A 57,671-nucleotide genomic window follows, 5' to 3' on the forward strand; every position below is an offset into this window, starting at 1 on the left:
GTCGAAGTTGAGCGGGGCGTTCAGGATCTCCTGGTGCGTCGCGCCGTTCGAGACGCCCAGCGAGGACCAGCCGCGCGTGCCGACGAGGATGACCGCGTCGGGGTCGGCGGCCTTGATGATCGGGATCACCTGGTTCGCGTAGGTGCGGATCTGCTCCCAGCTGACGCCGTTCGGCTCGTTCGCGATCTCGTAGATGACGTTCTTCTTGGCGGCGTTGCGCGTGGCCACGTTCCGGAAGAAGGTCTTGGCGTTCTCGAGGTTCACGTTCGGGTCACCCGGCGTGAGGGTGTGGAAGTCGATGATCGAGTACATGCCGCGCTGCTCGGCCTCGTCCACGAGGGTGTTGACCTTCGCGGTGAAGCCGGCCGGGTCGGTCACGTAGCCGTCCTCGTTGACGTACATGGCGGCGCGGAAGACGTCGGCCTTCCAGTCGTTGGCCAGGACGTCGATCGACGCGTCGTTGTAGCAGCCCCAGAACCACTGCAGCCCGTGCGTGCTCATGCCGCGCAGCTGGATCGGCTTGTTGTACTGGTTGCAGAGGTTGACGCCGCACACCTTGAGCTGGCCGTTGATCGCCACCGGCGTCGTGCCGGTCGGCTGGGAGGGCGTGACGCTCGGGCTGGGCGACGTGCTCGGCGTGGCGCTCGGGCTGGAGGTGACCCCGCCCGTGCACGCGACGCCGTTGAGCGTGAAGGCGCTCGGCGTCGTCCCGCCGCCGCTCGAGATGAAGCCGAACGTCGCCGTGCCGTTGGTGCCGAGGTTGCCGTTCCAGGAGACGTTCTTCGCGGAGATCGCCGAGCCGGACTGCGTCACCGTGGCGTTCCACGCCTGGCTGACGGTCTGGCCGGACGCCGCCGTCCACTGGAGGTTCCAGGAGGAGACGGGCGAACCCAGGTTCTTGACCGTGACGTCACCCTGGAAGCCACCGCTCCACTGGTTGACGATCTTGAAGCTGACCGAGCAGCCTTCGGCGGCGGACGCGGTGGTCGCGGTTCCGATGCCGAGGGCGCCCGCGGTGAGAAGGCTGACGACAGCACCGAGTGCTGCCGCCAAGCGGGCACGTCGTCGTACCTGCGCCATGGGGAACTCCGTTCGGGTCATGCTGATGATGGACGGCGTCAACCTACGGGACGCGCCCAGGGCGCGGCAGTCGCTCGAAACGTTTCGCGTTGTCCGACGCCGCTGGGCGCGCCCCGCGCATTTCCTGCTTGTCGCCGGCCTCCGCCGGTACCATGCCGGTGGCGCGATGAGCAGGCGCGACGTGACCGCGCCGCCGTATGACGACGAACCACGAGCACAGGGGTCGCAGGTTGGGAAGCATCGAGCGCTACACGGGATCCTCGGCGCCGGTCCGGGCGTCCGGCGCGCAGGGCGGCCCGCGCCCCGCGGCGGGCAGCGGCCGGTCCGTCGACGCCGACGAGTGGAACGGCGAGATCCTCACCTTCCGCGAGCTGGCCGGGGTGGTGCTGCCGGGTACGCCGATCGCGAGCATGGCCAGGCTCCTGCCCGGCGCGCGCCGCCGCGGCACCCCTCCCCGCTACTTCCGGCGTCGCACCGGCTGGTGGGCCGATCAGAGCCGCATCGTCACGGCGATCGGCGAGCAGGAGCTGGCCCCGCGCGCCGACGGGAAGTTCCGCGCGTCCGGCGGCTGGTCGCAGGCGACCCTGCAGGAGTTCCGGGCGCTCGAGGTCCCGAGGCGCCGCGTCGGCGACGTCCGGCACGACACGGGCTTCGTCCCCGACGGCGCCGCCGCCTCCCCGGGCGGCGGCGGGAACCCGTTCCAGGACGCCCTGGAACAGGTCGCCTACCTGCCCGAACCCGTCCGTCGCGGCATCGCCGCGCGCATCGGCGAACCCACCTTCTTCGAGGCACAGGCGATCCGGTACACGCCGGACCGGGGCTGGCCGTACCACACGGTGAGCGTGCTGAAGATGGACGACGTCGCCGCGCTCGTCGTGCTCGCCTCGCGCCAGGAGCGCGCGGCGACCTGGCAGGTGGAGCAGGTCGACTACCGGTTGTCCGCCCAGCGCAGGCAGCTGACGACATGACCGCGGAGGTCTTCGACGCGTACGCCGAGCTGCACGTGGCCCGCGACGCGAGCCCCGCGGTCATCCGCGCGGTGCACCGCGAGCTGGCCAAGCAGCACCACCCGGACCGCGCGGGAGCCGGCGCCGACCCGGCCGCGATGACCCGGATCAACCGCGCCCGCGACATCCTGCTGGACCCGTCGGCGCGTGCCGCGCTCGACGGGGACCTGGAGCGGCAGGACGCCGCCCGGGCGCGGCCCGGCCCGTCCGGCGGTGACGGCGGCCGGCCGACGACGTCGTCGTACACCGGCGAGACGACCTACGACCTGCCCTACGAGGACGAGTGGGGCCAGGAGACCGACTGGTCGGCGCGGCGGGACGCGCCGCCGGCCCGCCCGGAGCCGGACCACGAGCCGGCGTACCACGAGCCGGCGTACCGCGAGCCGGTGCGGACGCAGCCGTACGACGGGTACGTGGAGGCGACCACCCACCACGAGCCGGGCCCGTACCCGCAGCCCGTGCCCTACCACTACGGCGCTCGGGGCTGGGCGCCGATGTCTCCCGAGCCCCAGACCGACCAGATCTCGATCGCCGCCTTCGTGCTGGCCCTGGCCTGCTCGGGCGTGCTCGGCATCCCGTTCGGGATCGCCGGGCTGATCCGGACCCGGAACGGCCGGCGCAAGGGCCGCTGGGCCGCCGTGTGGGCCATCGTCATCGGCGTCGTGACGACGACGTTCTACGGGGTGTGGATCTGGCTGGTCCTCGGCAACGGGAGGTGACGGGCCAGGCCCGCCGGCCCCTCTGATCCGTCCGCCACACACCCCTTCCTGTAGGTGTAAACGCCCGACATTCCGGCTATCTTGGGCCTCGGATATTCGCCCCCGGCACAGCACCTGACCTGGCAAGGAAGGCCCCCGTGGCAGTAACGATCGACGAGCGACGCAGAGCCCCCCGCACCTACGGCAACTGGCGCCGTCCCACCTCGGCCGGGCTGTTCGGGCTCGGCACGTTCGGTACCTACGGCCTGATGATCGGCCTGGTGGTCGTGGTCTTCACGGTGATGATCGCGAACCTGGTCACCGCGGCGGTCGTCTTCGGCGTGCTGGTCCTCGCCGGCGCGACGCTCGTGATCCGCGACGTGCACGGGAAGAACGCCCTGTCGCGCATGGGAGCACGCGCGGGCTGGTTCCGGGCGAGGTCCGCGGGCCTGCACCTCTACCGCAGCGGCCCGCTCGGCCGCGCGCTCTGGGGCACCTACCAGCTGCCGGGCATCCTCGCCCCGACCCGGCTCAGCGAGCACACCGACTCCTACGGCCGCCCGTTCGCCCTGCTGTACACGCCGGCGGTCGGCACGTACTCCGTGGTCATCGGCGCGGAGCCGGACGGCGCGTCCCTGGTGGACCAGGACCAGATCGACAGCTGGGTCGCGGACTGGGGCCACTGGCTCGCGAGCCTCGGGAACGAGATCGGCGTCGAGGCGACGGCGGTCACCGTGGAGACCGCGCCGGACACGGGCACGCGGCTGCGCCGCGAGGTCGAGGCCAACATCGACGACGACGCCCCCGAGTTCGCCCGTGCGATGCTGCGCGAGGCCGCCGCGAGCTACCCCGTGGGTTCGTCCACGGTGCGGGCCTACGTCTCGGTGACGTTCTCCGCCACTCCGCGAGCGGGCGCCAGGCGGCGCGACCCGGACGAGATGGGCCGCGACCTCGCCTCCCGCCTGCCCGGCCTGACCGCGTCCCTCCAGGAGGCGGGCGCGGGCGCCACGCATCCCCTGTCCGCGCAGGAGGTCTGCGAGGTCGTCCGCATCGCGTACGACCCGGCCGTCGCGCCGCTGATCGACGAGGCCCACGCCGCGGGCGAGTGGCCGGAGATCTCGTGGACCGACGTCGGCCCGAGCGCGACCGAGGCCTCGTGGGACTCCTACCGGCACGACTCCGCCCGGTCGGTGACATGGGCGATGTCCGCCGCGCCGTCGGGCGTCGTCCAGTCCGGGGTGCTGGCGCGGCTGCTCGCGCCGCACCACGACATCGCGCGCAAGCGCGTCACCCTCCTCTACAAGCCGATCGACGCCGCCCGCGCGGCCGCGATGGTCGAGGCGGACCTGCGGGCCGCCGAGTTCCGGCAGACCGCGACCCGCAAGCCCGCGGCCCGGGACACGGCGGCCGTCCGCGCCGCGGCGTCCACCGCCGCGGAGGAGGCGTCCGGCGCCGGCCTGGTGAACTTCGGCATGCTGGTCACGGCCACGGTGCTGGACCCGGCCAAGGAGGCCGACGCCCGCGCCGCGGTGGACAACCTCTCGGCGATCGCCCGGCTCCGGATCCGGCCCGTCTACGGCGCGCAGGACTCGGCGTTCGCCGCCGCGCTCCCGCTGGGACTGGTGCTGAGCAAGCACCTGTCGCTGCCCGCCGAGGTCCGGGAGCGCATCTGATGGCGGCGCAGGAGGACGCACGCCCGCAGGGGGTCCGCGGGCTCAGGAGGTCCGACGGCGGCAAGCCCGCCGCCAGGCCGGTCCGCCCGCTGCGACCCGGCCCGCGGGGCTGGTTCGGTCACGGGCGCGGGACGTCGTCGTACATCGAGGCGCCGGACGAGTGGCGCGGGACGACGGTGCAGGTGTGCGGGCTGTTCCCGTTCTCCGTCGGTACCGGGGCGCCGATGATCGGCGTGCCGCTGGGCCGGCACATCAACACCGGCGCGACGCTGTGCTGCGACCCGATCTCCTGGTTCCAGCGGGCCAAGCTGATCAGCAACCCGAGCACGTTCGTGCTGGGCAAGCCGGGCCTGGGGAAGTCCACCGTGGTGCGGCGCATGGCGACCGGGCTCGCCGGGTACGGCGTCATGCCGCTGGTGCTGGGCGACCTCAAGCCGGACTACCTGGACATGGTGCGCGCGCTCGGGGGCCAGGTCATCACCCTGGGCCGGGACCGGGGGTTCCTGAACATCCTCGACCCGGGTGAGGCGACCGGCGCCGCCGCGCGGCTCCGGGCGGCCGGTCACGTGAAGGAGGCGGGCGAGGTGCTCGCCGACGCGCACGGGCGCCGGCTCAACATGGTGCTCGCGCTGCTGACGATCGTGCGCGGCGAACCGCCGTCGGACCACGAGGCCACGCTGCTGGACCGCGCGCTGCGCGTGCTCGACGACGAGCACGACGGCGTGCCCGTGCTGCGGGACCTGCTGAAGGTCATCCAGGTGGGGCCGCCCGCGGTGCGCGCGGTCGCCGTCGACCGCGGCGACGAGGGCAACTACCAGCGCATCACCGAGCGGCTCGAGCGGTCGCTGATCGGGCTGGTCGAGGGCGGCCGGTTCGGCCGGATGTTCTCCGAGCAGACCACCAACCCGATGCGGCGCGACAAGCCCGTCGTGTACGACGTCTCCGCGATCGACGACTCCGAGATGGACCTGCAGGCGGCCGTGCTGCTGGCGTGCTGGTCGGCCGGGTTCGGGACCGTCAACATCGCGAACGTGCTGGCCGACGTCGGGCTGGAACCGCGGCGGCACTACTTCGTGATCCTCGACGAGCTGTGGCGGGCGCTGCGGGCCGGGCGCGGGATGGTGGACCGCGTCGACGCGCTGACGCGGCTGAACCGGCAGCGGGGCGTCGGGATGGCGATGGTCTCGCACACGATGAGCGACCTCCTGGCCCTGCCGACCGAGGAGGACCGGATGAAGGCGAAGGGGTTCGTCGAACGGTCCGGGATGGTGATCTGCGGCGGGTTGCCCGCCGCCGAGATGCCGCAGCTCACGTCGGCGATCCCGATGTCGGAGGCCGAGCAGGAGATGGTGACCGGGTGGCAGGACCCGCCCGCGTGGGATCCCGCGACGGGCCGCGAGACGGCCGCCCCGGGCCTGGGGAAGTTCCTGGTCAAGGTGGGCGGGCGCCCCGGGATCCCGATCACCGTCGAGCTGACGGCGGCCGAGCTCTCGATCAACGACACGAACCAGCGCTGGCACCAGCAGAGCCGGGTGGGTCCCGGCGCGGGCGAGCCGGCGGGATCCGAGGTCGAGGACGACGTCACCAACGTGCGGTCCCGGCCCGCGCTGCTGCCGTCCGAGACGGACTCGCCGTAGGCCGGGCCGCTCGCTCCAGCGCTGCAGAGGGAGGAGTCGGCATGCCGGCCGGCGTCCGCGATCAGGCGCTTCCCGTCGGGCCCTCCTCGCCGGCGGCCTCCCGGGCGCGGCGTTCCGCCGCGCCCGGCCCGGCCGTGCGCCGCGTACCCGCCGCGCTCGCCCCGGCCGCCGTCCCGGCAGGTCCCTCGGCCGGACCGGTGCCGGTGCCCGCGCCGTCGGACCCCGCTCCGCCACCCGGGCGCGCTCCCGGACGGGCGGACGTCCCTGCCGGGGACCTGCCGCCGGCGGCGCTGCCCGCGCCGTTGACGCGAGGCTTGCCGGGCGCCGCGTGACCGCTCCCGCCGCCGCTCGGGTGCGCGACGACGCCGGCCGGGCCCGGCGGACCGGACCAGCCCGGCGCGCCCGGACGGCGGCCGGTGGCGGCGGGCGCACCGGAGGGGCCGGACAGGCCGGAGCCGTTGCTCGGCCTGGCGCCGGTGGGCACCTCGACCGCGGCGGCGTCGGGCAGGTTGCCGCCGCCGGTCGCGGCGCCGACCACCGGCACCACGAAGCGCATGAGCGCGGGCAGCGCCAGCACCGCGAGGACCATGAACATGAGCCCGGCGAGCACGGAGTAGAGGCCGGTTCCGCCGTCCGAGCACAGGTCGCCGCTCGTGCACGCGTTCCACGCGCCGGCCTCGCCGGACGCGCGCCCGGGCGGTGCGCCGACGAGCTGGAAGGCTCCCGCGTAGATCACCGCCGCCGCGGGCTTGTACAGGATGAAGGCCGCGATCCACCCGACGGAGCGCTTGAACCACGTCTGTCCCGTCTCCGTGGTGGTGGCCGAGGCGGCGAGCGGCAGGACTCCCGCCAGGACGACGAGCATCCCGGAGCGGGCGATCATCAGGATGATCTGCGCGAAGGACACGAGGATCGCGGTCAGCCCCAGGATGATGATCGTGAGCGAACCCAGCTCCAGATCGGCGACCGCCCTGTCCGGACCGGGGATGACGAGGATGTCGCTCATGCGTTCCTCGAAGCACGCGGCCGTCTCCGACGGCCCGCATCCCAGGGATCGATCGATGATCCACCGCGAGAAGCTGTCGGAGATCGCGATGAGGGTCTGGATGATCGTCACGCCCGCGCCGGCCACCACGACCAGGGTGATCATCCCCCGTACGAGGTCCCTGCCCGGCTGGGCCCGCTGCTCCCAGGCCATGCGGATCCCCGCGATGATCACGGCGACCACCGCGGCGGCACCCATGTACCACCACAACGCGGACTGCAGGAAGTAGACGGCCCCGCCGCCACGGGGCCCGCTCCCCTCGAGCACGAAACCCGCGAGGCTCGACGCACCGCCGATGAGGACCACCCCGCCCAGGACCAGCCCGATGCGCCCGACGGCGGCCGTACGCTCCCCGCGCCTCGCCCGCGCGCCGATCCGGGCCAGGAGCAGGATGAGCCCGACCGCGGCGACGACCAGCCCGATCCACTGCAGGTAGCCCAGCACCTCGGAGACGTCCCGGCCGGCTTCCGCCGCGAGGTCACCGGCGGCGGCGCCGGTCCGGTCGCCGGCGCGCAGGTCGACGGGCGAGACGTCGACCCACATCCCGCCCAGCGACGAGACCACGTCGCCGGTCGCCTCGACGACGCCCCGGCGCAGTTCGTCCAGGGCCCCGTCGAACGCGGTCGCGGCCGCCTCCTTCGCGCACCTGCCGGGATCGAGCAGCGTGGTGGCGTCACAGGCCATGGCTATTCCACTCCCCACGGGATGTACCCGGCGGCATCCGGGATCTCCGCCATCGAGCCGGGATCCATGCCGCCGGAGTCCAGTTTCCAGTCACCGTCCCGCCAGATCAGCGGGTAGACGAGGGAGAAGTACAGCTCGTCGCCGTCGACGACCGCCGTCGCCGCGATCTCGACGCGTGCCGACCCGCCGTCGTAGGAGAGCAGCCGGAACCCCGCGGGCGCGAACCTGACGTCCGGGTCCGCGGGCCGTCGCGCCGCGGCCAGCAACTGCTCCCGCGATCCGCCGGGTGCGACGAAGTGCTCCGCGAACGCCGCCTTCACGGTCCCGTCGGTGGCTTGCGCCAGCGCGTTCGACGCGGCGTACAGCGCTCCTTCGGGGGACCGCTGGTAGCAGTGGCGCACCCCCTCGTCGGTGACGGCCCCGGGTCCGTGGTCGGCCGAGACCGGGTACGGCACGGTGACCTGGTACTCCCAGGCGTCCACCTCGGGCGCGCTGGTGAGCCGCCCTTCCGTGACCTCGCCCTCGAGGCCGCAGACGCTGGGCTCGTCGGCCGGCGCGGCGGACGAGGGCGCCGTGGAGCCGGCGGGCTCGCTGACCGGCTCGGGCGTCTCCTCGTCGGTGAGGAGCAGGACGACGGCGAGCAGGATCACGCCGGCCACCGCCACCGCGGCGACGAGGAATCCCGGCCGGCTGAACGGGCTCGGTGCGTCTGCGGCGTCGTTCATCGTGCCTAGCCGGCGATCCAGCCGACCACGCTGATGGCCGCGCCGATGCCCATCGCGGCGCCCATCGACCAGGCGAGGCCCTGCACGTGCTCCTGGCCGTCGCCGCGCCGCGAGGCCCAGGCCCACCCGGCGATCTGACCGATCAGACCGAGGGCCACGATGACGAGCCCGATCCACTTCGCGGCGCCGAGGATGCGTGCCATGCCGTCGCTCAGGCCGGCGGGGGCCTGCGGCTCGGGGTCGGGAATGGCCTGGGGAACGACGGTCACGATCTCGGCCGCGACGTCGGCCACTGCCGAGATGAGTTCGATCGACACGAGGAGGTTCCTTTCAGCGGGACAAGCCGGTGGAGCCCTGACCGGCCAGGGCGTTCAGGTCTTTGACGATCTTGCGGACGGGGTCCGGGGCGGAGGCCGGCGACGGCGGCACCCCGAGGCGCCAGTCCTCGACCCACGGGAAGTTCCACACGCGGGGGACGCCGCCCGCGACGTCCTTGGCGAGATCCCTGAGCGGCTTCGGCAGGGCTCCGGGCGCGTCGGCGACGACGACCAGCCCGACCACCTCCGCGAAACCCACCTGCCCGGACGCCCACTGGGTCGCGGCGATCCGCGCGGTCTCGAGGCCGACGGCGTTCGACCGGGCCGCGAGGACCACCCGTGCGCCCTCTTGCCCGGTGTACGGCCAGCCGTGCTGTGCCGGCCGCCAGTCCGGGTCGAGGAGCGCCAGCGAGGTCTCGCCCGCGCCCCCGTGGACGCCGAGGATCCACAGCCGCGCGGCGGCGTCGTGCCGGACGACGCGCAGACCCGTGCCCGCGCGCGGTCCGGGCACGCCGCGCTGCGGCGCCGTCGGGCCGGTCGCGGGGGGCAGCTCATGTCCGGTCTGCCCGGGCTGGGACGGGAGCCGTCCTGCGACCGCCGCTGCGGGCACGGGGGATTGCGCCTGCCCGTTGACCCAGGGGTTACCGCCGTCGTCCACTGCCTGTTCCTCCTGATGGCCCGCATGATCGGGCACCGACCCCGCCGTGCCCGAAGATAGCCCGGATGGTGCGCCCGCACCAGTAAAAGGCCGCAGTTCCGCCGAGGTCCGATCTGTAGTGATACGGCGGATGTGCCGCTCATCGGTGCGGGCGATTGACGGCCGCCCGGCCGGCCGTAATCCTTTCGGTGTCCTCGTCCACGTGCAAGGAGCGGCCGTGACCCCATGGGCCACAGTGATCAGCCTGGCAGCGACCCTGACGGTCCTCACCGGATGCACCTCCGGGCCGGACGCCGCCGACCGCGCCCGCACGGCGTCACCCGGCCCCGCGCCGTCGTCGTCGGCCTGGCCCACGGAAGTCGCTCCCCTGCCGACGGCGTCGGGCGTGATCATCGACGAGGACACCGGCGAGGTCTACGAGCCCGAGCAGCTCCCCGAGTGGGACGGCGCGTCGCGCCGGACCGCCCGCGACGCCGCGGTCGCGGTCATGGAGGCGTTCGCCGCGACCGACGTGCCCCGGGACACGTGGTGGCGGAGGCTCGAACCCCACCTCACCCAGCTCGCCGCGCAGGACTACGCCTGGGTCGACCCCGCGAACGTCCCGGTCGGCCGCGTCACGGGCGAGCCGGAGATCGTCGAGGCCGGCAGCGGCTACGTCGGCCGGGTCGAGGTCCCCACCGACATCGGCCCGTACCTCGTCACCGTCGTCCGCGAGGACGCGGACGCGCCCTGGCTCGTCGACCGGCTCACGCCACCCGCGGAGTGACGGGATGAACGACAAGGCCGCCCGCATCGGGGCGGTCCTCCTGCTCCTGAGCCCGCTCGGCCTGCTCGCGTTCCTGTTGTTCTTCGTTCTCGTCGCGAGCGACTCGAACGCGGCGGTCTGCAACCCGGACCGCGGGATCACGGCCACGATCGACGACGACGTCGTCCCCGACGTCGAGGGGTACGACGCCGAACAGCTCACCAACGCCGCCCACATCATCCGGGCCGGCTCCGACCTGAAGCTGAGCGGCCGCGACGTCACCATCGGCGTCATGACCGCCATCGGCGAGTCGACGCTCCGGGTCCTGGACCACGGCGACGCCGCCGGCCCGGACAGCCGTGGCCTGTTCCAGCAGCGCGCCAACGGCGCGTGGGGCTCCTACGCCGATCGCATGGACCCGTACATCAGCGCCACCAACTTCTTCGAGGTGCTGCGCGACGTCGAGGGCCGGGACGCCCTCCCGCCCACGATCGTCGCCCACCGCGTGCAGGTCAACGCCGACCCCTATCACTACGAGCCGTTCTTCGCCGACGCCGTCACCATCGTCGAGGCCATCGGCGGCGTCGACCTCGGGCTCGAGCAGCGCGACGGCGGCGCGGCGTGCTCGGGCATCCCCGCGGAAGAGGGCGAGGTCGCCCCGGGCGGCTGGGCGCAACCCGGCCGCGGGCCGGTCACCTCGGGTTTCGGGATGCGCACCAACCCCGTGACCGGGATCTACCGGCTGCACGCGGGGACCGACCTCGCCGCGGGCGGTTGCGACGGCCCCATCTGGGCCGCGCAGTCCGGCACGGTCACGTTCGCCGGGTTCGACAGCTCGGGCACCGGCATCATCGAGATCGACCACGGCCGCGGGACCATCACCAAGTACCTGCACATGTGGTCGCACGGGATCAACGTGAGCGTGGGGCAGCGGGTCGAGGCGGGGCAGCCGATCGGCCTGGTGGGCGACTCCGGCAACTCCACCGCCTGCCACCTCCACTTCGAGGTCCACGTCAACGGGCAGCCCACGGATCCCGAGCCCTTCATGACCCGGGTGGGGGCGCCGCTCGCCTGACCCGGCGAGGGGCAGCCGAGGACGCAGGGAGTGTGATCTTCGTCACGGAACCTCGAATCGGGTGAATTCGTGACCTCATCCAGCCATCCCGGTTGATGGCGGTTGGCGGGAAAGTTGCTCCGGGCGCACGCTTTCCCGCCCTGGTCCGCGTCGCTAGTTTCAAGGGCACGCAAGGGGATTCGAATTGCGCGCATCGCGCCTGAGCCATGGGGGTAGCTCCTTGAAGCACGCAGCACCGAAGAAGAGGACCGGCTCGTCGCCGGTCACCCGCCTCGTCGCGACCGTGGGCATGACCGCGGCCGCGGCAGGTGCGGCAGGCCCGGCCCTGGCGGCCGAGCTGCCGGCGACCGAGCTCGACCTCAGCAACCTGCCCACCACCGATGTCGTCGAAACCCCCAGTGCTGACGACATCGTCTCCAACCTGCCGGCCACCCCGGCCGCCGGAGGCGTGGCGCAGGGCCTGGCCGGCAAGGCGACCGCACTCACCAAGGGCGCCATGCCCGCGGCGATCGCCCCGGCCGCCACGAACGTCGCACCCGACTACACGCTGCCCGCGTTCTCCGCGCGGGGTGTCACCGGTACGGCCGGCTCGGCCGCCGGCACCGTCCTCGGCACTGCCGGTTCGGCGGTGCCCGGCACCGTCGCGGCCGTCCCGGCCGTCGCGGAGCAGGCCACGACCCCGGCGGCGGCCGTCGTCGCGAACCTGCCCGGCGCGGCCTCGGGCGCGACGGCGCTGGCCGCGAGCGTCCTCGGGAACCTGCCGGGCACCGTCGCGCCGGTCACCAACGCCGTCGCGGGGGCGCTCTCCACGACGCTGAACGGGATCGTCCCCGGCGTGGCCGGCCCGGTCACGGACCAGGTCGTGCCGGGAACGGTCGGCGCCGTGAAGAACGACGTCGTCCCGGGGGTGACCGGCCCCGTGACGGAGCAGGTCGTGCCGGGCACCGTCGGCCACGTCAAGGACGGCATCGCGCCCGGCCTGCTGACCGGCGCGCAGGCGGTCAAGTCCACCGCCAAGCACACCGTGAAGGAGGCTCCGGCCGCCGTCGCGGGCGTGGCCGGCCCGGCTGTGGACGGCACCGTGGGCGCCGTCGACGGCCAGGGCGTCGTCGGCGGCATCGCCGGGACGGTCGCCGACGCGACCGGCACGTCCGGCGTCGTCGCCGGCGTGACGGAGAAGGTCGCCGGCGTGACCGGCAAGGTCGACGGCGTCACCGGCACCGTGGACGGCGTGACCGGCAAGGTCCAGGACACGGCCGGCACGGTCGGGTCGACCGTCGCGGACGTGCCCGTGGCGGGCGACGTCGTGGGCGGGGCGGCCGAGAAGGTCACCGGCACGGTCGACGGCGTCACCGGCGCCACGGGCCTGGACGGCGTGACCGGTACGGTCACGGGTCTGGCCGACTGACGAGAACACCGTTCCCGTCGCGCTCCACGAGCGGGTTCCCGGCTGCGGCCGGGGGCCCGCTCGCGTGCGTCCGGCGAGGCGACGAATTCCAGGGCATGGTGTTCCGGCGGTACTGCGTGACCGATTTGACCCGCTGTGACACCATCGTTATCGTGCGCAGGCATAGATCGCCCGTTCCGGTGATATGCGCGCCACGCCGGAACGGCACGGTCCACCAGCAAGGGCAAGGTGCCGAAGGACTCACGGGTTCCACCGCACAGTTCGGAGCAGCTGATGAAGCAGGCGAAGATGACTCTCAAGAGCACGGCGAAGAAGCACGTCAACCGCGTTGTCGCCACGATCGCCCTGGCGACGGCCGCGGGTGCCGCGACGGCACCGGCCTTCGCCGCCGACCCTGACTCCGAGCGCGGCGCGGACGGCTACGGCCGTGACCTCGGCGCCGACGGCCACCGCGCGTTGTTCGGCGGCACCGGGCACGGCGTCCAGGTGAACGACGACGGCACGGTCACGGTGCGGGCGGACGTCGCCGACGGGTCCGGCGACCACGGGGACGGCGTCCCGGCCGGCGGCGGGGACCAGGTGAGCGACGCCGCGCTCGGTGGACTCGTCTCCGAGATCGTCGAGGGGGCGGCGGCCGCCGCGGAGGCGGGCGTGGTCGGCGATGACGCGACCGATGACGCCGGGGCCCCCGCGGACGACGTGCTGTCCGGCGTCGTCGAGGAGACCGTCGAGGTCGTCGACGAGACTGCCGGTGCGGTCGGCGAGACGGCCGAGCAGGTGACGGAGGCTGCCGCCGAGGTGGCGGAGCCCGCCGCGGAGGTGCTGCCCGAGACGGAGTCCGCCGGGTCCCGTCCGCAGGAGGCGCAGCAGGGCGCCGGGAACTCGGGGAACTCCGGGAAGCAGGCCGGGCCGGACGCCGGGCAGGGCAAGGGCGAGAAGAACGAGGGCTCGCAGCAGGAGTCCGGTGGCGACTCGGACGAGGACGTCCCGCGGCTCGAGCGCGGCCTGGAGAAGGACGCGGAGTACTGGGCGCCGCTGGACATCGACTACGGCCTGTCCGGCGACTCCGAGGACCTTCCGCCGGCCGTCCCCGCCGACGAGGACGCCGCGAGCGGCGACCTGCTGGCCTTCGAGGCGACCGCCAAGGCGCTCGGCTACGACGTCGACGGCGAGCGGACGGACTACCAGCCGCGGCACAAGGCCGCGGACCTCGGCGACGAGCCGCAGGCGCTCGACGTGGGCCAGGTCGTGGCGGACGCCGGGCGCGTGCTCTCGGACGCTCTCGCCGACATCGAGGTCACGGTGTCAACCGACGACGGCCGGATCGAGGCCGACGCCGAGGTCGGTGGCGCCACGGTCCACGTCGGCGCCGGGCAGGACGGGCTTGCGGCCGAGGCCGGCGTGCCGGGCGTCGCGGACGCCACGGTCGACGCGAACGACCGGGGCGTCGGCGTGTCGGCCGGGGTCGCGGAGACCGCCGGGGCCGACGTGCGCGCGGGTGTCCCCGCGGGCGACGTGGCGGAGCGGACCGGCGACGCCGCGCAGCTGCCGACGGCCGCGCCGGCCGGCGAGGAGACCGTTGCCGGCGGCGGTGCGCGCGAGAACATGCTGCTCGCCGACCGGGGCGCCGAGTACGACACCGGCGCCGAGTACCTGTCGCACACGCCGAGCGCCCTCGACGAGGTGGGCGAGGCGGCCGACGCCGCGACCGAGCAGGCCACCATCGACGCGCCGCTGCGGATGGCGACCACGGGTTCCGAGGCCGCGGCGCTGACGGGCGCGGCCGGGGCGCTGGTCGTGGGTGGCGCGGCCGCCCTCGTCATGGCCAACCGGACCGGGCGCCGGGAGGCCGCGTTCGCGCTGTCGAAGACCCGCCCGGCTCTCTGATCGCGACGTTCGCCGGGGCTTCCCGCCATCAGGCGGGACCCGGTGACGCGAAACACCACCCGCGCGCAACCACCGTTGCGTATACGCACAATATGTGACTTCCCTTCTGCGCGGATAGACTCGCCGGCATGGCTCAGAACGACTTCGTGCTCCGCCCCTTCGAGGGGCTTTCCGGCGAACCTGATTGGGTCGCGTTCCGTGAGGTGGTGCCGTCGGCGACGGGGACGGCGCGCACCACGTCCGAGTACGGGTCGCGGGACGTCACCGTCGTCACGAACCTCCCGGCGGGCTGGGTCGCCCTCCACCGGGCCGACGGCGCGATCCTGCTCGCGGTGCAGGGTCTGGTCGGGTCCGGTGACGTCAGCCGCGACCTGGCCGCCGCCCTGCTCGCCGCGCTCGACGCCGAGCCCGGCACGCCCGTCGAGCCCGCCGGCGTGCCCGCCGCGGACGCGCCGCGCCTGCAGGACGTCCTCGACCCGGCGGTCCCCTTCGAGGTGACGGTCCAGGACGGTTTCGACTACTGGCTCGCGCCCGACGCCGAGGTCACGCCGGACGTCAAGGCGTCGCTCGAGGAGGCCGCGGCGAGCGCGATCCCGACGGTGAAGCTCGACGGCGTCGAGGCCGCGTACTGGTGCCGGATGTCCAAGGAGTTCGTCAGGTGGGCACGCCCGGAGCCCGAGGACGAGTTCGTCGACGCGATCGCCCGGCTCCAGGCCAAGCGCGAGTCAGGACTCGCCGGTGGGCGTTTTCTCGGCATGTTCCGCGCGTCGGGCCTGATCGTGCCCGTCTGGGAGCTGCCCGCCGGCACCGAGGCGGACGTCCTCGCGGAGCCCCTCGCGGACCTCGCGGAGCGGCTCACGAAAGCACTTTCCACGGAGGCGCCCCTCGATGCGAACGAGCGACGCGCGAGAGCGGGTATCGTCTCGCGGCAGGTCACGCTCCGGTGAGACGGGCGACGCTCATATCACCGGGTGTTCACCGGAACTTCCCAACTCTTGGAGTAGGATCCCACGGGTAAACCTTTGCACTTCGTTGTGCCGAGGTTGCCCGTCAGCACGCAGACCAACGCTCTAGGCAGGACAGGTGTGAACGCTCTTCCGGTCGCTAAGACCCGGCGTCCGACCAGCAGTCGACAAGGGAAGAACGTCCAGCGGGCCGCGGTGATCGTCCCCGCCAAGGACGAGGCCGAGACGATCGCCTCGACGGTGCGGTCGGCCCGCGCGATTCCTCACGTCGATCTCGTGCTGGTCGTCGACGACGGGTCCGAGGACGACACGTCGAACGTCGCCCGCGCCGCGGGCGCCGTCGTCGTCCGTCACTCGCACAACCGCGGGAAGGCGGCCGCGATGGAAACCGGCGCGGCCGTCGTCGCGATGCGTGACGTCGAGGACCGGCCCGCCCGCCTGCTGCTGTTCATCGACGGGGACCTGGGCGACACCGCCGTCAACACCGCTCCGCTCGTGCGGCCGGTCCTGGAGGGCGTGGCCGACGTCGCGATCGCCCTCCTGCCGAAGCAGGCCGGGGCCGGGGGCCGGGGGATCGTCGTGGGGACGGCACGCAAGGCGATCCAGGGCATGACGGGCTGGAGCCCCAAGCAGCCGCTGTCGGGGATGCGGTGCATCACCCGGGAGGCCTTCGAGGCCGCCACGCCGCTGGCCAAGGGCTGGGGCGTGGAGACGGGGATGACGATCGACCTGCTGCGCAAGGGGTACGTCGCCGTCGAGGTGCCGTGCGACCTGAAGCACCGGGTGTCGTCGAACGACCTCAAGGGACAGATGCACCGCGCGGCCCAGTACCGGGACGTCCTGGTGGCGGTGAACTTCCGCAAGCTGAGCGGGGCCGTGAACTCGGTGCGGCACCCGAACCACGTACGGTCGTGAGGGCGCGGGGTTCCGCGCCCTCACCACGTCACTTGACCGGGGTCAGAACCTCCTGGCCGCCCAGGTACGGGCGCAGCGCCTCGGGGACGTGGATCGAGCCGTCCGGGAGCTGGTGGTTCTCCAGGATGGCGACGATCCAGCGGGTCGTGCCCAGGGTGCCGTTGAGGGTGGCGACGGTGCGGGTCGAACCCTCTTCGGTGCGCTCGCGCACGTTGAGGCGGCGGGCCTGGAACGTGGTGCAGTTCGACGTCGAGGTGAGCTCCAGGTAGCGCTCCTGGGTGGGGAGCCAGGCCTCGCAGTCGAACTTGCGGGCGGCGCTCGAGCCGAGGTCCCCGGCCGCCGTGTCGATGACGCGGTAGGGCAGCTCGACCTTGGCGAGCATGGCCTCTTCCCAGGCGAGGAGGCGTTCGTGCTCGGCGGCGGCGTCCTCCGGGCGGCACCAGCTGAACATCTCGACCTTGTGGAACTGGTGCACGCGGATGATGCCGCGCACGTCCTTGCCGCCCGAGCCCGCCTCGCGGCGGTAGCAGGCGCTCCAGCCCGCGTAGCGCAGGGGGCCGTCGTTCAGGTCGAGGATCTCGTCCGAGTGGTAGCCGGCGAGCGCCACCTCGGAGGTGCCGACCAGGTAGAGGTCGTCCTTCTCGAGGCGGTAGATCTCGTCGGCGTGCTTGCCGAGGAAGCCGGTGCCCTGCATGGTCTCCGGCTTGACCAGGGTCGGCGTGATGACCGGGGTGAAGCCGTGCTCCACGGCCTGGTCCATGGCCATGTTCAGCAGGGCCAGCTCGAGCCGCGCGCCGATGCCCGTGAGGTAGTAGAACCGCGAGCCCGAGACCTTGGCGCCGCGCTGGGTGTCGATCGCGGCGAGGCCCTCGCCCAGGTCGAGGTGGTCGCGCGGCGTGAAGCCCTCGGCGGCGAAGTCACGCGGCGTTCCCTCGTGCCGGAGCACGACGAAGTCCTCCTCGAGGCCCTCCGGTGCGCACTGCGTGACGTTGGGGATCGTCCACAGGATCTCGTCGAGGCGCGCCTGGGCGTCGTTCGCCGTCGTCTGCAGGTCCTTGACCCGCTGCGCCAGGTCCTTCGTGCGGGCCAGCAGCTGGGCCTTCTCGTCGCCGGAAGCCTGCGCGACCTGCTTGCCGAGCGACTTCTGCTCGGCGCGCAGCGACTCGAACTCCGCCAGGGAGGACCGGCGCGTCGCGTCGGCCTCCAGGGCCGCGTCCACCAGGGCGGGGTCGTCTCGGCGGGCCGTCTGGCTCGCGCGCACGACATCGGGGTTCTCGCGCAGCTGCTTCAGATCGATCACGCGCACAGCCTACTTCCCTGGGGCGCCCCGGCCCTGGGGTTTTGTCCCCGGCGTCCGCGCCGGCCGGCGCGAGGATAATCACCCCCATGGACTGGCAGGTGTGGCTCGGCGTCGCCGCGATCGTCATCGCCGTGGCCGCGCTGGTCGTCGCGCTCCTGATCTACGCGCGGGTGGCGGTCATGCGGCGTCGCATCGGGCCGCTGATTCCCCAGGCGGCGGCCGGCGACGGGCCGCGCCACATCGCCGTCGTCCTCAATCCGTCGAAGAACGGGACGGCCGGGCTGCGCAGCCGCGTGCGGGCGGCGTGCGTCGAGCGGGGGCTGCCGGCGCCGGTCTTCTACGAGACGTCCGTGGCCGACCCCGGGCAGGGCCAGACGCGGCGGGCGATCGAGGAGGGGGCCGACGTCGTGGTCGCGGCGGGCGGGGACGGCACGGTGCGCGCGGTCGCTGAGGTGCTCGTGGGCGGGGACGTGCCGATGGGCGTCATTCCCGTCGGCACGGGGAACCTGCTGGCGCGTAACCTCGACGTGCCCGTCGCGGACGTCGAGCGGGCGATCGCCGTGATCCTCGACGGGCGCACGCGGGCGATCGACGTCGGCTGGCTGCGGGTGGAGGAGTTCGCGCGCGACGACGACGAGCTCCCGGGCGAGCCGCCGCACGTGACCGACAAGGAGCACATCTTCCTGGTCATCGCGGGTCTCGGGTTCGACGCCGCGATGGTCGCCGGGGCGGACCCCGAGCTGAAACGGCGGGTCGGCTGGGTGGCGTACTTCCTCGCCGGCGTGCCGCACATGCGGGGCCGGCGGCTGCGGGCGCGCATCTGGCTCGACGACGAGCCGCCGGTCGACGCCCGCCTGCGCAGCGTGATGATCGGCAACTGCGGCCGGCTCCCGGGCGGCATCACGCTGCTGCCCGACGCGGTGCTGGACGACGGCGTGCTCGACGTCGCCGCGGCCGACGTGCGCGGAGGCGTGTTCGGCTGGGCCCAGCTCACGGCCGAGGTCGCGATGCAGGGCTTCGGCGTGAGCTCCGACCTGCCGGAGAAGCTCGGGCGGATCGACCACTCGACGTGCCGCCGGGCGCGCGTCCGCGTCTCCGGCGGCGACGAGGTCCAGGTCGACGGGGATCCGCTGGGGCGGGCGGTGGAGGTCTCGGCCCGGGTGGAGCCGTCGGCCCTGAGGGTCCGCGCCCGCTGAGTCGCGGCCGTGAACCGGCACCGACCGGGGCCGCGACGCGCGACGCGTCCTGCCGGCCCGATCGCGGCCGCCGCCCGGGTTCCTGCCCGGGTCGCCGGTGAACCCGCAGGTGAACGGAGGATGTCAGCGGGGCGACGTAATGTTGCCGCGTGACACGGGTTCATCGGGGCGGGGCGCTCGCGTTCCTGACGCTGCTGGCGGTGCTGGCAGCGGTGCTGGTCGTGCCCGGGGCGTCGGGGTTCGGGGCCGCCGGCGGCAGCTCCGGAGCCGTGTCCGAGGCCCGGGCCGCGGTGCCCGAGGGGCCGGTGGTGCTGATCGGGACCACGGGCATCCGGTGGCGTGACCTGACGGGTACGCGCGGCGACCTCGCACCGGGTGAGGTCGCCGTGGCCGCCCCGTTCCTCGCGGGCCTCCTCGACGGCGGACGCGCCCGGCGCGCCCCGGCGGACGTCGCCGCGCTGTCCCTGACGACCGGAGCGGCGGCCCGCTGCCCGGCCGGCGGGTGGCTGGCCCTGTCCGCCGCGGGCCCTGCCGAGTCGTCGGCCGCACGGGACGCGCCCTGCGGCGAACCGCGCACGGACCAGGCGGCCGTCGCGGGAACAGGCGCGTGCCCGGGCGAGGATCGCCCGCGGTCGAGGCCGGGTTGCGCGTCGGGCGGCACCGTCGCGTCCGTCGTCACGGACTGGCAGGGGTGGCAGGGCCTGCAGCGACGTTCCGCCTACGGCGCCCGGCTCGGGCGCCTCGGCGAGGCCCTGGACGGCGTGTGCACGACGGCGATCGGGCCGGGCGCGGCGATCGCGCTGGCGCGGGCGGACGGCTCGGTCGGGCGGTACGCCGAGCGCGCCGCGCCGGGGCGGTTCGGGTGCCCGGTCACGGTGGTGGACGCCGGGAGCGCGCTGCTCACCGCGGCCGAGGTCGAGCGCGACGACGCCGGCGCACTGCGGGCCGTGCGGGTGGCGGCCGTGGACAACGAGGTCCGGCGGGTCCTGGACGCCGTCCCGGACGACGCGACGGTCGTGATCGCGGACCTGGCGAACCAGGTCGAACGGCAGCCGGAGCTCGGCGTCGGCCTGGTCCTGAGGCCCATGCCCGTGTCCGGAGACGCCGTGTCCGGCGACGTCATCTCCGACGACGCCGTGTCCGACGACTCCGTGTCCGGCGACGCCGGGGCGCCCGGCTACCTCACGTCGTCGGCGACCCGGACCACCGGGGTGGCGCGCGCGGCCGACCTGCCCGGGACGCTGCTGGCCGCGGCGGGCCTGCCCGGCGCCGGCGGGATCGAGGCGACGCCGCTTCTCGCGGGCGAGGCCAGGCCGGCGGCCGGAGCCGAGGCCGCCGACGCCCTGGCGGACCTGACCGAACGCGACCACGCCCGGCGTGGCGCCTACACGGTCCTCGTGGGTGCGGGGTTCTGGGTCGCGCTCGCGCTGGCCGCAGCGTGCTGGTGGGCGGGCGCCCGCGCCCGCCGGAGGCTGCTCCCCGTGCCGCCCCGGTGGCGCCGTGCGGCGCGCGGCGCCGCCCTGTTCCTGGGCGCGCTCCCGGCCGCCGGATTCCTGGCGTCCCTGACCGGCTGGTGGCGGTTTCCCGCGCCGTCCCTCGCTCTCGGCCTGGCGGTGACGGCGATCGCCGGGCTGGTCGCCGGCGCCGTCGCGCTCCTGCCGGGAGTCATCGCACGCCCGGCAGGCGCCTCGTGGCCGGCGCCAGGCGTCCTGGCCGGGCTCACGTTCGTGGTGCTCACCGTGGACGGCCTGCTCGACACGCCGCTGAACCGGGCCGCGCCGCTCGGGGCGGCCCCGTCGTACGGGGCGCGGTTCTACGGGTTCGGGAACCCGACGTTCTGCGTCTACGCGGTCGCGGCGATCGTGCTGGCGGGGGCCGTGGCGCAGTGGCTCGTGTCCCGCGGGCGGCGCGGGGCCGCCGCCCTGGCGGTCGCCGGGATCGGGGCGGTGGCCCTGGTCGTGGACGTCCTGCCCCGGTTCGGCGCGGACCTCGGCGGCGGCCCCGCCCTCGTCCCCGCCTTCGCGGTGCTCGGCATCGCCGCCTACGGCGGGCGGGCGGGCGTGTGGCGTATCGCGGCGGTCACCGCGGGCGGCGTCCTCCTGGTCGCGGCCGTCGGCGTCGTCGACTGGCTGCGGCCGGAGGCGGAGCGGTCGCACCTCGGGCGGTTCGTCGCCGACGTCGTCGACGGCGAGGCGTGGGCCTTGCTGGCCCGCAAGGCCGGCTACGCCCTCCGGTCCGTGCTCGCCGGTCCGTCGGTGTGGGTCGCCGTGCTCGTGCTGGTGGCCGTCGCCGTCGTCCTGTTCACCGCCGTGCCGGGCCGGCGGATCGAACCGCTCTGGTCCCGGTCCGCGCGCGAGGCGTGGCCCCTGCTGCGGCCCACGGCCGCGGCGATCTGGCTGGTGGCGGTGGCCGGATCATTCGTGAACGACTTCGGCCTGCGCATCGCCGTCCTCTGCCTCCTGGTGGCGCTACCCTGGCTGACACTCGCATCCCTGCGGCAGGACGGGGTTCGTCATGAACAGATCTAGGACCCGGGCGGCGCACGGCGTGACCGGCTCGCCCGCGCCGTCGCCGGGCGTCGTGCCCTGGCTCGTCGCGCTCGACATCGACGGGACGCTCGTCACCTACGACGAGGTGCTGTCGGACGCCGCGCGCGACGCGGTGGCCGACGTCCGGGCCGCGGGTCACCACGTGGTCCTCGCCTCGGGCCGCTCGCTCATCTCGATGACGCCGCTCGCCGCGGAGCTCAAGATCGACGAGGGCTGGATCGTCGCCTCGAACGGCGCGGTGGTCGCCCGCCTGGACCCGGCGGCACAGGAGGGCTACGTCCTGGAGCACGTCGAGACGTTCGACCCGGAACCCGCGCTGCGCCTGCTGCGCGAGCACCTGCCGGAGGCCCGCTACGCGGTCGAGGACGTCGGCATCGGCTTCCGGCTCACCGAGCACTTCCCCGACGGCGAGCTCCAGGGCAAGCACGAGATCGTCGACTTCGAGGAGCTGTGGGCCGGAGACGTGACCCGCGTCGTCGTGCGCGCCCCCGGCCGCACGAGCGCCGACTTCCACCGGCTCGCCGAGGCGGTCGGCCTGGAGGACGTCACCTACGCCGTCGGCTGGTCGGCCTGGATGGACATCGCGCCGATGGGCGTGACGAAGGCGTCGGCGCTCGAGCGGGTGCGCGGCGAGCTCGGCGTGCCGGCGGAGCGGACGATCGCCGTCGGCGACGGGGCGAACGACATCGACATGCTCCGCTGGGCGGCGCGCGGCGTGGCGATGGGACACGCCTCGGAACCCGTCCGCTCCGCGGCCGACGAGGTCACGGCCGGTATCGAGGGCGACGGCGTCGTGGCGGTCCTCCGCAGCGTGTTGGACAGTCGTCCACACGGTTAACATCGACCGCTATTTCCGCCTGAATCACGGACACGGCTATGTGCAGCGGCATGAATCGGATACCTTGTGATCTGTCTCACCGGTGCGGGTGAGATTCAACGAGGCGACGCCGGAGGTATGCGGCATGCAATGGGAGCCCATGTCGTCCACACGGACGACCGAACCCGTCACCGTTCGCGTTGGCCCCGCGCATGCCGCAACGACCACCCGGAGGCCGGACGCCCGGCCCGTGCTCGCACAGGCGGTCGACACCGCACTCGTCGCCCTCGACATCGACGGCACCATCGCCGTGTCCGGAACCTCCGAGATCACCGGGCCCGTGCGTGACGCCGTGGCGCGCGTGCGCGCGGCGGGACACCACGTCGTGCTCGCCTCGGGCCGCTCGCTCGTCGGGATCGTGCCGATCGCCCGGGAGCTCGGCATCAGCACCGGCTGGGTCGTGGCGTCGAACGGCGCGGTCACCGCCCGCCTGAGCCCCGGCACCACCGGCGGTTACCAGCTCTCGGACGTGCGCACCTTCGACCCCGAGCCCGTGCTGCAGCGCGCGCTGGCCCTGATGCCCGAGGTCAACCTCGCCGTCGAGGAGATCGGCTGGGGCTACCGCGTCCTCGACCGCTTCGCGGAGGGCGGGATCAACGGGGCGCAGGAGGTGGTGCCGCTCGCGGACCTCTGGTCCGTCCCGGTCACCCGCGCCGTCGTCAAGGGCCCCCGGGCGGCGGAGGTGCTGCTCGGGCCGCTCCGCTCGCTGGAGGTCACGGCGACCCCGGCCGCCGAGGACTGGATCGACGTCACCCCGATGAACCTCTCCAAGGCGACGTCCCTGGAGATCATCCGCCGCACGCTGCACGTGTCGCAGGAACGGACCATCGCCGTCGGCGACGGCGTGAACGACCTCGAGATGATGGAATGGGCGGCGCGCGGCGTCGCGATGGGCCACTCGTCCGACGCCGTCAAGGCGGGCGCGGACGAGATCACCGGAACCCTGGCCGACGACGGCCTGGTCCCGGTGCTCCTGTCGGTCTGAGAGCGTTTGCGCGAACTGACGCGGGGTCAGTCGCGAGCCGTCAGGATGATCGGCCCGTCCTCCGTGACGGCGATGGTGTGCTCGCTGTGCGCGCCGCGGGAGCCGTCCTTCGAGCGGAGGGTCCAGCCGTCCGGGTCGGTCCAGATCTCGTCGGTGGTCTCCAGGAACCACGGCTCGACGGCGATGACCAGGCCCGGCTTGAGCGGGAAGCCGCGCCCGGCGCGCCCGTTGTTCGGGACGTGCGGGTCGCCGTGCATGGTGCGGCCGACGCCGTGCCCGCCGAAGTCCGTGTTGATCGAGTACCCGGCGGCGTGCCCGACCTCGGCGATGGCCACCGAGATGTCACCGATCTTGTTGCCGGCCGTGGCCGCCGCGATGCCGGCCGCCAGGGCCAGCTCCGTGGTGCGGATCAGCTTCGCGTCGGCCTCGGCCCGGCCCGGCAGCGCGTCGCCCACCACGAGCGACAGCGCGGAGTCGGACACCCAGCCGTCCACGGAGCAGGCGAAGTCGATGGACAGCAGGTCGCCGTCGCGCAGCGAGTAGTCGAACGGGAGGCCGTGCAGGACGGCGTCGTTCACGGACGTGCAGATCACCTTGCCGAACGGCATGGCGCCGAACGACGGGTGGTAGTCGATGTAGCACGACTCGGCGCCGCGGTCGCGGATCATCTTGTGCGCGAGCTCGTCGAGCTCGAGGAGGTTCACCCCGGGCTTCGCAGCCTCCCGGACCGTGGTCAGCACCTCGGCCACGAAGCGGCCGGCGGGCCGCATCTCCTCGATCTCGCGGGGCGTCCTGAGCTCGATCATGTCCGTCCTTCGGGTCGGCGCGTGGTGGAAGTTCCTTGTGAAGATCCGCGCGTGGCCTCGCCGGGAGGCAGGCGCGGGGACAAGCCTACGTCGCGCGGGCAAGGTCGCGTGCTGCGACGTGTCGTCCTATTGCAACTGTTTCGTAATGTTGCAACAACGTTGAAATGCTTGCGTTCCGTGCCGAAGCAGGGTTGCGTAGGTCTTGGGTGGGCCCGGCGTTGGTGTCGGGATGTCCCCGCACGTCAGATTCATTTACCACATGGCAGTGGAGGAACCGATGAGGATCCAGAAGTCCGGCGTACGACGCCGAGGGCTCGCTCTGGCGGCCGGCGTCGCAAGCACGGCGCTCCTGCTGGGCGCCTGCGCCGACACGGGAGACGGCGGCGGCGGGGGTGGCGGCGGCGAGGCTGAGGCCTACGAGATCGACTGCTCCGCCTACGAGGAGTTCGGTGACCTCGAGGGCAAGAAGGTGTCGGTCTACACCACGATCGTCGAGCCCGAGGCCGAGACCCAGCAGGCCTCGTACGAGCCGTTCGAGGAGTGCACCGGCGCCGAGATCGAGTACGAGGCCTCCCGCGAGATGGAGGCCCAGCTCCCGGTCCGCGTCCAGGCCGGCAACCCGCCGGACATCGCGATCATCCCGCAGCCGGGACTGCTGCAGACCCTGGTCCGTGAGTACGACGCCGTGCTGCCCGCTCCCGAGCAGGTCGTGGCGAACGTCGACTCGGGCTGGGCCCCGGAGTGGAAGGAGTACGGCACGGTCGACGGCACGTTCTACGCCGCGCCGCTGGGCTCCAACGTCAAGTCGTTCGTCTGGTACTCGCCGAGCATGTTCTCCGAGGCCGGCTACGAGGTCCCGGAGACCTGGGACGACATGATGGCGCTCACCGAGGAGATCGCCGCGAACAACGAGGGCGCCACGCGCCCGTGGTGCGCGGGCGTGGAGTCCGGCGACGCCACCGGCTGGCCGGGCACCGACTGGATCGAGGACGTCGTGCTGCGCACGGCGGGCCCGGACGTCTACGACCAGTGGTACACGCACGAGATCCCCTTCGACGACCCGAAGATCATCGAGGCGTTCGACGCCGCGGGCGAGATCCTCAAGAACGAGGACCACGTGAACGGCGGCCTCGGCGGCGTCGACTCCATCGCGACCGCGCCGTGGGGCGAGGCCGGCTACCCGATCCTCACCGGTGACTGCTGGATGCACCGCGCCGCGAACTTCTACGCGACGCAGTGGCCCGAGGGCACCGAGGTCGGCCCGGATGGTGACGTCTACGCGTTCTACCTGCCGTCCATGTCGGCCGAGGAGAAGCCGACCCTCGTGGCCGGCGAGTTCATCGGCGCGTTCACGGACCGCCCCGAGGTCCAGGCGTTCCAGACCTACCTGTCGTCGGCGGACTGGGCCAACGCCAAGGCCGCGGCCACCCCGAGCGGCGGCTGGGTCAGCGCGCACAAGGAGCTCGACCCGGCGAACCTCGCGACCGACTTCGACAAGATGTCGGCCGAGATCCTGGCCGACGAGGCGACGGTCGCCCGGTTCGACGCGTCCGACCTGATGCCGGCCGCCGTCGGCGCCGACTCGTTCTGGCAGGGCATCACGGAGTGGTTCGCGAGCGACGCGTCCAGCAAGGACATCGCGGGCGACATCGAGAAGTCCTGGCCCAAGGACTGATACACATCCCGACCCACGCGGCCGGGGTAGTGCCTCCCGCCGCGAGGTAGGGCCGGGCACCGCGAGGTAGGGCCTCTCGTAGGCCCTACCTCGCGGCGCAAGGGCCGGCCTCGCGCACCCGGGCGCTGCCTCGGCGGTGGGTGTCATCCTCGGAGTCAGGAGTTTCCCGTGGACTGGCTACTGCACGCCGGTGACGACCCGGTGCAAAAGCTGCTTCTCATGCTCATCGCCATCGCCCTGTTCGTGGGGCTGATGGCCGTCATCCTCTTCGTCGTCGACCGGCCGCGGAACCCGCCGCGGTGGTTCGTCGGCTTCGGTTTCATCGGCGTCGCGCTGCTGTTGCTGACGCTCGGACTGCTGTACCCGGCGGTGTCGACCATCGGGAAGTCCTTCCTGCGGCGCAACTCGGACGATTTCATCGGCCTCGACAACTACGTGCGGGCGTTCACCGAGCCCCAGTTCCTGATCGTGCTGGGGAACACGGCGCTGTGGGTGCTCGTGGCGCCTCTCATCGCGACCTTCTTCGGCCTCGTCTACGCCTACCTCGTGGACCGCAGCCGGTTCGAGAAGGTCGCCAAGGGGCTCGTGTTCCTCCCCATGGCGGTCTCGATGGTCGGCGCGTCGCTCATCTGGAAGTTCGTCTACGACTTCAAGCCGGCCGGCGTCGACCAGACGGGCCTGCTCAACCAGTTCCTCGTCTGGCTCGGCGGTGAACCGCAGCAGTTCCTGCTGCTGGACCGGCCGTGGAACACGTTCCTCATCATGAACGTCTTCATCTGGATCCAGACCGGTTTCGCGATGACGCTGCTGTCGGCGTCGATCAAGGCGATCCCGACCGACATCGTCGAGGCGGCGAAGCTCGACGGCGTCAGCGGGTTCGGCATGTTCTGGCGGATCACGATCCCGAGCATCCGCCCGGCGCTCGTCGTCGTCCTCACCACGATCGCCATGACCACGCTGAAGACGTTCGACATCGTCCGGACGATGACGGCCGGCAAGTTCGACACGTCCATCGTGGCTCTCGAGTTCTACGAGCAGGGCTTCCGGCAGCAGGACGCCGGCATGGCCGCGGCGCTGGCCGTGCTGCTGTTCGTCATCGTCATCCCCGTGATCGTGTACAACGTGCGGCAGATGCGCAAGGTGGAGGAGATCCGATGAGTGCAGAGGCGACGACGACGAAGCCCGCACGCCCGGCGTCGGACATCAACGGCCGCGCGCGCAAGGCGCGCAAGGCGCTCAGCAACCCGTGGGCCAGCACCCTGGCGATCGTCATCGCGATCCTGTGGACGCTCCCGACGGTCGGGCTGCTGGTCACGTCCTTCCGGCCGGAGTTCGACATCAAGACGAGCGGGTGGTGGACGGTCTTCGGGCAGGCGGCCTCCGGCGAGGGCGTCGTGACGTTCAAGAACTACGAGGAGGCGCTGTTCGGTAGTTCGACGAACATGTTCGACTTCTTCGTGAACTCGTTCGTGGTGACGCTGCCCGCGGTGTTCATCCCGATCTCGATCGCGCTGCTCGCGGCCTACGGCTTCGCATGGATCGAGTTCAAGGGGCGCGACATCCTGTTCGTGGCGGTGTTCGCGCTGCAGATCGTGCCGATTCAGATCACGCTGGTGCCGCTGCTGACGGGGTACGTCAGTCTGGGCATCAACGGCACGTTCTGGGCGATCTGGTTGTCGCACTCGGCGTTCGCGCTGCCGCTGGCGATCTTCCTGCTGCACAACTTCATGAAGGAGGTTCCCCGGTCGCTGGTCGAGGCCGCCCGGGTCGACGGGGCGGGGCACGTGAAGATCTTCTTCCAGGTGATGCTGCCGCTGCTGACGCCGGCCATCGCCGCGTTCGGGATCTTCCAGTTCCTGTGGGTGTGGAACGACCTGCTGGTCGCCCTGGTCATGGGTGATCTGCGGACGTTCCCGCTGACCGTGCGGATCGCCGAGCTGGCGGGGTCGCGTGGTGGGGACTGGCACGTGCTCTCGGCGGGGGCGTTCATCTCGATGGTGGTGCCGGTGATCGTCTTCCTGGCGCTGCAGCGGTACTTCGTGCGGGGGATGCTGGCCGGCGCCGTCAAGGGCTGAGCCCCGGATCGTCCGACGAGGCCGGAAACACGACGACAGACGGAACGACATGGTGTCGTTCCGTCTGTCGTCGCGTTTCCCACCGCACCCGGTCCTGGGTGCGGCCCTGCGGGTGGTTCGTCAGGATCGTTCGCGGGTCAGCAGGGCCTGCTTGATATCCAGGCCGTAGCGGAAGCCGCCCAGGGTGCCGTCGGTGCGGAGGATGCGGTGGCAGGGGACGAAGAGGGCCGCGGCGTTGAAGGCGCAGGCGCCGGCTGCGGCGCGGACGGCCTTCGGGCGGCCGGTTCGCTGGGCGTACCCGGTGTAGGTGAGGCGTTCGCCGGCGGCGACGTCGCGGAGGATCTTCCAGGCGTGCATGCGGTAGTCGCCGCTGGTCTGGTGCACCGGGATCGCCGCTGGGGCGTCGTGGTCGCCGCCGTAGTAGGCCTCGACGGCCCGGAGGGCGTCGTTGAGGACGGCGGACGACGACGGCGCGGGGCCGGGTTCCGGGCGCAGGGTGGGGTGGATCAGGGCGACGAGGGAGTCGACGTCGGCGGTCCAGCCGGAGGCGAGGAGGGTGTCGTCGGAGGTGATGACGGTGAACTTGCCGTCGGGGGTGTCGATGGTCGCGGTGTGCATGAGTGGGTGCTCCGGGTCAGAGGGGCGGGTGTGAGGTGCGGTCAGGCGGCGGCGGCTCGCCAGAGGTGCATGGCGGCGTAGGAGCGCCAGGGCGCCCAGGCCGCGCCTCTGGTGGCGAGGGCGCGGAACTGGTCCGGGCGGGTCAGGCCGGGGTCGACGAGGCCGAGGTTGCGGGCGCCCGCGAGGAGGGCGACGTCGCGGTCCATGAGGATGTCCGGGTCGCCGAGGACGCGCAGTGCCACGTAGCCGGCGGTCCAGGGGCCGATGCCCGGGCGGGCCACCAGGCGTTCGCGGAGGTCGGAGGGGTCGTCGCCGATTGACAGGGGGAGCTCGCCGTCGGCCAGGGCCGTGGCCGTCGCCGTGATCGTGGCGAGGTTGCGGGCGGGGAGGCGCAGGTGGTCGCCGGCGGCGTCGGCCACGGCTCCGGGGGTGGGGAACAGGCGGGTGAGGCCGGGGACGGCCGAGTCGTAGGGCGCGCCGGCCGCCGCGGTGAGGCGGGTCAGGTGGGTGCGGGCGGCCGCGACGCTGATCTGCTGGCCGATGATCGCCCGGATCAGGAGCTCGGCGGGGTCGACGGCGCCGGGGACCCGGATGCCCGGGGCGGCGGCGACGCCTGCCGCGAGGGCGGGGTCGGCGCCGAGGGCCTGGTCGACGGCGACGGGGTCCGCGTCGAGGTCGAGCAGGCGGCGGATGCGAGCCGCGGCGACGGGGACGTCGGCGAGATGGGAGACCTCGAGGGTGACGTCGACGCTGCCGGGCCCCGCGTGGCAGCGGAGCTCGAAGGCCGCCGGGCCGTGCGGGAGGGAGACGGTCCGGGCGTAGCGGAGGTGCGGGCCGGTGAGGTCCGCGGTCTCCACGCCGTCGATCGCGCGGGCGGCGAGGAAACCGAACACGCCCCGGGCGTCGAACGGCCGGCGTACCGGGAGGCTGAGGTGGAGCAACGGGCGGTCGGTCACGCAGCCGGTTCCTTCTCGTGCGGCCGGGGAATCGTACGCGGGGAGGACGGGCGAGCCGGCCCGCGAGCCCGCCCGTGCGCCGGTGGCTCTGCGGCGGATCTCCGTGGGCGTGCTCGCGAAGACGTCGGTCATGGTCTCGTTGAACTGGCGGATCGAGCCGAAGCCCGCCGCGAACGCGACGTCGGCCAGTTTCAGGTCGGTGCCCGTCAGGAGGGTGCGGGCGGTCTGGGCGCGCTGGGCGCGGGCCAGGGCCAGCGGGCCCGCGCCGAGTTCCGTGACGAGGAGGCGGTTGACCTGGCGGGCCGAGTAGCCGAGGCGGGTCGCCAGGCCGTCGACGCCCTCGCGGTCGACGACGCCGTCGGCGATCAGACGCATCGCCCGGCCCGCGAGGTCGCGGCGCAGGTTCCACTCGGGGGTGCCCGGCGTCGCCTCGGGGAGGCAGCGCTTGCAGGCCCGGAAACCGGCGTCGTGGGCGGCGGCGCTGGTCAGGTAGAACCTGACGTTCTCGGGCTTCGGGGTGCGCGCGGGGCAGGACGGGCGGCAGTAGATGCCGGTGGTGCGGACCGCCGTGAAGAACTGGCCGTCGAAGCGCGCGTCGCGCGCGGAGATCGCCCGGTAACGCTCGGCGAAGTCGGCCCCGCCGTGGGCGGTCGGCGTGTCGCTCGGATCGTGGACGACGTCGGTCATGCGCCCATCCTCTGTCACGCCCGGCGCCTTGCCTAGCGGGAATCGGACACGACGGCCGCCGACGCCGGACCGCGGGATCCTGCCGGTGAGCCCGCTCCGGCCGGGTGAATTGCTGGGGAGAAGATGGGAAGGTTCGGGGCGGAGCCGGACAAAACCTCCCTGATGTTGAGTCAGCGTCCGCCAGGGTGAACCGCATGACCGACAACTGGGGGCCCTGGGGCGACCTCGCACGCCGCCTGGTCGACACGCGGAGGTGCCCGGCCTGCGGCGCGGACCTCGCGCGCCCCGCGTGCGACCGGTGCGGGCTCGACCTGCGGGCCGAGCGCGCGCACGAGGTGCACCGGTTGTCGCTCGACGCCGCCAGCCTGCTGCGCGAGCGGGGCGAGGTGATCGCCCGGATGCGTGAGGACCAGGCCCGGAAGGTGCATCCCGCGCCGGCCGTCCCCCCGGCCGGCTCCGGCAGGGACGACGTCATCTCCCGCGTCCCCACGGCGGGCGGTCGCGTCCCCACAGCAGGCGCTCCCGGCACCGGGGCCCCCGATCGCCCGGAGGCGCGTACCGGACAGGCGGAACCCGCACCCGCCTCAGGCGCGGCCGCGGCCCACCAGCCGTCGTCGTCGCTCATCGACGAGGCCCCCGCGGCGCCCGCGGAGCAAGCGCCCGTCCCGGCCGGTCTGAAGGCCGCGGCCGCGATCGCCGCCCAGCTCGGCTCGCAGGAGCCGGCGGCCCCGGGATCCGGCCCGGCGTCGTCGGCCCCGGGACCTGGCCCGGCGCCGGCGGCCCCTGCGCCGGGGCCCCGCACGGATCCCCCGATGCCGCCCGCGTCGCGGGCGAAGCCCGCGGCCCCGCGCCGGGACATCGCGATGCAGCCGATCCTCGCCGGGGCGGGAGCGCTGCTCCTCGCCGTCGCGGCGGTCGTGTTCGTGTTCTTCACGTTCGGCGACAACCTGGCGTTGCGCGCGGTCGTCACGGGGCTCGTCACGGTCGCCGCCGCGACGGTCGCCGCGCTGCTGCGCCGTGCCGGGCTGCGGACGACGTCCGAGGCCGTCGCGGGCCTGGCGGCGGTGCTGTGCTGGGTCGACGTCGAGCTCGCGATGCAGGCGGGACTCCTCGACGGGCTGGAACCGGCGATGGCCCGGGCCGTCGTCCTCGCCGGGCTGGCGCCGCTGTTCGTCGTCGTCGGGCACCGGCTGGAGGTGCGGTCCTGGGTGTCGGCGGGGCTGGCGGCCGCGCTCGTGGTGCCGTTCTCCGCGGTGATCGGGACCCCGGCGTCGGCGTGGACCTCCTGGTGGTGGGCGTTCGCGTGCTCCGCCGTCGCGGGGCTGGCCTGGGTGGAGCTGCGGCTGCTGCCGGCGACGTCGCGCCGCCTCGGCGCGCGCTTCCGTCCGGAGCGCCGGGTACTGCGGGTGGTGCGGGCCGCGGGCCTGCCGCTCGCCCTGGTGATCGCGCTGCTGCCCACCGAGCTGCCCGGCCTGAACCGCTGGGGGGCGACGGCGGTGCTCTGGAGCGCGATCGTCCTGGCGGCGGGCGCGGGCGGGTACCTGCTGCGGGTGCGGTCCTGGGCGTCCACGGCCGTGGTGGCGGCGCCGGTCGCGCCCGTGCTCGTGGTCGCGGGGATCCCGGGTGCGGTCTGGTCGTCGTCGCGGTTGTTCCTCGAGGCGAGCGCGCTCACCTCGTGGGCCGCATGGTGGTGGACCCTCGCGTTCGTGCTGGTCGCGGCCGTCGCGCACGTCGGCTTGCGGGCACTGCCGCGCCTGGCGCGGCGGCTCGGCGACCAGCTCGGCGGGCCGTTCACCACGGAGGGGCAGCTGCTGCGGGTGGCGCGCGCCGCCGCGGTGCCGGTCGCGTTGCTCGTGACGCTCTTCGCCGCGGATCTTCCCGGCGTGAGCCGCTGGGGCGCGACGGCGATCCTGTGGAGCGGCGTCGTGGCCGTCGGCGTCGCGGGCGGCCTCCTGCTGCGGGTGCGCTCGTGGATCACCACGGGCCTCCTCGCGGTCCCGGTCGTTCCCGCCCTGGTGGCGGCCGAGCTGTCGGCCTCGACCGCCTCCGCCGCCGCGAGCTGGGCCACCTGGTGCTGGACGCTCGCCTTCGCCGTCACCGCGTTCGCCGCGCACGCCGCACGCGCGGCGCTGCCCGGCGTCGCACGACGTCTCGGCGACCAGTTCGGCCCGGCGCCGGACGTGGAGTCCCGCCTGCTGCGCGTCGCTCGCGGGGCGAGCTTCCCGCTCGCCCTCGGCGCCTCATGGTCCGCGGTGTCGTGGTGGGGCGCGGACCCCCTGGACGGATGGACGACGACGGCGTCGTGGTGCGTCGTCACCGTCGCCGCGCTGGGCGCCGGGCTGGGACTTCGCGTCCGCTCCTGGGTCTCGGCCGGCGTCCTCGCCGCGCCGGTGATCCCGGTCCTGGTGGTCGCGCGGCTCGACGTGCCCGGGCCCTCGGTGTGGTCGGCGTGGTGGTGGGTGGCGGCGCTGGTCCTCGTCGCCTTCGCCGCGCTGGCCGGGATGCGCGGCCTGCGGCCTGCGGCACGGCGGCTGGGGGACCGGCTCGGGCTGCCGTTCGCGCCGGAGGCGGCGGTGCTGCGGGTCGTGCGGGGCGCGGCGTTGCCTGCCGCGCTGGGGGTCTCGCTCCTCGCGGCGGAGTCGGTGGCGCACCTCGGCCAGGTGGCGATCGTGTTCTCCCGCGAGGGCGCGATCACCCTGCTGTGGGCGGCGGTCGTCGTCGTCGGCCTGCTGGCGGGAACGGCCCTGCGCGTCCGCTCGTGGATCACGGCGGGCCTCGTCGTGCTGCCTGTGCTCCCGGTCCTCGTCGTGGTCACCGCGACGACCCGGAACCTCGCCGCCGGCTGGTTCCCCTGGGCCTGGACGCTCGCGTTCGTCCTGGTCGCGGTGCTGGGCTGGGCGGCGCGGGCAGCCCTCGCGCCGCTGGCGCGACGGCTGGGCCAGGACCGGCACGGGTTCTTCCTCGAGCTGGCGTTCCTGCAGTCCGTGCGTGGAGCCGGCCTGCCGCTCGCGCTCCTCGCGGCCGTGATCACGTCGACCGTGTACGACTACTCCGCCGCACAGCCCCAGGATCTTCCGGACGCCGAGGTCCGGCTGACCCTCCTGTGGGCGGCCGTCCTGACCTTCGGTGCGATCGCCGGCCACCTGCTGCGCGTCCGGTCGTGGATGTCGGCCGCGGTGTCCGCCGCTCCGGTGCTCCCGTTCCTCGTGCTCGCGGCGCTGCCGGACGGACCCGGCTCCTGGTGGCCCGCCGTCGCCTGCCTGGCCGCCGCGCTCCTGACGCTGCTCCCCCGCGCGGCCGTCGCCGTCTCCGGGACGCGTCTCGGCAGCAGGCTCGCGCCCGAGCACGCGGTCGCCGACGTCGTCGCCGTCCTGACGCTGCTCGCGGCCGGCGCCCTGTCGATCGACGTGGCGCAGCCCCGCTGGCTCCCCGGCATGGGCGGCACGGCCGTCCTGATCGCCCTCATCGCCGCGGTCACCGCGGTGCTGCGCCGCCTCACGCACCACCGGCACTGGTCGGTCGCCGGCGGGGCTCTCGCCGTCGCGGCGGGCGTCGCGTCCGGGCTGACCAGCGGTGACGACGCCGTCGGCTGGGCCCCGCTCGGCGCGGCCTGCGCCTGGATCCTGCTCGCCGTCGCCACCGCGCCCCGGCTGCTGCGCGGGGCCGGCCTCGGATCCGTCCGCGGCGCCCTCGCCGTGCGCACCCGCGACGACCTGCTGATCAGCGGCTGGATCGTGGCGGTCCTCGCGGCCCTTCCCGCCGCGGGCCTCGGCATCACCCGCGTGACGGAACTCGTGCGGGCCGCCGCCCTCGCGCCGCGTGCCGACTGGTTCCTGCCCGGCGACGTCGTCGGCCCCGTCGTCCTCGGCGCGGCCCCTACCGGCTGGGCGACGCTCGGCGTCGCCGCGCTCGCCGCCGTGACCCTCCTCGCCGCGCGGCTCGCCCCCGGCGAGGGGATCCGGCGCGCCGAGCGGTTCGCCGCGCCGTTCCTCGCGCTCGGCGCGGTGGCCGGCGCCGCGATGCATCCGGCGTTGCCGCCGGTCATCACACTGATCGCGCTCGCCGTGACCGGCGTTCTTCTGGTCGCCGCCACGGCGGACCGCGCCACCGCCTGGCCGCGCCTGCGTCCCGTCGTCGACGCCGTCCAGGAGGCCGGCCGCGCGCTCGCCGGTGCGGCGAACGGCCTGCGCGTGATCGGCGGCCGCCCCGTGTCCGGCGCCGAGCGCCGCCTCGCCCGCCACGCCGCGATCATCGGCGCGATCGTGGTGATCGCCCTGCTGGCGACGTCCTCCTGGATCTCCCGGACCACCGCCGCGGGCGGCGCGCTCGTCGTCTGCGGGCTCGTGCTGGCGTTGCGCGGGACGGCGCGGCGGCCGCTCCACCCCCTGCTGGTCGGCGTCGGCTACGTCTACCCGCTGCTGGCGCTGGGTGCGGTGCTGGGCTGGTTGGACCTGTCGCTGGTCGCCGCGATCTGCACGGTCTCCGCCGTCGCCTCGCTCGTGACGATCGTGGTGACCCTCAGCACCCGCACGTCGCGCGGCGAGTGGTACGTGGTGCTCGGTATCACGGCGGCGCCGTTCGTGGCGGGCGTCGGCACGGTCGTGTTCGAGCGCAGCTGGTGGTCGGTGGGCGCGGCCGGGGCGATGCTCTGCCTCGAACTGGTGCTGCTGCTCACCGCGCGCCTCGGGCTCCCGGTCGCGGTCCGGGCGGCCGCGGCGTTCCTGCTGCTGCCCACCTCGGGCGTCATGGTCACGAGCGCCGGCGGCGAGATCGCCGAACTGTACGACCTGTCCGGCTCGCCGTTCGTGCTCCCGGTCGCCGCGACGTTCGTGTCGGCCGTCGCGGCCGCCGCCGCGCGGATCGCGGAACGCATCGCGACGCGCGTGCCCGACGGCGGCCCGGGCCTCCCCGGCTCCATCCGCGCCCAGCTGGAGCGCTCGGCCCTCCTGACCGGCGCGATCACCGTCTACCTCGCCTACACGCGCGAGGCGGCCGGGCCCGACATCGCCGTCGCCGTCCTGCTCGTCCTCGCCGTCGGCGCCGCGCTCGTCGCGCGCGAACCCGGGCGCAGGCGGCTGTGGATCCTGGTGTGGGCGCTGGGCCTGGCGGCCCTGTGGACCGCGCTCGGCTCGCGCGGCGTCGGCCTGGTCGAGGCGTACACGTTCCCGCCGGCGGTGGTCGCGGGCGTCGTCGGCCTGGTCATGGCGTGGCGCCTGCGCAGGTCGGTGCCGGGCGGGGCCGGCCGGGAGCGGGCCGTGCGGAACATGCTCGCGCTGGCCGTCGCCGGCGGGGCGCTCGTGTTCGTGCCGAGCTTCGTGGTGTACCTGACGCGGACCGAGCCGGGGGACTGGCGGGCCTGGGCGCTGGTCGGGTTCGCGGCCGCGGCGCTCGTGGCCGGGTTCCTGGGCGTGCGCGGGGGGTTGCCGAGGCTGGTCGGGGGTTCGCTGGCCGGGTTCGCCGCCTTCGCCTCGGTGGCGGGCGTGATCGAGTCGTGGCGCGTGGCGCCCGCGCCGTGGGCGTGGCCGAACGACCGGGGTTTCCGGAGCGCGGAGCTGCTCGAGACGGCGTCGTACCGTACGGACGAGCTGCGCGACGCGGCGGCCGCCACGGCCGAAGGGGTCGCTCAGCCCTACGTGCCCGTCGGGATCCCGGGGGCGACGGAGGTGTCGTTCGTCGTCGGGCTCGGGTGGGCGGCGGCCGTCGTCGTCGTGCTGACGCTGTGCGTCCGCCTGCTGCGGCCGATCGCCGGGCCGCGTCTGACCGAACTGCTGCGCGGGTACGGGTTCGTGCCCGCGCTGGTGGTGGGGACGCTCGCGGCGCTCTGGCACATGGAGCCCGCCTGGGGCGCCGTGATCACGCTGTTCGTGCTCGAGCTGGCGCTGCTCGCGCTGCTGGTACTGGGCGTGCGGCGGCTGGTCGCCGGGCGCGCGACGGGCGCGGCCCCGTGGGTGGTCTGGGTGTGCGCCACGCTGATCGCGATCGCGGCCTGGTCGCCGCGTGAGCTGCGCGTGGAGGCGTTCTCGGCGCCGCTCGGGATCGCGCTGATCGCGGCGGGGTGGATCGCGATGCGCGGCGCGCAGGGCGGGACGGCGTCGTCGGACGAACGGCCGCGGCTCGGGCGATGGCCGGTGGGCTTCGCGGGCTCCTGGCCGACCCTCGCGCTGGGCGTGCTCGCGCTCGTGGGCCCGTCCGTGCTCTCCACGGCGACGGACCCGTTGACGATCCGCGCCTCGGCGGTCGTGTTCGTGGCGCTGATGGCGGTGCTCGCCGGATCGCGGCTGCGGCTCTCGGCGCCGTTCTGGCTGGGCGTGGTCACGCTGGGGGTCGAGGTCGTGGTGGTCTTCGCGAAGCTGGGCGTCGGGGTTTCCCCGCTCCCCTGGATCCTCACCCTGGTCCCGGCGGCCCTGGTCCTGCTGATCATCGCCACCCTGGACGAACGCCGCACGGCGGCCTCGGGAGGCACCGCCGCGTACCTCCGAGACCTCCGCTGACATCGGCCCCCTGTCGAGCGGTCGGCCGCTTGTCAGTGCGGTCGGCCCCTCGGGCTGCCGACTTCTCGACAACGGGCCGACCGCGGCGCTCGATCTGCCGACCGCATCGGAACCGTCAGAAAGTGGCGTCTAGCCAGGTGGTGATCGTCTTCAGGTAGTGCTTGCGGGCCGTGGGTGGGGACAGGGCCAGGTCGTGGGCGCCGCCGGGGATGATCTCGACCTGGACGTTCTCGCCGAGTGCCGGGGCCAGGTCCCACATGTGCCGGACGTTCAGCACCGTGTCCGTGGTGAGGTGCTCCTCGCGGGTGCGGCCCGGTGAGGTCGCGTCGGAGGTCGTCACCAGGACCGGGACGTCGATCGACAGGCCGCGGGCGAGCTTCGCCTGCGCGCGGCGGATCGAGGCGAACCAGGCGGCGCGGACCGGGAACGCGCTGTCCGGCTTCCAGCGCAGGTCGAAGTCCCACTCGCCCTCGTGGTGGCGGTGCATCGCGGTGGCGTAGTCGCCGCCCAGCGCGTTGACCTTGGCCCGGGGCAGGGCCGGCGCGATTCCGTAGACCAGGCGCGTCGAGACGACCCGGTCGAACCAGCCGCGGTTCAGGCCGAACCACGGGGAGTTCAGCATCAGGCCGACGACGGCGCCCGGGTGGGCCGCGACCCAGAGCGAGGACAGCAGCCCGCCCATCGAGTGGGCGAGCAGGACGACCCGCTCGTGGCCCTCGTCGCGCAGCACCCGCAGCGCGGCGTCGAGATCGGCGGAATGCTCCTGCAGCAGCGGGACCGCGGTCCGGTCCTCGCCGTCGCGCACCGACCTGCCGTACCCGTACAGGTCGACGGCGTAGAACGGGTGACCGGCCGTGACGATGTGCTCGGCGACGTGGGTCTGGAAGAAGTAGTCCACGAAGCCGTGCACGTAGAGCACAGCGGGCTTGGCGGCGCCGTCCTGGCCCGAGCCGTCCGCCGTCGTGGAGGGCACGTGCCGCACGACGGTGACGACGCGATCGTCATCGGGCGCATTGACCGGCCGGGCCTCGAAACCATCGCCGAGGACATCGGGAGACCACGAACTCATCGGGCGGCTCCATCGCTGCTGGGGGACGGTGGTCCGTTGATCCTATGACGTGGGCGCGCAGCGCCTCACCGGCGCGGCGGGATGCTGGGTGGGCGGTGGGGGTCCTGGTAGGGGGTGTGCTGCCGGGGATACGGCGCGGCCGGAGGCTGCGGGTAGGGCGGCCGTGCGACCTGGGGTGCGTCGTTGCGGCGGCGGACGCGGAGGGCCTGCCAGACGACGATGCCGAGCAGGAGAAGGATGAGGAGGCCGCCACCGCCGATCACGGGGATCAGCCATTCCGGGACCGACGACGGCGCGTCGGCCGCGCCCGCATCACCGGTGGCCGCGGCGGCCGGCGTCGGTGAGGGCTTCGGGGCCGACAGGTCGACGGCGGAGCCGCGGGCGTGGATCTCGTAGTCGCCGCCGAGGGGCGGTTCCCAGTGGACCTTCCGGCCGCTGATCGCGCCGTTCGACTCGGTGACGGGCCCCGGGAAGGTGATGTCGACGGTGACGCTCAGGTCGTCGAGCGAGCCCTGGCCGCGGAGGCCCAGCGCCTTCTCGCTGAGGTCGAGGACGCCGGAGACGACGTACTCGTCGCCCTCCCGGACCACGTTCACCAACTGGCCGACGGCCTTGCCGACCCTGTCGATGTCCTGGACCTCGTAGACGTACCGCTCGCCGGTGTACCCGTCCTGGGCGTAGGTCTCGATGTCCCTGGCACCGTCGGCGGGATCGTTCTTCCCGACCAGCTGGTCGATGAAGTCGCCGGCCGCCTGGCCGGTGGCCTCGAGGACGCCGTCCTCGACGGCGACGACCACGCTCGGCCGGGCGACGTCGTCGGGCCGCAGCTCCAGCTCCACGCCCAGCCGCACGCATCCGGACAGCACGATCGCGAGCGTTGCCGCGATCGCGGCGGCGAGCGGGCGGCGGACGGTTCCGGGACGGATCACCCGGCCAGTGTGCCGCACCCGGCGGCTCCGCCCAAGGGTTCGATCCGAGCTGGCACTTCCGAAGTTGAGCGGAATAGACTCAACTTTGAGATAGTTGGATCCGGTGCGGCGCCGACGGCGTCGTCCCGGGCATGTGGACGGACCCGCGATTGGCGGACGGAGGACTGATGGACAGCAAGTTCACGACCAGGTCACAGGAGGCGATTGGTGACGCCCTGCGGACGGCGTCGGCCGCGGGGAACCCGCTGATCGAACCGGTGCACCTGCTGGGCGCGCTGATCGCGCAGCAGGGTGGGGTCGCTGCCGGCCTGCTGGAGGCGGTCGGGGCGGACACCGGCGCCGTCGGGCAGAAGACGCGCGCCGCGCTCGTCGCGCTGCCGCAGGTCAGCGGGGACAGCACGGCGCAGCCGGGGGCCAGCCGGCCCATGGCCACGGTGCTCGACCTCGCGGGCAAGGAGGCCCAGGCGCTCGGCGACGAGTACATCTCCACCGAGCACCTGCTCATCGGCCTGGCCGCGGGCCGGTCGCCCGCCGCGCAGATCCTCGCCGAGGCCGGGGCGAACGCCGACGCCCTGCGTTCCGCCCTTCCCGCCGTGCGCGGTTCGGGCCGCGTCACCAGCCCCAACCCGGAGGGCACGTACAAGGCGCTGGAGCAGTACGGCACCGACCTCACCGAACGCGCCCGCGACGGCGCGCTCGACCCGGTGATCGGCCGCGACTCCGAGATCCGCCGCGTGATCCAGGTGCTCAGCCGCCGCACCAAGAACAACCCCGTGCTCATCGGTGAACCCGGCGTCGGCAAGACCGCCGTCGTCGAAGGGCTCGCGCAGCGCATCGTCGACGGCGACGTCCCCGAGTCGCTCAAGGGCAAGCGCCTGGTCGCGCTGGACCTGGCGAGCATGGTCGCCGGCGCGAAGTACCGCGGCGAGTTCGAGGAGCGGCTCAAGGCGGTCCTGGAGGAGATCACCGCGTCCGACGGCGAGGTGGTGACCTTCATCGACGAGCTGCACACCGTCGTGGGCGCCGGGGCCGGCGGCGAGGGCGCCATGGACGCGGGCAACATGCTCAAGCCCATGCTCGCCCGCGGCGAGCTGCGCATGGTGGGCGCGACGACGCTCGACGAGTTCCGCGAGCACGTCGAGAAGGACCCGGCGCTGGAGCGCAGGTTCCAGCAGGTGTTCGTGGGCGAGCCGTCCGTCGAGGACACGGTCGCGATCCTGCGCGGCCTCAAGGAGCGCTACGAGGCGCACCACAAGGTGACCATCGCCGACAACGCACTCGTCGCGGCGGCCGCGCTCTCGGACCGCTACATCACGGGCCGCCAGCTGCCCGACAAGGCGATCGACCTGGTCGACGAGGCCGCCTCGCGCCTGCGGATGGAGCTCGACTCGTCGCCGGTGGAGATCGACGAGCTGCAGCGCGCGGTGACGCGGCTGGAGATGGAGGAGGTCGTCCTGTCGGAGAGCGAGGACGCCGCCTCCCGCGACCGCCTCGGCAAGCTCCGCGCCGACCTCGCCGACAAGCGCGAGGCGCTCGCGTCGCTCACCGCCCGCTGGGAGGCCGAGAAGAGCGGCCGGAACCTGGTCGGTGACCTGCGCGCGCGGCTCGACCAGCTGCGCACGGACGCCGACCGCGCCGAGCGCGAGGGCCGCTACGAGGACGCCGGCCGGCTGCGGTTCGGGGAGATGCCCGTCGTGGAGCAGCAGATCGCCGACGCGGAGGCCGCCGAGGGCTCCGAGGAGCAGGCGGCAGCCGAACAACCCCCGCTCGTCGCCGACAAGGTCTCGGCCGACGAGATCGCCGAGGTCGTCTCCGCCTGGACCGGCATCCCGGCGGGACGCCTGCTCCAGGGCGAGCAGGAGAAGCTCCTGCACATGGAGGAGGTCATCGGGGCGCGGCTCATCGGTCAGGCCTCCGCGGTCCGCACGGTGTCCGACGCCGTCCGCCGCGCGCGGGCCGGGGTCGCCGACCCGGACCGGCCCACGGGGTCGTTCCTGTTCCTGGGCCCCACCGGCGTGGGCAAGACCGAGCTGGCCAAGTCCCTCGCCGATTTCCTGTTCGACGACGAGCGCGCCATGGTGCGCATCGACATGTCGGAGTACTCGGAGAAGCACGCGGTGGCCCGGCTCGTCGGCGCGCCTCCGGGGTACGTCGGCTACGAGGAGGGCGGCCAGCTCACCGAGGCCGTCCGGCGTCGTCCCTACTCCGTGGTGCTGCTCGACGAGGTGGAGAAGGCTCACCCCGAGGTCTTCGACATCCTGCTCCAGGTGCTCGACGACGGCCGTCTCACCGACGGCCAGGGCCGCACCGTGGACTTCCGGTCCACGATCCTGGTCCTGACGTCGAACCTCGGCTCGCAGTTCCTCGTCGACCCGATGCTCGACGAGCAGCAGAAGCGCGACTCGGTGATGCAGGCGGTGCGAGTGGCCTTCAAGCCGGAGTTCCTCAACCGCCTGGACGACGTCGTCATCTTCGACGCGCTCTCCCTCGACGAGCTGGGCCACATCGTGAACCTGCAGGTCGAAGCCCTGGCCAAGCGCCTCTCCGACCGCCGCATCACGGTCGAGGTCACCCCGGCCGCCCGTGAGTGGCTGGCCCTGGAAGGCTACGACCCGGCCTACGGCGCCCGCCCGCTACGCCGCCTGATCCAGCGCGAGATCGGCGACAAGCTCGCCAAGCGCCTGCTCGCGGGCGAGGTCACGGACGGCGACACGGTCACGATCGACCGCCTCCCGGACGCCGCCGGCCTGTCCGTCACGACGGGACCCGTCACAAAAGCTGACGATATCGCTCGGTAATGTGAATGGTCTGGCGGCCGGCGCGCAGAATCAGTCGAGGAGGCTTGCGGTGAGGGCTGTGTCGCTGGCCGCGACGCAGAGGCCTACGCGGTCGCCGTCGCCCCAGGACCGCTCGGTCGGGGTCCAGACGAGGTAGCGGAGGCGCTTGGCCTGGTCGGTGCCGCGGATCTTCCCGCTGAGCTGCTTGCCGCCGCAGACCCGTGCGACCTCCTGGCCGGCGACGGCCGGGCCGGGCCAGAGTGCGTCCTCGCCGAAGTCGGTGCGCCCCACGACCTGGGCCTCGTGGGGGTCGCCGCACGGGACCGCGCGCACGGTGTCGACCTCGCCGTCGAGCGGGATCTTGTCCATGCACGAGCCGAGCACGAGCTGGACGGAGTTCACGTCCCGCGCCGCCGCGATGTCGGCGGGCACGGGCTCCCAGCCCTTCTGGACCTGGAGGTTCCCGAGGATCGACAGCACGACGACGATCGCGACGACCCCGGCGGCGGCCAGGCCGAACAGCCCGAGCTTCTTGCGGCGCTCGGCCCGGGCGGCCGCCGCGGCGGCCGGGTCCCAGCCCGCGTACGACGGCGCGGCCGCGTAGTCCTGCTCCCAGGCGGCGGGCTGGAACTGCGGTTGCCGGGCCGATGCGTCATGCGCCGCCGGGGCGCTCGCGCCGGCCTGAGCACCCGGGCCGGTCGGCGCGAACGCCGGCTGCGGTACCGGCACCGGTTGCTGCACCGGACGGGGCGGCTGCGGAACCGGTGGGGCCGGAACGGGACGTGCCTGAACCGGACGTGCCTGAACCGGCGAAGCCGGGACGGGCGGAAGCGGAACCGGAGACGGCGAGGTGGGCGACGCGAACAACGGTTCGGCGGTGTCCGGGGCGTCGTCGTCCGGCGTGGAGGTGTCCGGTTCGACGGCGTCCTGGTCGACAGAGGCGTCCGGGTCGACGGAAACCTCGTCCTCGGGACGCGCGATGGCCTCGATCGATTCGGTCGGCTCTCCCGGCGGCGTCTCCTCCGTGTCCGACGCTGCGGGCTCGGCAGCGGGTGGCGCCTCGGCCGCGTCGCCGTCCCGCTCGTCTGGCTCGACGGCCGCTTCGTCGTCGGCGTCCGTGACGGCATCGGCGCCGGTCACGTCCGCGGGCTTCTCGGAGGAGTCGTCCTGCGCCGTGTCCTCGGCGGGCTTCACCGGCTGAATCGTGCGCGGTCCGAGCTGTTCCTGATGGGCCGAGGCAATCGCGACGAGGGCAAGATCCTCGAAGCCCACCTTGGCGGTTGCGTCAGGTTCGACGGCGCCGGCGGGCTCCCGCGACCCGGCAGTCTCCGTCTCTGCAACGGCGTCGTCTCCGGCTCGAACCTCGGTCTTCGAGTCCTCGTCAACCGTCTGTGGGCCCTCGGGCTCACTCGGAGCCTCTTCGGCGGACCCTTCCGCCTCGCCTTCAGGGCCACCCTCGGCACTCTCACCAGGCTCGACGACACCCTCGGCCGCAACCGCCTCGGCGCTACCGTCGCCGTCGGTGCTCCCGGCCGTCTCCGGCACGCCGGACTCCGCCGACTGCGGCGCTGGCGTCGACTCGTCCGTCTCGGTGGCCTCGGGCTGCTCGGGCGACGTCATGGGGGCAACTTATAGCAAATCGCGTTCCATCGAGGCCACTTCCGCGACGGTTCGATCGAGTCGCCACGCTGGTCGGACTGCCCTGGTCGGGACGTCACCGGGTGAATTTGCCATGAGATTTCTCGCATATCGCATTCATCGATATAAGGTGCGGCCTGGCGCCCCATGTACGGGCGCAGTTTCTCCTGCTGAATACCGTGGAGTGGTCCGATGTCATCTCGCAAGTTGTCCGCCTCTTCATGGAAGAGGGATCGCAATCAATCTTCCGAGAGAATCCAAGAAATAGTCAAAAATGCGATGAGGCGATCGCGCATCGCGCTGGCGGCCTCGGCCTGTCTTGCGACTCTTGGCGCCGGGCTGGTTCCCGCGTCGGCGTCCGAGGCGCACTCGGTGTCGACAGACGTGCTGACCAGCGTGAGCGCCGCCACGACCTCGAACCGCCGCCCGCTCGTCCCGGCCACGTCCGACATGAAGCTGTATTTCCAGAGGAGTGCCCACGGCTGCCAGACGTCGAAGTCGAGGCGTACGGTGCTGGCGAGCTTGGACGACGTGAGGCTCACCGGCGTCGGCCGCGACCCGGACGCCGGTGACCGGGTGCAGGTGCGGTTCACCCTGGTGAACGCGTCAACGGGCAGTCGCGTGTGGGAATCGGACTGGACGGCACTGCGGCCCAAGCCGTACACGTTCAGCAGGACGATCGACAGGTCCCGGCTGTCCAACGAGGCGATCTACCGGTGGCGCTACAAGACCAGGGACGCGGCTGGTCGCTCGACGCTGTACTCGGAGGCCCCTGCCTGTTACCTCGAGGTCGACGGGCGGCGCCCGGCGGACCCGGTCATCACCTCGGCGCAGTATCCGGAAGACCAGATCGGGGGCGGAGTCGGCCAGCCGGGGACCTTCACCTTCTCGTCGCGGTCGACCGACGTCGTGGCGTACGAGTACGAGCTAGATCATGACGAGACCTTTGTTCGGGTCGACGCCGGATCGGACGGCAAGGCGTCGCTGACGCCGCCGGCGGGTTTCTTCACCGCGGGTTCGCACAGCATCACGGTGTGGGCCTTCGACAACGCACGTGGGGTTTCGAATACGACGTATCGATTCAGCGTTCGGTTCTCAGGGGGCGATGCGTACTGGCACCTGGACGAGGGCGGCGGCACGGTTGCCGCTGACGCGTCCGGCCAAGGTCATGACCTGACGGTCCTCGGTCCGGATGTGACCTGGGGCGTCGGGCCGATGCAGTCGGTGTTCGCGCAGCGCACCGATGACGCGGCGTTGCGGTTCACGGGGGTGCAGCCCTCGAGGTCGTTCGTGAGCACGGACGGGCCGTTGGTCGACCTGAATCCGGATCCGGACGGAGGACCGCGCGGTTTCACGGTCTCCGCGTTCCTGCTGGCAGAGAGCGGGGACTCGCAGCACCGGGTCGCGCTCTCGCAGGACGGCCGGCGGTCGGCGATGTTCGAGCTGGGCCGTCAGGAGTCCCGCTACTGCGCCAATGGCATGACGACCTGCTGGAGCTTCACGATGGACGGTGTGGACGACGAACCCCCGCACCATGCGGTCTCCGACCGGCCCGTGGTCCCCGGCGAGTGGGTCCACCTGACGGGACGGTACAACGCCGATCAGAAGGTCCTGGACCTCCATGTCTGCCCGATCGGAACGCCGGGTCAGGCGCCTCCCGCAGACTATGGTGTCCCGGTCCTGGAGGACACCACCCCGTACGTGGGCACCGAGTGGGTCGGCGCCGGACCCACGCGACTGGGCCGCGGGTACTACGCGAACTACTGGGACGGCATGATCGATGACGCGCGCGTCTACAACAAGGTCCTGGACATGCCGCGCCTCCGGGCGATCTGCGGCGGGGACCTCACCTAGGCCCGGAAGCAGCGACGTGAGACGGTGGCCTCGGCTCGGCGCCTGACCAGGCGCCACCGGGGCCGCCGTGGCCACCGCTGGATCGGGACTCGTCAAACTCTTCGCCGTTGACCTGACGCGTTCCCCGGACGTGCCGAGTCAGCAGGACATGCCGTCGGCGCCCGACGCCGTCGTCAGTCCGCCAGCTCCAGGATCACCGGCACGTGATCGCTCGCGCCCTTCCCCTTGCGTTCCTCGCGGTCGATCGTCACGGTCCGCACCCGCTCGGCCACGGCCGGCGTCGTCCACCCGAAGTCGATCCGCAGCCCGCGGTTCTTCGGGAACGCCAGCCGCTGGTAGTCCCAGTATGTGTACGCGTGCTCGGCGGGCACGTGCTCGCGCGTGACCTCCGTGTACCCGGCCTCGGCGAAGGCGGCGAACGCGTCCCGCTCCGGCTGCGACACGTGCGTGTGCCCCGCGAAGTCCGCGACGTCGTACACGTCCGTGTCCAGCGGGATCACGTTCCAGTCGCCCAGCAGCGCGACCTGCGCGTCCGGCTCGGCCGCCCAGTTCCGCGCGACGTCGCGCAGGTTCCGCAGCCACGTCAGCTTGTACTCGTAGTGCTGGTCGCCGAGCGCCCGCCCGTGCGGCACGTACAGGCTCCACACCCGCACGCCGCCGCAGGTCGCGCCGATGGCGCGCGCCTCGACGGGCGGTTCGACCTCCAGCAGGGCGTCCGACGCCGCCGCGTCGTCGTCCGCCTTCGCGACCTTCGCGAACCCGGGCTGCCCGGGGAACGACGTCGCCACGTCCTCGAGACCGACCCGCGACGCGATCGCCACGCCGTTCCACTGGCTCAGCCCGGTGTGCGCGACCTCGTACCCGGCCTCCTGGAACGCGCCCACGGGAAACTGCTCGTCCCGGCACTTCGTCTCCTGGATCGCGAGCACATCCAGATCCCACCGCTCCAGCACACCGAGCGTCCGGTCCAGCCGCGCACGAAGACTGTTGACGTTCCAGGTAGCGATCCGCACCGGCCCACTCTACGGCGGCCGGGGTTGAGTCCCCGCGCTCAGATCTTCTCGAAGCCCATTCCCGGAAGGTTCAGGTCCCCGCCCGACTCGAACACCGGCTGCCCCTTCTCCAGCGGCACGGTGAGCCGTGCGACCTCGACGAGCTTGCCCGACTTCTTCGACAGGTTCTCGACGTTGGTCTTGCCGTCGGTCCACAGCATCACGGCCGGCCCGTCCACGCGGATGTTGGTCTTCTGGTAGTCCGGCAGCATGAGCATCGACATGAACCGCGGGTCGAGCACGCGCCGGGCGAAGACGTCGTCGGACGCGCGCACCCGCCAGGCGTCGTCGAACGCCGGGTTGCCGAGCTGCACGTCCTGACCGCCGAACACCTTCTGGATCTTGTCGCGCCAGCCCTCGGGCGTCAGCTCGAGCCGCGGCTCGGCGGCGTCCTCGTCGAGGGCGATGACGTGCGCGTAGCGCTTGCGCGAGAAGCGCGAGCCCTCCTTGCCGGTGCGCCAGGTGTGCGTGAACGAGATCATCCGGTGGCCGGAGACGTTCCCGTACATCACGTCGGTGGCCGGCTCCTTGCGCTGCTCCAGGAACGGGCCACCCGGCCAGCGGTACGGCAGCTGGGCGTCGGTGGCGGCCTCGGCCCGCTCCCAGCCGTTCATGTCCGCCCACTCCGTGATGTCCTTGACGCGGCGGCGCTCCCGCAGCGGCCGGGTGACGAGGTACGCGAGGCCGAGCGCGGCCGCCACTCCGAGAAAGAGGACAAGGGGCTCCATGGCGGTAAATTTACCGTCAAGTCAGTCCCATGTCTTCGCCTGCGGTGATATCAGTGCAGGTCCTTCACCAGAAGCGGCGTGGCGCTGTGGGACTACGACAAAAGCGCAGCTCAGGCCAGCCCGAGATCCTTCAGTCCGATGGGGAAGTGGTACTCCAGCCCGAGCGCCTCGATCTTCTCCTTCGCGCCGGTGTCGCGGTCGACGAGCGTCGCCACGCCCGCCACCTCCGCGCCCGCCTCGCGCACCGCGTCGATCGCCTGCAGCAGCGATCCGCCGGTGGTCGTGGTGTCGTCGACGACGACGACGCGCCGCCCCTCGATCCCCGGCCCCTCGACACGGCGGCCCATCCCGTGGGACTTCGCCTCCTTGCGGATCACGAACGCGTCCAGGTCCTGCCCGCGCGACGCCGCCGCGTGCAGCAGGGCCGTCGCGATCGGGTCCGCCCCCATCGTCAGGCCGCCGACGGCGTCCACCTCCGCGGTGCCGAGCCCGGCCTCCTCCAGGTGGTCCAGCAGCACGTGCCCGATCAGCGGCGCGGCCCGGTGGTGCAGGGTCACGCGGCGCAGGTCGACGTAGTAGTCCGCCTCGCGGCCGGAGCTCAGCGTGACCTTGCCGTGCACGACGGCGAGCTCCTTGATGAGGTCGATCAGCTGCTCGCGGGGAGTCGGGGAGAAGTCAGTGCTCACGCGGCCAAGCCTACGTGGGACGGACGCGGGGGCGCCCCGCCCGCGGTCACCGCCGCGGGCGCCTTTTCGGATTGCGGCCGCCGTCTGCCAGGGTTCACTCTGTGACCATCATGGACATCGCCGTGTACGACGACGGACGGCGGCGCACCGAGCCCGTCGAGCTGGCCCAGGCCCACGAGGTCGCCCGGAGCGGCGGCGGGCTCGCCTGGGTCGATCTCGCCTGGCCGTCCACGGAGGAGATCGAGGACGTCGCCAAGGAGTTCGGCGTCCACGCGCTGGCCGTCGAGGACTCCGTCCGCGCCCATCAGCGCCCCAAGACGGAGCTGTACGACGAGTCGATGTTCGTCGTCCTGCACCCCGCACGGACGGTCGACGACGACGGCGACGGGCTCGTCGACCGCATCGAGTTCGGCGAGGTGCACGCCTGGATCGGCCCCGACTACGCGATCACGATCCGCCGCTCGAAGGTGCCGCGCGTCGAGACCCTGCAGGCGGCCCTGGACGCGGACCTCCTGCGGAGCGGTCCGGGCGCCGTGCTCTTCTCGCTCTTCGACGCCGTCGTGGACACGTACCGTCCGGTGGTCGCGCGGCTGCGCCGTGTGGTGGACGACGTCGAGGACGACCTCTTCTCCCGCGATCCCCAGGTCTCCCGGCGCATCTACGAGGCGACCCGCGAGGTGATCGCCCTGCAGCGGGCCATCCATCCGGTCGTGGACATGCTCCGCCCGATGGCCAAGGACGCCGGCAAGCCGGTCGAGCTGCGGCAGAACTTCCGCAACGTCCTGGACCACGCGATCCGGTACGCCGACGCCGCCGACCACCTGCGTCTCCTGCTCGCCAACGCCCTGAACGCCCACTCCACCCTCGTGGCGCAGGAGCAGAACGACGAGATGCGGCGGCTGTCCGAGGTGGGCGTGCAGCAGGCCGAGGCAGCCAAGAAGATCTCGTCCTGGGCGGCCATCCTGTTCGCACCGACGATGGTCGCGTCGATCTACGGCATGAACTTCGACCACATGCCCGAGCTGCACTGGACGTTCGGCTACCCGCTGGCGCTGCTGATCATGCTGGGCGCGGGGATCGGGTTCTGGCGCATCTTCAAGAAGGTCGGCTGGCTGTAACGGCAGCCGCGGCCTGCCGCCCGCCGTCCGCCCGTCGCTATGGGTCGCCGCCCGAGGTGGTCGGACACCGTTTGCCGTCGAGGGTCGCCGCCCGACGTGGTCGGACGCCGTTGCCGTCGAGGGTCGCCACCCACCGTTCGGGTCTGCCGGGGGCTGCCGCCCGCCGTTCCGGCCTGCCGTCCGGCGCCGTTGGTCGCCCGTTGCCGGGCCACCGCCAGCGCCGCCCGCCGTCCGGAGCTCTAGTCTCCGCCCGCCGTCGTCGGACGTTGCCTGCCGCCGTCGGGTGTCTACAGCTTGCCGAGCGCGCGGACGCCCCAGCGCGGGAGCGCGCGCAGCGCGACCGACGCCGCCTTGTACCGGAGCGACGGCGTGGAGACGACGACGCCGCGGCGCACGTCGGCGAGCGCCTGCTTCACCACGAACGGCGCGTCGAGCCAGCCCCAGCCGGGGACGCTCGACTCGGGGATGCCGGCGCGCTCGTGGAACTCGGTGTGCGTGAAGCCGGGGCAGACGGCGGTGGCGGTGACGCCGGTGCCCTTGAGGTCGATCGCGAGGCCCTCGGTGAACGTGACCACGTACGCCTTGGCGGCGGCGTAGGTGCCGCCCGCGGTGAAGGCGGCGACGGAGGCGACGTTGAGCACGGCGCCCCGCCCGCGCGGGACCATCTGCTGGACGGCCGCATGGCTGAGGCGGACGACGGCGCGCACCATGACGTCGACGCCGCGCAGCTCGGTGGTGGCGCGGCTGCGGGTGAAGTCGCGGGACGTGGCGAAGCCGGCGTTGTTGACGAGCAGGCCGACGGCGGCCGGGGTGCCGCCCTCGCCCGTGGAGGCGAGCCGGTCCGCGACCCGCTCGACGTCGTCGGGCACGGAGAGGTCGGCGGGGAGAACCTCCACCCGGACGTCCGTGACCTCGCGGATCCGTGCGGCGACCTCCGCGAGGCGTTCCTCGTTCCGCGCGACCAGCACGAGGTCGTGCCCCGCAGCGGCGAGCTGCCAGGCGAACTCCAGCCCAAGCCCGGCGGACCCGCCGGTGATCAGTGCGATACCCATGACCGCACTGTAAATCGTCGTGCGGACGGCACTATGTCGTGCGGTCGGTCGGATGTCGGTGCGGTCGGCTCCCCGAGGGGCCGACTTCTCGACTTTCGGCCGACCCCGCTCCGCAGACTACCGACCTCGCTCCGCAGGCGGCCGGTCGCATCCGGATGGCTCAGGATGGGGGGATGGATGTTGCGGGAGTGCTGCTGACGCCTGGGGCCGGGGCCTCGCGGGACCATCACACGCTGGTCGCCGTGGAGGAGGCGCTCGCGGCGCTGGAGCCGGCGGTGGCCGTCCGGCGGGTCGACTTTCCCTACCGGATCGCGGGGAAGCGGATGCCGGACCGGCCGCCGGTCGCCGTTGCCCACCTGGTGCAGGAGGCCGCGGCCTTCGCCGAGGAACTCGGGACGACGACGGACCGGCTCCTGCTCGGCGGACGTTCCTACGGCGGCCGGATGTGCTCGATGGCGGTCGCGGAGGGCCTTCCGGCGGCGGGCCTCGTGCTGCTGAGCTACCCGCTGCACCCGCCGGGTAAACCCGGGAACCTGCGGGTGGACCACTTCGGCGAGCTGACGGTCCCGGTGCTGTTCGTCTCGGGCGACAAGGACCCGTTCGGCACCCCGGAGGAGCTCGCCGAGCACACGGCCACCATTCCGGGCGAGGTCACGCGCATCACCCTCCCGGGTGCCCACGACCTGCGCGGCAAGGATCGGGAGACGGCACAGGCCGTGGCGGGCTGGCTCACTGACGCGGAGTGAGGGGCCGCCGGTGCGGGTCGGCTCAGTGCCGCGGTGCGAGACGCTGAGGCGGCGGGCCGGCTCAACGACGCGGCGTGAGACGCGGCCGGAGCGGGCTGGCTCAGTGACCCGGTGCGAGACGCTGAGGTAGCGGGCCGACTCACCGACGAGCAGCGACATGCTGCCGGGGCACATCCGTTCTGCCGGAGTCCTCCGGCCTCACGGCTGCGGGCGCGGACAATTCCGATGCTCGTCCCCGCTCGTCCCCGCTCGTCCCCGCTCGTCCCCGCTCAGCCGCGCGAGTGCCGCGGCGGCCCGGCCGGCGCCTCGGCGTCGTCGCCCGCGGCGGCCTTCGCCTCGCGCCGCTGCTTCCACAGCTCGAACGCCATCGGGAGCACCGAGATCAGCACGATCACGATGAGCAGCGCCTCGATGTTCTCCTTGACGAACGGGATGTTGCCCAGCGCGAACCCGAGCATCGTCACGCCCACCGCCCACAGCAGGCCGCCGATCGCGTTGTACGTGAGGAAGTGCCGGTACGGCATCCGCCCCACGCCCGCCGCCACCGGGGCGTACGTCCGCACGATCGGCACGAACCGCGCGACGATGATCGTGCGGCCGCCGTACTTGTCGAAGTAGGCGTTGGTCTGGTCGATGTACGACCGCTTGAAGAGCCTCGAGTCCGGCTTGTCGAACAGCGCCGGGCCGAACTTCCGGCCGATCATGTAGCCCACCTGGTCACCCGCGAACGCCGCGACGAACAGGATCACGCACAGCAGCGCGATGTTGATCTGCAGCGTGCCCTGCGCCACGAGCGCGCCCGCCGTGAACAGCAGCGAGTCGCCCGGCAGGATCGGGAACAGCAGACCCGTCTCGACGAAGATGACGAGCGCGATGCCGATCAGCGCCGCGTCCCCGAACTTCTCGATCAGCCAGTCGGGGTCCATCCAGTCCAGGCCGAGCAGCATCGGCGTCGGCACGGCGGCGAGCTGGGAGGTGGCGTCGATGAGCACGCGCCCAGGGTATCGGCTGGACGGTCGGGTCCTGTACGGACGGCGTGCGCACAATGGGCGCATGCAATCCGACGACGACGGCGCCGGGCGCGCCGCACCGGACGGTGCCGTACCGGCTGGTCACACCGCCCCGGCGGCCGCCGGCCAACCGGCAACCGCCGACCCGGCCGCCGCGCCCGAACCGGCCGTCGCGGCCGCAACCGCCGGCCAGCCGGTCGGTGTCGGGCCGTGGCCCGGCGGTCCCGAGGCGTGGCCCACCGTGTCCGACGACGACGGCGGGCGCCGCCCCGATCCCCGCTACGACCCCGAGCTGCTCGCCGCGGGGGACCGCCGCAACGTCGCCGACCACTACCGCTACTGGACCGTCGAGGCGATCGTCGCGGACATGGACGCGCGCCGGCCCGCCGGCCGGCAGCTGCACGTGGCGATCGAGAACTGGGCGCACGACCTCAACATCGGGTCGGTGGTGCGCACCGCCAACGCGTTCAACGCCGCGGGCGTGCACGTGGTGGGCCGGCGCCGGTGGAACCGCCGCGGCGCCATGGTCACCGACCGGTACCTGCACGTGCACCACCACCCGGACGTCGCGTCCCTGGCGGAGTGGGCCGCGGGTGCCGCGACGCCCGTCGTCGGCATCGACAACGTCCCCGGCTCCGTCCCGATCGAGGGGTACGAGCTCCCGGCGAGCTGCGTGCTGCTGTTCGGGCAGGAGTCCACGGGGCTGACCGACGAGGCACAGGCGGCCTGCGACGTCGTCCTGCACATCACGCAGCACGGGTCGACGCGGTCGATCAACGCGGGTGCCGCCGCGGCGATCGCGATGCACCGGTGGGCGGCGCGCTGGCTGTGAGGGACCGGCCCGGTGGCCGTGAACGGCAAACCAGGCGTCATGTTCTTGTCGCGGAACGCCGGGACCCCGGTCACGCGCCGCGCATAAGATCGGGGTTGCATACCCGGGCGGACCAAGGACCGCGGAAGCGACGGCCGCCCCACACCACGAGAAATTTGGAGCTGGAGCAGATGCCCATCGCAACCCCCGAGGTCTACGGCGAGATGATCGACCGGGCCAAGGCCGGCAAGTTCGCCTACCCCGCGGTCAACATCACGTCGTCGCAGACGATCACCGCCGCGCTGCGCGGCTTCGCCGAGGCCGAGTCCGACGGCATCATCCAGGTGTCGGTCGGCGGCGCCGAGTACGGCTCGGGCGCGACCGTCAAGGACCGCATCGCCGGGTCGCTGGCGCTGGCCGCGTACGCCACCGAGGTCGCCAAGGGCTACCCGGTGAACATCGCGATCCACACGGACCACTGCGTCAAGGAGAACCTCGACTCCTGGGTGAAGCCGCTGCTGGCCATCGAGGCGGAGCAGGTCAAGAACGGCCAGAACCCGACCTTCCAGTCGCACATGTACGACGGCTCGACGGTCCCGCTGGACGAGAACCTCGTCATCTCGGCCGAGCTGCTGGAGCTCTCGCAGGCCGCGCGGACGATCCTCGAGATCGAGGTCGGCGTCGTCGGCGGCGAGGAGGACGGCCACGAGGCCGAGATCAACGAGAAGCTGTACACCACGCCCGAGGACGGCCTGGCCACGGTCCGCGCCCTCGGCGCCGGCGAGAAGGGCCGCTACCTGACGGCCCTCACGTTCGGCAACGTGCACGGCGTCTACAAGCCGGGCGCCGTGAAGCTGCGCCCGTCGATCCTGGCCGAGATCCAGAAGGCCGTCGGCGCCGAGATCGGCAAGGAGAACCCGTTCGACCTGGTCTTCCACGGCGGCTCGGGCTCGACGGAGGCGGAGATCGCCGAGGCCGTCGACAACGGCGTCATCAAGATGAACATCGACACGGACACGCAGTACGCGTTCAGCCGTCCGGTCGCCGACCACTTCTTCAAGAACTACGACGGCGTCCTGAAGGTGGACGGCGAGGTCGGCAACAAGAAGGCCTACGACCCGCGCGCCTGGGGCAAGCTGGCCGAGGCCGGCATGGCCGCCCGTATCCTGGAGGCCTGCCAGCAGCTGCGCAGCGCCGGCACCAAGATGAAGTGACCTGGTCGGACTGACCCGCGGCTCCGCGACCGGGCGGCTATTTCGCCTGGTCGCGGAGCTTCGCCCAGACCAGCTTGCCCGTGCCCGCCGGGCGCCAGCCCCATTCCGCCAGGCGTTCCACGATCTGCATCCCGAAGCCGCCGAGCCGGTTCGGGTGCCCGTCCGTCGCCACCGGCGGGGCCGGGTTGGAGTCCTCGACCTCGATCCGCAGACCCTCGCCCGTGTCGTAGAGCCGCAGCGTGATGTGCCCCCAGCCGTGCAGCACACCGTTGGCCACCAGCTCCGACACGACCAGCTCCGCCTGCGCCGACTCCTCCACGCCCCACGCCTGGCAGGTGCGCAGCACCGCGTGCCGGGCCCGCCCGATCGACGACGGCTCGCTCGGCAGCATCCACCGCCGCCACCGCGGGGACAGGCTCGGCTCGGCCTTGTCGCCCTCCGGATCGGGAAGGCGCACGACGACGATCGCGACGTCGTCCTCGGGCTTGTCCGCGAGCCGGGCGAGCAGTTCCTCGCCGACCCCGGCGGCGTCCTTGGACTGGATCGCCGCCGCCGTCTCCAGCAGTTTCTCCAGCCCGATCCGCAGCGAGCGGTCGCGCCGCTCGATCAGGCCGTCCGTGTAGAAGAGCAGCGTGTCGCCGGGCAGCAGATCGTAGCTGCCGGTGGTGCGCTCCCGCGAGCCGAACCCCACCAGCGCCCCGCCGCCCTCGTCGAGCGTGACCACCTCGCCGCCACGCAGCAGCAGCGGCGGCAGGTGCCCGGCACGCGAGTACTCGATCGACTGGCTGCCGGACTCGCTCTTGAGCAGCGTCGCGTAGACCATGCTCGCCGACCGGGGGATGCCCATCCCGGCCACGAGCTGGTCGACCTTCTGCAGCACGCTGCCGGGCGCGCTCATCTCGAACGCGTAGGACCGCACCACGGACCGCAGCTGCCCCATCGTGGCCGCCGCCTCGACGTCGTGCCCGACGACGTCGCCGATCACCAGCCCCACGACGTCCGCCGAGATCTGCAGGATGTCGTACCAGTCCCCGCCCACCTGCGCGTGCTCCGCGTTGGGCGCGTAGTAGGTCCACACGTCCAGGCCCGGCACGTCGGCCTGCTCCGGCAGCATGGCGCGCTGCAGCGTCTCCGCGAGGCGGTGCTCGCGCGCGTACAGGCGCGCGTTGTCGATCGCGTTCCCGGCCCGGCGCGCGACCACCTCGAGCACCGCCCGGACCTCCTCCGACTCCTCGGTGCCGTCGTAGAGCTGCGCGGCGTCCCCGGCGTCCTCGAGCCACACCACCAGCAGGCCGAGCGTGGACTTCCGCCCGGCGACGGGATGCACCACGACCGTCCGCGGCACGCCGTCCATCTCCTCCGACAGGCGGCGGGTGAGATCCCGCTGCAGCCAGCCGGACGCCGAGTACTGCGCGTGCGGGATGTCCAGGTGCAGGGCGACGGGTTCGTCGCCCTGCCCGTCCAGCAGGCTCTGGACGTCGTCCACGATCTCGAGCAGCCGGCCGGGCGTGGGCGTCGCGTCGCCCGACGACGTCGCGTCGCCGAGCTGGTCCTGGACGCCGCGGTGCCCGGTGCCGCCGCGGGACTGGTCGTCCCCGGCGACGTAGCGTGCGTGCCGCCGCCCGCGGCCCGAGGGCGGGTTCTTCACGTCGATGCCCTCGGCCGGCATCAGGCCGTCGTCGTTCACGTAGAACCCGGCCCACCGCACGACGTGGCCGAGCAGCTCGGCGATGTCCCGCAGGGCGTACGGGTACTCGAGGTCCGCGAGGAGCTCGGTGGTCTGCGTGATGAGGTCGCTGTCCTCGCGCTGGCGGTGCTGCGCCGTGAGGGTCGCGAGGTGCGCGGCCTGGCGTTCCATGTGCTCGGAGACGTCGACGCCGATGCCGATCCAGTGCGTCACCCGGTCGTCGTGACCCGCGCGGGCCGGGGTGAGGGAGACCTGCGCCCAGCCCGCCACGCCGCCGCGCGGGGCCGAGCGCACCATCATGTGCACCTCCTCGCCGGCCGCCAGCTGCTCGCGCATCCTCGCGGACTCCTCCGGGGTGCCAAGGCGGTCCCCGAGGATCGACAGCGGGCGCCCGGCGACGTCGGAGAAGCGCACGTCGGCGTGCTTCTCGAACGCCTCGTTGGCCCAGAGCAGCGGCATCCCGTCCTCGAACCGCCCGGCCACGAACACCGGCACGCCGATCGTCGCGGCGCCGCGCAGCAGCAGCTCGCCGATCGACGGCGGCATCGGGCGGCGGGCCCGGGGCGGGTCGGTGCGCGGTGGCGCGCTCAGGGGGTGCCGGGCGGGTTCGGGCGCGCGTGCGCCGGGGTCGGGCGGTGCGGGCGCGGCCGGCGTCGCCGTCGGCAGTCCCGGGGGGACCGACGGGCGCGTGGCCGACAGGGGCGGGGTGCGGCCGGGGGCGCCGGCGGGCGCGCCCGGTTCCCGGGCGGACGACGCCGGGGTGGCGGCGCCGGGCGCCGGGACCTGCGGTGTGCGACCCTGGCCTGGACCCTCAGGGGGGACCGACCAGGACAAGTTGCCTATCATCAGACCCCCCTTTCGACAATCCGTGCCCGACGTCTGTTCCGACAGGACATTCAACCGTAGATTGGGACCGTCGGAGAGGCGAACGCCGAACCTCTATCATCTCAATGACGTCACCAGAGCCGATGGCAGCCCAGCCGAAGCCGTAACCGGAGCCGATCGCCTCGGGAGGAGAACCGTGCAGGACGACCGAAACGACTCGAACGCCCAGCCCGAGTACGGCGAACCGGCGAGTGTCCATGTCCTCACCGTGGATCAGCGCTCCCGGCTCGTGCTCGCAGGCGAGATCGACGCGAAGATCGCCGGCGAGCTGCAGAACGCCATCACCGAGGCAGAGGGCTCCCGCCTTCCTGTCGAGATCGATGCGCATCACGTCACCTTCATGGATTCCTCGGGTGTGGCGTTCCTCGCCCGTCTCGCGAGCCGGAGCCCGCACAAGGTGCGCGTGCTCCGTGCGCCGCCGACGGTGCGATTTCTGCTGGAGGTCACCCGGATCGGCGACCTGCTGGAGATCGTGGACGAGGACCTGGCCGCGAACTGATGGTGTTTTCCCGGGCCGCCGGGCGGCGGCCGCCCTCGGCTCGTACCTCGCCTGCGGGCGGCCGCCGCAACGCTTCGCACCGGCGGCCGGGGACCGGCTGCTTCTGTGAGAACACGCGCTCAGATCGCGCGGCGCCTCGTTCTGTCCGCGGCGATCATCCGCGGTGTGACGACGTGGAACCCCGTGGCCGGGGTCACCGGCTCGCAGTGGTGCTCGCCGTCGATCCGGAACAGGTCCATGGCGCCGCACACCTCCAGGACGAAGAGGTCCCGCTCCGCCGCACCCTTGATCACGGTGGCGCCCCCGCGCTTCGCGCCGGAATCGGCGAGCGAGATGAGGAACGCCGCCCCGGTCGAGTCCATGAACGTGACCCGGCACATGTCGATCACCAGGAGCTGACGGCGCAGGCCGACGACTCGCGCCGCGATGCCGGGAAACTGGTCCCGTTCGGACAGGTCGAGCTCACCGGCGATCACGAGAGTCGTCGTCGTCGGTGACGTCGCGATCTCGATCATGCTCACGAGCGTAACCACAGATCGCCGATCCCACCGGCTGAGTGGAAGAATTCGCCCGGATCCGAAGCGTCCGGGAAATGTGGACCAGCCTGGGCCCGCACGAGGGAGAATGTCCTCATGAGCCATGACAACCTGCTCGCGGGCCCCGCTCCGGTCGAGCTCCCGGACGATCTCGCCGCCGCCCGCACCCGGATCGAGGCCGGTGAGGACCCGGCCGCGGTCGCGGCCGACCACCCGGCGTCGTCCCTCGCGTGGGCCGTGCTGGCCGAGCGCGCCCTCGCCTCGACCGCCCCGGGCGGCGCCGCGGCGGTCGAGGCGTACGCCTACGCCCGCACCGGGTACCACCGCGGGCTCGACGCGCTGCGCCGCGCGGGCTGGCGCGGCCAGGGCCCGGTCCCGGCCGCCCACGTGCCGAACCAGGGCTTCCTGCGCGCGCTCCTGGCCCTCTCCGACGCGGCCGGCCGGATCGGCGAGACCGCGGAGCAGGAGCGCTGCGCCCAGTTCCTGGTGGACTCCGGGTCCTCCGTGGACGAGGTGCGGGGACTGGTCGCCGGCGCCCGCTGACCATGCGCGTGTCCGCGTCGTGTCGTGTCCGCCCCTCGTGCCGGTGTCCCCGGGTAAACTCACGGACGCTCAACACACTCCCGAGAAGGTGGGAAATCCATGC

At 73.1% G+C, this 57,671-nt stretch carries 46 protein-coding genes (2 of these 46 cut by a window edge); 27 read left to right on the top strand and 19 right to left on the bottom strand.

The annotated features are described in order from the left end of the window. Nucleotides 1–1,101, bottom strand: partial view of a cellulase family glycosylhydrolase gene (locus ABD208_RS12045; protein WP_344103032.1) — the 5' portion only. 348 nt of this gene lie to the left of the window's left edge; 1,101 of the gene's 1,449 nt are visible here — the first part of the coding sequence; the start codon lies at nt 1,099–1,101; its stop codon lies beyond the left edge, outside the window. A 209-nt stretch (nt 1,102–1,310) separates the two neighbouring features. On the opposite strand from ABD208_RS12045, the gene ABD208_RS12050 reads away from it, so the two are divergent. The 4 genes from ABD208_RS12050 to ABD208_RS12065 all read left to right on the top strand — a co-directional run bounded on the left by ABD208_RS12050 (nt 1,311) and on the right by ABD208_RS12065 (nt 6,095). Then, the gene (locus ABD208_RS12050) at nt 1,311–2,048 is read left to right on the top strand and encodes a hypothetical protein (RefSeq protein WP_344103035.1); all 738 of its coding nucleotides are present in this window, start codon (nt 1,311–1,313) and stop codon (nt 2,046–2,048) included. Further along, a complete protein-coding gene (locus ABD208_RS12055) occupies nt 2,045–2,806 on the top strand; it encodes a DnaJ domain-containing protein (protein WP_344103038.1) in 762 nt (253 codons plus the stop codon). The genes ABD208_RS12050 and ABD208_RS12055 overlap by 4 nt, the downstream gene beginning before the upstream one ends. A gap of 137 nt (nt 2,807–2,943) precedes the next feature. Then, nucleotides 2,944–4,458, top strand: coding sequence for an SCO6880 family protein (locus ABD208_RS12060; protein WP_344103040.1), 1,515 nt, complete (start codon nt 2,944–2,946; stop codon nt 4,456–4,458). Further along, nucleotides 4,458–6,095, top strand: coding sequence for an ATP/GTP-binding protein (locus tag ABD208_RS12065; protein ID WP_344103042.1), 1,638 nt, complete (start codon nt 4,458–4,460; stop codon nt 6,093–6,095). Before ABD208_RS12060 ends, ABD208_RS12065 begins: the two co-directional genes overlap by 1 nt. 61 nt (nt 6,096–6,156) lie before the next feature. Here the strand turns inward: ABD208_RS12065 and ABD208_RS12070 are convergent, their stop codons facing one another. The 4 genes from ABD208_RS12070 to ABD208_RS12085 are packed head-to-tail and all read right to left on the bottom strand — an operon-like array spanning nt 6,157 to nt 9,524. Next, nucleotides 6,157–7,824: a hypothetical protein gene (locus ABD208_RS12070; RefSeq protein ID WP_344103045.1), complete on the bottom strand. Its 1,668-nt coding sequence runs from the start codon at nt 7,822–7,824 to the stop codon at nt 6,157–6,159. Between the two features lie 2 nt (nt 7,825–7,826). Then, the gene (locus ABD208_RS12075) at nt 7,827–8,549 is read right to left on the bottom strand and encodes a DUF8175 domain-containg protein (RefSeq protein WP_344103047.1); all 723 of its coding nucleotides are present in this window, start codon (nt 8,547–8,549) and stop codon (nt 7,827–7,829) included. Between the two features lie 5 nt (nt 8,550–8,554). Next, complete coding sequence (locus ABD208_RS12080) at nt 8,555–8,866, bottom strand: hypothetical protein (RefSeq protein WP_344103049.1); 312 nt, start codon at nt 8,864–8,866, stop codon at nt 8,555–8,557. A 13-nt stretch (nt 8,867–8,879) separates the two neighbouring features. Then, nucleotides 8,880–9,524, bottom strand: a complete 645-nt coding sequence (locus ABD208_RS12085; RefSeq protein ID WP_344103051.1) for a DUF6668 family protein — start codon at nt 9,522–9,524, stop codon at nt 8,880–8,882. Between the two features lie 217 nt (nt 9,525–9,741). On the opposite strand from ABD208_RS12085, the gene ABD208_RS12090 reads away from it, so the two are divergent. From ABD208_RS12090 to ABD208_RS12115, 6 genes are all read left to right on the top strand, one after another. After that, entirely contained in the window at nt 9,742–10,290 is a 549-nt protein-coding gene (locus ABD208_RS12090; protein ID WP_344103053.1) for a hypothetical protein, read from the top strand. A 4-nt stretch (nt 10,291–10,294) separates the two neighbouring features. Further along, on the top strand, nt 10,295–11,344 hold the full coding sequence (locus tag ABD208_RS12095) for a M23 family metallopeptidase (RefSeq protein ID WP_344103055.1): 1,050 nt from the start codon (nt 10,295–10,297) through the stop codon (nt 11,342–11,344). Nucleotides 11,345–11,564: 220 nt separating this feature from the next. Beyond that, the gene (locus ABD208_RS12100; RefSeq protein WP_344103057.1) at nt 11,565–12,752 is read left to right on the top strand and encodes a hypothetical protein; all 1,188 of its coding nucleotides are present in this window, start codon (nt 11,565–11,567) and stop codon (nt 12,750–12,752) included. A gap of 288 nt (nt 12,753–13,040) precedes the next feature. Beyond that, nucleotides 13,041–14,639, top strand: a complete 1,599-nt coding sequence (locus tag ABD208_RS12105) for a hypothetical protein (RefSeq protein WP_344103059.1) — start codon at nt 13,041–13,043, stop codon at nt 14,637–14,639. Nucleotides 14,640–14,767: 128 nt separating this feature from the next. Continuing rightward, on the top strand, nt 14,768–15,586 hold the full coding sequence (locus ABD208_RS12110; RefSeq protein ID WP_344103061.1) for a DUF5926 family protein: 819 nt from the start codon (nt 14,768–14,770) through the stop codon (nt 15,584–15,586). A gap of 138 nt (nt 15,587–15,724) precedes the next feature. Further along, on the top strand, nt 15,725–16,519 hold the full coding sequence (locus ABD208_RS12115) for a glycosyltransferase (RefSeq protein ID WP_425561103.1): 795 nt from the start codon (nt 15,725–15,727) through the stop codon (nt 16,517–16,519). A 28-nt stretch (nt 16,520–16,547) separates the two neighbouring features. Here ABD208_RS12115 and serS read toward each other — a convergent pair whose 3' ends face one another. Then, the gene (gene serS / locus ABD208_RS12120) at nt 16,548–17,819 is read right to left on the bottom strand and encodes a serine--tRNA ligase (protein ID WP_344103064.1); all 1,272 of its coding nucleotides are present in this window, start codon (nt 17,817–17,819) and stop codon (nt 16,548–16,550) included. An 86-nt stretch (nt 17,820–17,905) separates the two neighbouring features. Here serS and ABD208_RS12125 point away from each other — a divergent pair, with 86 nt between their 5' ends. The 4 genes from ABD208_RS12125 (at nt 17,906) to ABD208_RS12140 (ending at nt 23,426) form a co-directional block, all read left to right on the top strand. Then, nucleotides 17,906–19,015, top strand: a complete 1,110-nt coding sequence (locus tag ABD208_RS12125) for a diacylglycerol/lipid kinase family protein (RefSeq protein WP_344103066.1) — start codon at nt 17,906–17,908, stop codon at nt 19,013–19,015. 149 nt (nt 19,016–19,164) lie between these two features. After that, nucleotides 19,165–21,543, top strand: coding sequence for a hypothetical protein (locus tag ABD208_RS12130; RefSeq protein ID WP_344103068.1), 2,379 nt, complete (start codon nt 19,165–19,167; stop codon nt 21,541–21,543). Continuing rightward, nucleotides 21,530–22,402: an HAD family hydrolase gene (locus ABD208_RS12135; protein ID WP_344103072.1), complete on the top strand. Its 873-nt coding sequence runs from the start codon at nt 21,530–21,532 to the stop codon at nt 22,400–22,402. The genes ABD208_RS12130 and ABD208_RS12135 overlap by 14 nt, the downstream gene beginning before the upstream one ends. A 229-nt stretch (nt 22,403–22,631) precedes the next feature. Then, on the top strand, nt 22,632–23,426 hold the full coding sequence (locus ABD208_RS12140) for an HAD family hydrolase (RefSeq protein ID WP_344103074.1): 795 nt from the start codon (nt 22,632–22,634) through the stop codon (nt 23,424–23,426). 26 nt (nt 23,427–23,452) lie between these two features. Here ABD208_RS12140 and map read toward each other — a convergent pair whose 3' ends face one another. Beyond that, nucleotides 23,453–24,232: a type I methionyl aminopeptidase gene (gene map, locus ABD208_RS12145; protein WP_344103076.1), complete on the bottom strand. Its 780-nt coding sequence runs from the start codon at nt 24,230–24,232 to the stop codon at nt 23,453–23,455. Nucleotides 24,233–24,509: 277 nt separating this feature from the next. On the opposite strand from map, the gene ABD208_RS12150 reads away from it, so the two are divergent. The 3 genes from ABD208_RS12150 to ABD208_RS12160 all read left to right on the top strand — a co-directional run bounded on the left by ABD208_RS12150 (nt 24,510) and on the right by ABD208_RS12160 (nt 27,982). After that, nucleotides 24,510–25,907 (top strand): ABC transporter substrate-binding protein, encoded by a 1,398-nt coding sequence (locus ABD208_RS12150; RefSeq protein ID WP_344103078.1) that lies wholly within the window; start codon nt 24,510–24,512, stop codon nt 25,905–25,907. 168 nt (nt 25,908–26,075) lie between these two features. Next, a complete protein-coding gene (locus tag ABD208_RS12155; RefSeq protein ID WP_344103080.1) occupies nt 26,076–27,065 on the top strand; it encodes a carbohydrate ABC transporter permease in 990 nt (329 codons plus the stop codon). Further along, nucleotides 27,062–27,982 carry a carbohydrate ABC transporter permease gene (locus ABD208_RS12160; protein ID WP_344103082.1) on the top strand — a complete coding sequence of 307 codons (921 nt, stop codon included), beginning with the start codon at nt 27,062–27,064 and terminating at the stop codon, nt 27,980–27,982. The genes ABD208_RS12155 and ABD208_RS12160 overlap by 4 nt, the downstream gene beginning before the upstream one ends. Before the next feature lie 120 nt (nt 27,983–28,102). Here the strand turns inward: ABD208_RS12160 and ABD208_RS12165 are convergent, their stop codons facing one another. Then, nucleotides 28,103–28,600 carry a methylated-DNA--[protein]-cysteine S-methyltransferase gene (locus ABD208_RS12165; protein ID WP_344103084.1) on the bottom strand — a complete coding sequence of 166 codons (498 nt, stop codon included), beginning with the start codon at nt 28,598–28,600 and terminating at the stop codon, nt 28,103–28,105. A 41-nt stretch (nt 28,601–28,641) separates the two neighbouring features. Beyond that, on the bottom strand, nt 28,642–30,243 hold the full coding sequence (locus ABD208_RS12170) for an AlkA N-terminal domain-containing protein (RefSeq protein WP_344103086.1): 1,602 nt from the start codon (nt 30,241–30,243) through the stop codon (nt 28,642–28,644). 194 nt (nt 30,244–30,437) lie between these two features. Between ABD208_RS12170 and ABD208_RS12175 the strand changes: the two genes are divergently transcribed. Further along, nucleotides 30,438–36,734 carry a hypothetical protein gene (locus ABD208_RS12175; RefSeq protein WP_344103088.1) on the top strand — a complete coding sequence of 2,099 codons (6,297 nt, stop codon included), beginning with the start codon at nt 30,438–30,440 and terminating at the stop codon, nt 36,732–36,734. Nucleotides 36,735–36,849: 115 nt separating this feature from the next. On the opposite strand, the gene ABD208_RS12180 is transcribed toward ABD208_RS12175, so the two are convergent. Together ABD208_RS12180 and ABD208_RS12185 are read right to left on the bottom strand one after the other, a co-directional pair. Beyond that, entirely contained in the window at nt 36,850–37,803 is a 954-nt protein-coding gene (locus ABD208_RS12180; protein WP_344103090.1) for an alpha/beta hydrolase, read from the bottom strand. 65 nt (nt 37,804–37,868) lie between these two features. Then, a complete protein-coding gene (locus tag ABD208_RS12185) occupies nt 37,869–38,732 on the bottom strand; it encodes an LppM family (lipo)protein (protein ID WP_344103091.1) in 864 nt (287 codons plus the stop codon). A gap of 167 nt (nt 38,733–38,899) precedes the next feature. On the opposite strand from ABD208_RS12185, the gene clpB reads away from it, so the two are divergent. Then, complete coding sequence (clpB, locus tag ABD208_RS12190; RefSeq protein WP_344103093.1) at nt 38,900–41,530, top strand: ATP-dependent chaperone ClpB; 2,631 nt, start codon at nt 38,900–38,902, stop codon at nt 41,528–41,530. A gap of 30 nt (nt 41,531–41,560) precedes the next feature. Here clpB and ABD208_RS12195 read toward each other — a convergent pair whose 3' ends face one another. Then, complete coding sequence (locus tag ABD208_RS12195) at nt 41,561–43,129, bottom strand: septum formation family protein (RefSeq protein WP_344103095.1); 1,569 nt, start codon at nt 43,127–43,129, stop codon at nt 41,561–41,563. Between the two features lie 210 nt (nt 43,130–43,339). Here ABD208_RS12195 and ABD208_RS12200 point away from each other — a divergent pair, with 210 nt between their 5' ends. Next, nucleotides 43,340–45,001, top strand: coding sequence for a hypothetical protein (locus tag ABD208_RS12200; RefSeq protein ID WP_344103097.1), 1,662 nt, complete (start codon nt 43,340–43,342; stop codon nt 44,999–45,001). Nucleotides 45,002–45,174: 173 nt separating this feature from the next. On the opposite strand, the gene ABD208_RS12205 is transcribed toward ABD208_RS12200, so the two are convergent. The 3 genes from ABD208_RS12205 to pyrE form a co-directional block, all read right to left on the bottom strand. Then, nucleotides 45,175–46,014 (bottom strand): exodeoxyribonuclease III, encoded by an 840-nt coding sequence (locus ABD208_RS12205; protein WP_344103099.1) that lies wholly within the window; start codon nt 46,012–46,014, stop codon nt 45,175–45,177. A 38-nt stretch (nt 46,015–46,052) separates the two neighbouring features. Then, nucleotides 46,053–46,781: a DUF3137 domain-containing protein gene (locus ABD208_RS12210; protein ID WP_344103101.1), complete on the bottom strand. Its 729-nt coding sequence runs from the start codon at nt 46,779–46,781 to the stop codon at nt 46,053–46,055. Between the two features lie 110 nt (nt 46,782–46,891). Continuing rightward, nucleotides 46,892–47,467, bottom strand: a complete 576-nt coding sequence (gene pyrE / locus ABD208_RS12215; protein ID WP_344103103.1) for an orotate phosphoribosyltransferase — start codon at nt 47,465–47,467, stop codon at nt 46,892–46,894. A gap of 101 nt (nt 47,468–47,568) precedes the next feature. On the opposite strand from pyrE, the gene ABD208_RS12220 reads away from it, so the two are divergent. Further along, nucleotides 47,569–48,585 carry a magnesium and cobalt transport protein CorA gene (locus tag ABD208_RS12220; RefSeq protein WP_344103105.1) on the top strand — a complete coding sequence of 339 codons (1,017 nt, stop codon included), beginning with the start codon at nt 47,569–47,571 and terminating at the stop codon, nt 48,583–48,585. Between the two features lie 287 nt (nt 48,586–48,872). On the opposite strand, the gene ABD208_RS12225 is transcribed toward ABD208_RS12220, so the two are convergent. After that, entirely contained in the window at nt 48,873–49,637 is a 765-nt protein-coding gene (locus tag ABD208_RS12225) for an SDR family NAD(P)-dependent oxidoreductase (protein ID WP_344103107.1), read from the bottom strand. 173 nt (nt 49,638–49,810) lie between these two features. Between ABD208_RS12225 and ABD208_RS12230 the strand changes: the two genes are divergently transcribed. Beyond that, nucleotides 49,811–50,383, top strand: a complete 573-nt coding sequence (locus ABD208_RS12230) for an alpha/beta hydrolase family protein (protein ID WP_344103110.1) — start codon at nt 49,811–49,813, stop codon at nt 50,381–50,383. A 269-nt stretch (nt 50,384–50,652) separates the two neighbouring features. On the opposite strand, the gene ABD208_RS12235 is transcribed toward ABD208_RS12230, so the two are convergent. Further along, on the bottom strand, nt 50,653–51,375 hold the full coding sequence (locus ABD208_RS12235; protein WP_425561104.1) for a VTT domain-containing protein: 723 nt from the start codon (nt 51,373–51,375) through the stop codon (nt 50,653–50,655). Between the two features lie 61 nt (nt 51,376–51,436). Between ABD208_RS12235 and ABD208_RS12240 the strand changes: the two genes are divergently transcribed. Together ABD208_RS12240 and fbaA are read left to right on the top strand one after the other, a co-directional pair. After that, complete coding sequence (locus ABD208_RS12240; RefSeq protein WP_344103112.1) at nt 51,437–52,225, top strand: TrmH family RNA methyltransferase; 789 nt, start codon at nt 51,437–51,439, stop codon at nt 52,223–52,225. A gap of 170 nt (nt 52,226–52,395) precedes the next feature. Beyond that, the gene (gene fbaA / locus ABD208_RS12245; protein WP_344103115.1) at nt 52,396–53,418 is read left to right on the top strand and encodes a class II fructose-bisphosphate aldolase; all 1,023 of its coding nucleotides are present in this window, start codon (nt 52,396–52,398) and stop codon (nt 53,416–53,418) included. 37 nt (nt 53,419–53,455) lie between these two features. Here the strand turns inward: fbaA and ABD208_RS12250 are convergent, their stop codons facing one another. Further along, nucleotides 53,456–55,951, bottom strand: coding sequence for a SpoIIE family protein phosphatase (locus ABD208_RS12250; protein ID WP_344103118.1), 2,496 nt, complete (start codon nt 55,949–55,951; stop codon nt 53,456–53,458). A 175-nt stretch (nt 55,952–56,126) separates the two neighbouring features. Between ABD208_RS12250 and ABD208_RS12255 the strand changes: the two genes are divergently transcribed. Beyond that, entirely contained in the window at nt 56,127–56,489 is a 363-nt protein-coding gene (locus tag ABD208_RS12255) for an STAS domain-containing protein (protein WP_344103120.1), read from the top strand. A gap of 119 nt (nt 56,490–56,608) precedes the next feature. Here the strand turns inward: ABD208_RS12255 and ABD208_RS12260 are convergent, their stop codons facing one another. Further along, nucleotides 56,609–57,004, bottom strand: coding sequence for an STAS domain-containing protein (locus tag ABD208_RS12260; RefSeq protein ID WP_344103122.1), 396 nt, complete (start codon nt 57,002–57,004; stop codon nt 56,609–56,611). 117 nt (nt 57,005–57,121) lie between these two features. On the opposite strand from ABD208_RS12260, the gene ABD208_RS12265 reads away from it, so the two are divergent. Then, a complete protein-coding gene (locus ABD208_RS12265) occupies nt 57,122–57,568 on the top strand; it encodes a DUF3151 domain-containing protein (protein WP_344103125.1) in 447 nt (148 codons plus the stop codon). 99 nt (nt 57,569–57,667) lie between these two features. Next, nucleotides 57,668–57,671, top strand: partial view of an adenylosuccinate synthase gene (locus tag ABD208_RS12270; protein ID WP_344103127.1) — the start only. Its footprint extends 1,289 nt past the window's final position; 4 of the gene's 1,293 nt are visible here — the first part of the coding sequence; the start codon lies at nt 57,668–57,670; its stop codon lies off the right edge, out of view.

It is taken from the genome of Myceligenerans crystallogenes, assembly GCF_039529775.1.
In the GTDB taxonomy this organism is placed as follows: Bacteria; Actinomycetota; Actinomycetes; order Actinomycetales; family Cellulomonadaceae; genus Myceligenerans; species Myceligenerans crystallogenes.

Coding starts and splice junctions, on each gene's coding strand:
- ABD208_RS12195 (WP_344103095.1), bottom strand. CDS start 43,129: ATGACGTCGCCCGAGCAGCCCGAGGCCACCGAGACGGACGAGTCGACG.
- clpB (WP_344103093.1), top strand. CDS start 38,900: ATGGACAGCAAGTTCACGACCAGGTCACAGGAGGCGATTGGTGACGCC.
- ABD208_RS12165 (WP_344103084.1), bottom strand. CDS start 28,600: ATGCACACCGCGACCATCGACACCCCCGACGGCAAGTTCACCGTCATC.
- ABD208_RS12065 (WP_344103042.1), top strand. CDS start 4,458: ATGGCGGCGCAGGAGGACGCACGCCCGCAGGGGGTCCGCGGGCTCAGG.
- ABD208_RS12230 (WP_344103110.1), top strand. CDS start 49,811: ATGGATGTTGCGGGAGTGCTGCTGACGCCTGGGGCCGGGGCCTCGCGG.
- ABD208_RS12210 (WP_344103101.1), bottom strand. CDS start 46,781: ATGGAGCCCCTTGTCCTCTTTCTCGGAGTGGCGGCCGCGCTCGGCCTC.
- fbaA (WP_344103115.1), top strand. CDS start 52,396: ATGCCCATCGCAACCCCCGAGGTCTACGGCGAGATGATCGACCGGGCC.
- ABD208_RS12175 (WP_344103088.1), top strand. CDS start 30,438: ATGACCGACAACTGGGGGCCCTGGGGCGACCTCGCACGCCGCCTGGTC.
- ABD208_RS12260 (WP_344103122.1), bottom strand. CDS start 57,004: ATGATCGAGATCGCGACGTCACCGACGACGACGACTCTCGTGATCGCC.
- ABD208_RS12150 (WP_344103078.1), top strand. CDS start 24,510: ATGAGGATCCAGAAGTCCGGCGTACGACGCCGAGGGCTCGCTCTGGCG.
- ABD208_RS12170 (WP_344103086.1), bottom strand. CDS start 30,243: ATGACCGACGTCGTCCACGATCCGAGCGACACGCCGACCGCCCACGGC.
- ABD208_RS12240 (WP_344103112.1), top strand. CDS start 51,437: ATGCAATCCGACGACGACGGCGCCGGGCGCGCCGCACCGGACGGTGCC.
- ABD208_RS12200 (WP_344103097.1), top strand. CDS start 43,340: ATGTCATCTCGCAAGTTGTCCGCCTCTTCATGGAAGAGGGATCGCAAT.
- ABD208_RS12125 (WP_344103066.1), top strand. CDS start 17,906: ATGGACTGGCAGGTGTGGCTCGGCGTCGCCGCGATCGTCATCGCCGTG.
- ABD208_RS12095 (WP_344103055.1), top strand. CDS start 10,295: ATGAACGACAAGGCCGCCCGCATCGGGGCGGTCCTCCTGCTCCTGAGC.
- ABD208_RS12225 (WP_344103107.1), bottom strand. CDS start 49,637: ATGGGTATCGCACTGATCACCGGCGGGTCCGCCGGGCTTGGGCTGGAG.
- ABD208_RS12135 (WP_344103072.1), top strand. CDS start 21,530: ATGAACAGATCTAGGACCCGGGCGGCGCACGGCGTGACCGGCTCGCCC.
- ABD208_RS12160 (WP_344103082.1), top strand. CDS start 27,062: ATGAGTGCAGAGGCGACGACGACGAAGCCCGCACGCCCGGCGTCGGAC.
- ABD208_RS12055 (WP_344103038.1), top strand. CDS start 2,045: ATGACCGCGGAGGTCTTCGACGCGTACGCCGAGCTGCACGTGGCCCGC.
- ABD208_RS12075 (WP_344103047.1), bottom strand. CDS start 8,549: ATGAACGACGCCGCAGACGCACCGAGCCCGTTCAGCCGGCCGGGATTC.
- ABD208_RS12070 (WP_344103045.1), bottom strand. CDS start 7,824: ATGGCCTGTGACGCCACCACGCTGCTCGATCCCGGCAGGTGCGCGAAG.
- ABD208_RS12265 (WP_344103125.1), top strand. CDS start 57,122: ATGAGCCATGACAACCTGCTCGCGGGCCCCGCTCCGGTCGAGCTCCCG.
- ABD208_RS12250 (WP_344103118.1), bottom strand. CDS start 55,951: ATGATAGGCAACTTGTCCTGGTCGGTCCCCCCTGAGGGTCCAGGCCAG.
- ABD208_RS12110 (WP_344103061.1), top strand. CDS start 14,768: ATGGCTCAGAACGACTTCGTGCTCCGCCCCTTCGAGGGGCTTTCCGGC.
- ABD208_RS12105 (WP_344103059.1), top strand. CDS start 13,041: ATGACTCTCAAGAGCACGGCGAAGAAGCACGTCAACCGCGTTGTCGCC.
- map (WP_344103076.1), bottom strand. CDS start 24,232: ATGATCGAGCTCAGGACGCCCCGCGAGATCGAGGAGATGCGGCCCGCC.
- ABD208_RS12180 (WP_344103090.1), bottom strand. CDS start 37,803: ATGAGTTCGTGGTCTCCCGATGTCCTCGGCGATGGTTTCGAGGCCCGG.